The 57,671-nt window shown below is 44.9% G+C and carries 59 protein-coding genes and 1 pseudogene (1 of these 60 running past the window's edge); 21 read left to right on the top strand and 39 right to left on the bottom strand.

What is annotated here, in order from left to right:
* The 4 genes and pseudogenes from R8269_RS17855 to R8269_RS17870 form a co-directional block, all read right to left on the bottom strand.
* A pseudogene (locus tag R8269_RS17855) lies at nt 1–273 on the bottom strand (hypothetical protein); the annotation flags it as partial.
* Nucleotides 266–1,405 carry a flagellin gene (locus R8269_RS17860; protein WP_005380443.1) on the bottom strand — a complete coding sequence of 380 codons (1,140 nt, stop codon included), beginning with the start codon at nt 1,403–1,405 and terminating at the stop codon, nt 266–268. The gene R8269_RS17860 and the pseudogene R8269_RS17855, both read right to left, overlap by 8 nt.
* 143 nt (nt 1,406–1,548) lie before the next feature.
* Entirely contained in the window at nt 1,549–2,451 is a 903-nt protein-coding gene (locus tag R8269_RS17865) for a Dyp-type peroxidase (protein ID WP_258481783.1), read from the bottom strand.
* Between the two features lie 46 nt (nt 2,452–2,497).
* The gene (locus R8269_RS17870; RefSeq protein WP_031779045.1) at nt 2,498–2,983 is read right to left on the bottom strand and encodes a DUF2919 domain-containing protein; all 486 of its coding nucleotides are present in this window, start codon (nt 2,981–2,983) and stop codon (nt 2,498–2,500) included.
* Between the two features lie 144 nt (nt 2,984–3,127).
* Here R8269_RS17870 and R8269_RS17875 point away from each other — a divergent pair, with 144 nt between their 5' ends.
* Nucleotides 3,128–3,481 (top strand): DUF2956 domain-containing protein, encoded by a 354-nt coding sequence (locus R8269_RS17875; RefSeq protein WP_318222604.1) that lies wholly within the window; start codon nt 3,128–3,130, stop codon nt 3,479–3,481.
* Nucleotides 3,482–3,484: 3 nt separating this feature from the next.
* Nucleotides 3,485–3,817: a DUF4156 domain-containing protein gene (locus R8269_RS17880; RefSeq protein WP_005380435.1), complete on the top strand. Its 333-nt coding sequence runs from the start codon at nt 3,485–3,487 to the stop codon at nt 3,815–3,817.
* A gap of 34 nt (nt 3,818–3,851) precedes the next feature.
* On the opposite strand, the gene R8269_RS17885 is transcribed toward R8269_RS17880, so the two are convergent.
* Nucleotides 3,852–4,139, bottom strand: coding sequence for a winged helix-turn-helix domain-containing protein (locus R8269_RS17885; protein WP_005380433.1), 288 nt, complete (start codon nt 4,137–4,139; stop codon nt 3,852–3,854).
* Nucleotides 4,140–4,430: 291 nt separating this feature from the next.
* On the opposite strand from R8269_RS17885, the gene R8269_RS17890 reads away from it, so the two are divergent.
* Genes R8269_RS17890 through R8269_RS17905 form a run of 4 tightly spaced genes read left to right on the top strand, consistent with a single transcriptional unit; the run spans nt 4,431 to nt 6,849 of the window.
* Nucleotides 4,431–4,781, top strand: coding sequence for an ArsC family reductase (locus R8269_RS17890; RefSeq protein ID WP_005380431.1), 351 nt, complete (start codon nt 4,431–4,433; stop codon nt 4,779–4,781).
* 18 nt (nt 4,782–4,799) lie between these two features.
* The gene (dapE, locus tag R8269_RS17895) at nt 4,800–5,936 is read left to right on the top strand and encodes a succinyl-diaminopimelate desuccinylase (RefSeq protein ID WP_005380429.1); all 1,137 of its coding nucleotides are present in this window, start codon (nt 4,800–4,802) and stop codon (nt 5,934–5,936) included.
* Nucleotides 5,937–5,950: 14 nt separating this feature from the next.
* Nucleotides 5,951–6,649, top strand: coding sequence for a M15 family metallopeptidase (locus R8269_RS17900; protein ID WP_025768261.1), 699 nt, complete (start codon nt 5,951–5,953; stop codon nt 6,647–6,649).
* Nucleotides 6,646–6,849 carry a DUF2897 family protein gene (locus R8269_RS17905; RefSeq protein WP_005380425.1) on the top strand — a complete coding sequence of 68 codons (204 nt, stop codon included), beginning with the start codon at nt 6,646–6,648 and terminating at the stop codon, nt 6,847–6,849. Before R8269_RS17900 ends, R8269_RS17905 begins: the two co-directional genes overlap by 4 nt.
* 106 nt (nt 6,850–6,955) lie before the next feature.
* Here the strand turns inward: R8269_RS17905 and bamC are convergent, their stop codons facing one another.
* Together bamC and dapA are read right to left on the bottom strand one after the other, a co-directional pair.
* Nucleotides 6,956–7,975, bottom strand: a complete 1,020-nt coding sequence (bamC, locus tag R8269_RS17910) for an outer membrane protein assembly factor BamC (protein WP_005380424.1) — start codon at nt 7,973–7,975, stop codon at nt 6,956–6,958.
* Nucleotides 7,976–8,055: 80 nt separating this feature from the next.
* A complete protein-coding gene (gene dapA, locus R8269_RS17915) occupies nt 8,056–8,934 on the bottom strand; it encodes a 4-hydroxy-tetrahydrodipicolinate synthase (RefSeq protein ID WP_005380422.1) in 879 nt (292 codons plus the stop codon).
* A gap of 476 nt (nt 8,935–9,410) precedes the next feature.
* Between dapA and R8269_RS17920 the strand changes: the two genes are divergently transcribed.
* Together R8269_RS17920 and bcp are read left to right on the top strand one after the other, a co-directional pair.
* The gene (locus R8269_RS17920) at nt 9,411–9,953 is read left to right on the top strand and encodes a glycine cleavage system protein R (protein WP_005380420.1); all 543 of its coding nucleotides are present in this window, start codon (nt 9,411–9,413) and stop codon (nt 9,951–9,953) included.
* 16 nt (nt 9,954–9,969) lie between these two features.
* On the top strand, nt 9,970–10,440 hold the full coding sequence (bcp, locus tag R8269_RS17925; RefSeq protein ID WP_005380418.1) for a thioredoxin-dependent thiol peroxidase: 471 nt from the start codon (nt 9,970–9,972) through the stop codon (nt 10,438–10,440).
* A gap of 77 nt (nt 10,441–10,517) precedes the next feature.
* Here bcp and R8269_RS17930 read toward each other — a convergent pair whose 3' ends face one another.
* Both R8269_RS17930 and R8269_RS17935 read right to left on the bottom strand, forming a co-directional pair.
* On the bottom strand, nt 10,518–11,591 hold the full coding sequence (locus R8269_RS17930) for an AI-2E family transporter (protein WP_005380416.1): 1,074 nt from the start codon (nt 11,589–11,591) through the stop codon (nt 10,518–10,520).
* 1 nt (nt 11,592) lies between these two features.
* Nucleotides 11,593–11,829, bottom strand: coding sequence for a sulfurtransferase TusA family protein (locus R8269_RS17935; RefSeq protein ID WP_005380414.1), 237 nt, complete (start codon nt 11,827–11,829; stop codon nt 11,593–11,595).
* Nucleotides 11,830–12,086: 257 nt separating this feature from the next.
* Between R8269_RS17935 and R8269_RS17940 the strand changes: the two genes are divergently transcribed.
* From R8269_RS17940 to R8269_RS17955, 4 genes are read left to right on the top strand one after another with little or no spacing between them, the layout of a single operon-like run.
* Nucleotides 12,087–13,538, top strand: coding sequence for a tetratricopeptide repeat protein (locus tag R8269_RS17940; RefSeq protein ID WP_005394337.1), 1,452 nt, complete (start codon nt 12,087–12,089; stop codon nt 13,536–13,538).
* 16 nt (nt 13,539–13,554) lie between these two features.
* Nucleotides 13,555–13,905, top strand: a complete 351-nt coding sequence (arsC, locus tag R8269_RS17945) for an arsenate reductase (glutaredoxin) (protein ID WP_005380410.1) — start codon at nt 13,555–13,557, stop codon at nt 13,903–13,905.
* The gene (gene wrbA, locus R8269_RS17950) at nt 13,906–14,475 is read left to right on the top strand and encodes an NAD(P)H:quinone oxidoreductase (protein ID WP_005380409.1); all 570 of its coding nucleotides are present in this window, start codon (nt 13,906–13,908) and stop codon (nt 14,473–14,475) included.
* A 22-nt stretch (nt 14,476–14,497) separates the two neighbouring features.
* On the top strand, nt 14,498–14,938 hold the full coding sequence (locus R8269_RS17955; protein ID WP_318222605.1) for a DUF2069 domain-containing protein: 441 nt from the start codon (nt 14,498–14,500) through the stop codon (nt 14,936–14,938).
* A 140-nt stretch (nt 14,939–15,078) separates the two neighbouring features.
* Here the strand turns inward: R8269_RS17955 and R8269_RS17960 are convergent, their stop codons facing one another.
* Entirely contained in the window at nt 15,079–16,287 is a 1,209-nt protein-coding gene (locus R8269_RS17960; RefSeq protein WP_042521428.1) for a DUF2066 domain-containing protein, read from the bottom strand.
* Between the two features lie 365 nt (nt 16,288–16,652).
* On the opposite strand from R8269_RS17960, the gene R8269_RS17965 reads away from it, so the two are divergent.
* Nucleotides 16,653–17,906, top strand: coding sequence for a uracil-xanthine permease family protein (locus tag R8269_RS17965; RefSeq protein WP_005389855.1), 1,254 nt, complete (start codon nt 16,653–16,655; stop codon nt 17,904–17,906).
* A 116-nt stretch (nt 17,907–18,022) separates the two neighbouring features.
* Here R8269_RS17965 and upp read toward each other — a convergent pair whose 3' ends face one another.
* Nucleotides 18,023–18,649, bottom strand: coding sequence for a uracil phosphoribosyltransferase (gene upp, locus R8269_RS17970; RefSeq protein WP_005380401.1), 627 nt, complete (start codon nt 18,647–18,649; stop codon nt 18,023–18,025).
* Nucleotides 18,650–18,828: 179 nt separating this feature from the next.
* Between upp and purM the strand changes: the two genes are divergently transcribed.
* Both purM and purN read left to right on the top strand, forming a co-directional pair.
* Nucleotides 18,829–19,869 (top strand): phosphoribosylformylglycinamidine cyclo-ligase, encoded by a 1,041-nt coding sequence (gene purM, locus R8269_RS17975; RefSeq protein ID WP_005389861.1) that lies wholly within the window; start codon nt 18,829–18,831, stop codon nt 19,867–19,869.
* A gap of 151 nt (nt 19,870–20,020) precedes the next feature.
* The gene (purN, locus tag R8269_RS17980) at nt 20,021–20,677 is read left to right on the top strand and encodes a phosphoribosylglycinamide formyltransferase (protein WP_025768256.1); all 657 of its coding nucleotides are present in this window, start codon (nt 20,021–20,023) and stop codon (nt 20,675–20,677) included.
* Between the two features lie 389 nt (nt 20,678–21,066).
* Here purN and R8269_RS17985 read toward each other — a convergent pair whose 3' ends face one another.
* On the bottom strand, nt 21,067–21,912 hold the full coding sequence (locus R8269_RS17985) for a class II glutamine amidotransferase (RefSeq protein ID WP_005380394.1): 846 nt from the start codon (nt 21,910–21,912) through the stop codon (nt 21,067–21,069).
* Nucleotides 21,913–21,962: 50 nt separating this feature from the next.
* Entirely contained in the window at nt 21,963–22,538 is a 576-nt protein-coding gene (lpcA, locus tag R8269_RS17990) for a D-sedoheptulose 7-phosphate isomerase (protein ID WP_005380392.1), read from the bottom strand.
* A gap of 376 nt (nt 22,539–22,914) precedes the next feature.
* Here lpcA and fadE point away from each other — a divergent pair, with 376 nt between their 5' ends.
* Nucleotides 22,915–25,359 carry an acyl-CoA dehydrogenase FadE gene (gene fadE / locus R8269_RS17995; protein WP_005380391.1) on the top strand — a complete coding sequence of 815 codons (2,445 nt, stop codon included), beginning with the start codon at nt 22,915–22,917 and terminating at the stop codon, nt 25,357–25,359.
* Between the two features lie 202 nt (nt 25,360–25,561).
* Nucleotides 25,562–27,337, top strand: a complete 1,776-nt coding sequence (locus R8269_RS18000) for a SulP family inorganic anion transporter (protein ID WP_005380390.1) — start codon at nt 25,562–25,564, stop codon at nt 27,335–27,337.
* 73 nt (nt 27,338–27,410) lie between these two features.
* Here the strand turns inward: R8269_RS18000 and R8269_RS18005 are convergent, their stop codons facing one another.
* The 5 genes from R8269_RS18005 to dnaQ form a co-directional block, all read right to left on the bottom strand.
* The gene (locus R8269_RS18005; RefSeq protein WP_005391824.1) at nt 27,411–27,821 is read right to left on the bottom strand and encodes a GNAT family N-acetyltransferase; all 411 of its coding nucleotides are present in this window, start codon (nt 27,819–27,821) and stop codon (nt 27,411–27,413) included.
* Nucleotides 27,822–27,905: 84 nt separating this feature from the next.
* Nucleotides 27,906–28,298: a DUF1353 domain-containing protein gene (locus R8269_RS18010; protein ID WP_215810019.1), complete on the bottom strand. Its 393-nt coding sequence runs from the start codon at nt 28,296–28,298 to the stop codon at nt 27,906–27,908.
* Nucleotides 28,299–28,489: 191 nt separating this feature from the next.
* Nucleotides 28,490–28,990: a hypothetical protein gene (locus R8269_RS18015; RefSeq protein WP_318222606.1), complete on the bottom strand. Its 501-nt coding sequence runs from the start codon at nt 28,988–28,990 to the stop codon at nt 28,490–28,492.
* Nucleotides 28,991–29,240: 250 nt separating this feature from the next.
* On the bottom strand, nt 29,241–30,491 hold the full coding sequence (locus R8269_RS18020; protein ID WP_262606232.1) for a TIGR03503 family protein: 1,251 nt from the start codon (nt 30,489–30,491) through the stop codon (nt 29,241–29,243).
* Nucleotides 30,492–30,499: 8 nt separating this feature from the next.
* Complete coding sequence (gene dnaQ, locus R8269_RS18025) at nt 30,500–31,222, bottom strand: DNA polymerase III subunit epsilon (RefSeq protein WP_017636047.1); 723 nt, start codon at nt 31,220–31,222, stop codon at nt 30,500–30,502.
* A 59-nt stretch (nt 31,223–31,281) separates the two neighbouring features.
* On the opposite strand from dnaQ, the gene rnhA reads away from it, so the two are divergent.
* Entirely contained in the window at nt 31,282–31,746 is a 465-nt protein-coding gene (rnhA, locus tag R8269_RS18030) for a ribonuclease HI (RefSeq protein WP_005380384.1), read from the top strand.
* On the opposite strand, the gene R8269_RS18035 is transcribed toward rnhA, so the two are convergent.
* Nucleotides 31,743–32,489 (bottom strand): class I SAM-dependent methyltransferase, encoded by a 747-nt coding sequence (locus R8269_RS18035; RefSeq protein ID WP_017636046.1) that lies wholly within the window; start codon nt 32,487–32,489, stop codon nt 31,743–31,745. The two genes, rnhA and R8269_RS18035, sit on opposite strands and share 4 nt — an antisense overlap.
* 37 nt (nt 32,490–32,526) lie before the next feature.
* On the opposite strand from R8269_RS18035, the gene gloB reads away from it, so the two are divergent.
* From gloB to R8269_RS18050, 3 genes are all read left to right on the top strand, one after another.
* Nucleotides 32,527–33,285 (top strand): hydroxyacylglutathione hydrolase, encoded by a 759-nt coding sequence (gene gloB / locus R8269_RS18040; RefSeq protein ID WP_017636045.1) that lies wholly within the window; start codon nt 32,527–32,529, stop codon nt 33,283–33,285.
* Between the two features lie 258 nt (nt 33,286–33,543).
* Nucleotides 33,544–35,127, top strand: coding sequence for a LysM peptidoglycan-binding domain-containing protein (locus R8269_RS18045; protein ID WP_017820746.1), 1,584 nt, complete (start codon nt 33,544–33,546; stop codon nt 35,125–35,127).
* Nucleotides 35,124–35,810 (top strand): YIP1 family protein, encoded by a 687-nt coding sequence (locus R8269_RS18050; RefSeq protein ID WP_005380375.1) that lies wholly within the window; start codon nt 35,124–35,126, stop codon nt 35,808–35,810. The genes R8269_RS18045 and R8269_RS18050 overlap by 4 nt, the downstream gene beginning before the upstream one ends.
* A gap of 1 nt (nt 35,811) precedes the next feature.
* Here the strand turns inward: R8269_RS18050 and R8269_RS18055 are convergent, their stop codons facing one another.
* The 20 genes from R8269_RS18055 to tsf form a co-directional block, all read right to left on the bottom strand.
* Nucleotides 35,812–36,657, bottom strand: coding sequence for an endonuclease/exonuclease/phosphatase family protein (locus R8269_RS18055; RefSeq protein ID WP_025768251.1), 846 nt, complete (start codon nt 36,655–36,657; stop codon nt 35,812–35,814).
* A gap of 140 nt (nt 36,658–36,797) precedes the next feature.
* A complete protein-coding gene (gene glnB, locus R8269_RS18060; protein ID WP_005380372.1) occupies nt 36,798–37,136 on the bottom strand; it encodes a nitrogen regulatory protein P-II in 339 nt (112 codons plus the stop codon).
* 186 nt (nt 37,137–37,322) lie between these two features.
* On the bottom strand, nt 37,323–37,637 hold the full coding sequence (locus R8269_RS18065) for a c-type cytochrome (RefSeq protein ID WP_017636043.1): 315 nt from the start codon (nt 37,635–37,637) through the stop codon (nt 37,323–37,325).
* Nucleotides 37,638–37,707: 70 nt separating this feature from the next.
* Nucleotides 37,708–39,018: a tRNA lysidine(34) synthetase TilS gene (gene tilS / locus R8269_RS18070; RefSeq protein ID WP_005380367.1), complete on the bottom strand. Its 1,311-nt coding sequence runs from the start codon at nt 39,016–39,018 to the stop codon at nt 37,708–37,710.
* Between the two features lie 106 nt (nt 39,019–39,124).
* The gene (gene accA, locus R8269_RS18075) at nt 39,125–40,084 is read right to left on the bottom strand and encodes an acetyl-CoA carboxylase carboxyl transferase subunit alpha (RefSeq protein WP_005380365.1); all 960 of its coding nucleotides are present in this window, start codon (nt 40,082–40,084) and stop codon (nt 39,125–39,127) included.
* 46 nt (nt 40,085–40,130) lie between these two features.
* On the bottom strand, nt 40,131–43,610 hold the full coding sequence (dnaE, locus tag R8269_RS18080; protein WP_005385364.1) for a DNA polymerase III subunit alpha: 3,480 nt from the start codon (nt 43,608–43,610) through the stop codon (nt 40,131–40,133).
* Between the two features lie 81 nt (nt 43,611–43,691).
* Nucleotides 43,692–44,327 carry a ribonuclease HII gene (gene rnhB, locus R8269_RS18085; protein WP_033905509.1) on the bottom strand — a complete coding sequence of 212 codons (636 nt, stop codon included), beginning with the start codon at nt 44,325–44,327 and terminating at the stop codon, nt 43,692–43,694.
* A gap of 9 nt (nt 44,328–44,336) precedes the next feature.
* Nucleotides 44,337–45,476 (bottom strand): lipid-A-disaccharide synthase, encoded by a 1,140-nt coding sequence (lpxB, locus tag R8269_RS18090; RefSeq protein WP_053306717.1) that lies wholly within the window; start codon nt 45,474–45,476, stop codon nt 44,337–44,339.
* A gap of 119 nt (nt 45,477–45,595) precedes the next feature.
* The gene (gene lpxA / locus R8269_RS18095) at nt 45,596–46,384 is read right to left on the bottom strand and encodes an acyl-ACP--UDP-N-acetylglucosamine O-acyltransferase (RefSeq protein ID WP_005380357.1); all 789 of its coding nucleotides are present in this window, start codon (nt 46,382–46,384) and stop codon (nt 45,596–45,598) included.
* A gap of 1 nt (nt 46,385) precedes the next feature.
* A complete protein-coding gene (fabZ, locus tag R8269_RS18100) occupies nt 46,386–46,838 on the bottom strand; it encodes a 3-hydroxyacyl-ACP dehydratase FabZ (protein WP_005380349.1) in 453 nt (150 codons plus the stop codon).
* A 232-nt stretch (nt 46,839–47,070) separates the two neighbouring features.
* Nucleotides 47,071–48,102, bottom strand: coding sequence for a UDP-3-O-(3-hydroxymyristoyl)glucosamine N-acyltransferase (lpxD, locus tag R8269_RS18105; protein WP_042521415.1), 1,032 nt, complete (start codon nt 48,100–48,102; stop codon nt 47,071–47,073).
* A gap of 6 nt (nt 48,103–48,108) precedes the next feature.
* Entirely contained in the window at nt 48,109–48,618 is a 510-nt protein-coding gene (locus R8269_RS18110; protein WP_005391804.1) for an OmpH family outer membrane protein, read from the bottom strand.
* 13 nt (nt 48,619–48,631) lie between these two features.
* Nucleotides 48,632–51,046, bottom strand: coding sequence for an outer membrane protein assembly factor BamA (bamA, locus tag R8269_RS18115; RefSeq protein WP_005380335.1), 2,415 nt, complete (start codon nt 51,044–51,046; stop codon nt 48,632–48,634).
* Between the two features lie 44 nt (nt 51,047–51,090).
* Nucleotides 51,091–52,449 (bottom strand): sigma E protease regulator RseP, encoded by a 1,359-nt coding sequence (gene rseP, locus R8269_RS18120; RefSeq protein WP_005380334.1) that lies wholly within the window; start codon nt 52,447–52,449, stop codon nt 51,091–51,093.
* Nucleotides 52,449–53,654, bottom strand: coding sequence for a 1-deoxy-D-xylulose-5-phosphate reductoisomerase (ispC, locus tag R8269_RS18125; RefSeq protein ID WP_005385353.1), 1,206 nt, complete (start codon nt 53,652–53,654; stop codon nt 52,449–52,451). The genes rseP and ispC overlap by 1 nt, the downstream gene beginning before the upstream one ends.
* A 50-nt stretch (nt 53,655–53,704) precedes the next feature.
* Nucleotides 53,705–54,547 carry a phosphatidate cytidylyltransferase gene (locus tag R8269_RS18130; protein ID WP_005385351.1) on the bottom strand — a complete coding sequence of 281 codons (843 nt, stop codon included), beginning with the start codon at nt 54,545–54,547 and terminating at the stop codon, nt 53,705–53,707.
* Between the two features lie 12 nt (nt 54,548–54,559).
* The gene (locus R8269_RS18135; RefSeq protein ID WP_005380331.1) at nt 54,560–55,315 is read right to left on the bottom strand and encodes an isoprenyl transferase; all 756 of its coding nucleotides are present in this window, start codon (nt 55,313–55,315) and stop codon (nt 54,560–54,562) included.
* A gap of 96 nt (nt 55,316–55,411) precedes the next feature.
* Nucleotides 55,412–55,969, bottom strand: coding sequence for a ribosome recycling factor (gene frr / locus R8269_RS18140; protein WP_005380330.1), 558 nt, complete (start codon nt 55,967–55,969; stop codon nt 55,412–55,414).
* A gap of 100 nt (nt 55,970–56,069) precedes the next feature.
* Nucleotides 56,070–56,795: a UMP kinase gene (gene pyrH, locus R8269_RS18145; RefSeq protein WP_005380329.1), complete on the bottom strand. Its 726-nt coding sequence runs from the start codon at nt 56,793–56,795 to the stop codon at nt 56,070–56,072.
* A gap of 147 nt (nt 56,796–56,942) precedes the next feature.
* A protein-coding gene (gene tsf, locus R8269_RS18150) for a translation elongation factor Ts (protein WP_258476887.1) crosses the window boundary here: on the bottom strand, nt 56,943–57,671 show its 3' portion. The gene runs 117 nt beyond the window's last position; only the last 729 of its 846 coding nucleotides appear in the window; the start codon falls outside the window, past its right edge; the stop codon is at nt 56,943–56,945.

Here is a 57,671-nt window from a genome sequence, read left to right on the forward strand (position 1 = left end):
TGGTGATTTCTCCAATTGATTTTCCGGTGTAGCGGTTTCCGACGTCTCGGAAAACCAAGTAGTTCTCTCAAAGTTACTTTTATTAACGGCGCATGCCCTGTTTTCTTTAGAGAAAATTTTAGATTTTTTTGAAAATAATTCGTTTGGAGGGGTAGTCGTGACAAAGCGGATAAAAAAGCAAAAAAAACTTTCATTTTTCGCTAAAGCTTCTTTTCGAATTGTCGATACAGGCAGGTTTTGCGTTAAATTCGGGCAAGGCCGTTCATCAGCCAAGCAAGGTCAATGCTAGGTTTGGCGCTTGTTTTGCTTGCGCCAGAATAGAAGTACTGACCTGTTGTAAAATCTGTTGCTTCACCATTTGCGTAGTTTCTTTGGCATAGTCAGTGTCTTGGATACGACTGTTGGAAGCGGCTAAGTTTTCGTGGATGTTATCGAGATTATTGATCGCGTGATTAAAGCGGTTTTGATACGCGCCTAACTCCGCACGACTGCCATCTACCGTTTTCAAAGCATCATCTAAAATGCCGACCGCCATCTGAGCGCCACCGACCGTGCTAATATCAATACTATCTACCGTTCTATTTACGGTGACATACTTGCCAAGTTCTAACTCATCAGCCAGGCCACCACTGAAGGTTGGTCCAGGGTATTTTATGGCGTCCTTGTGGGACATGAGTAACTGCAGTTGCCCCTCTTCATTAACAGACGCTTTCACTTTATCGGTCTGCCCGTTAATGTAAGTCGCGAGTTCTTCTATATCGTCGCCAGCTTTAGCTTCAATACGGATCTCCTGCTCTTCAAAATTGTTATCACGGTAGCTGATAACAATTTCATTATTTCCGTTTTGAACCGTCCAATCTGAACTGACTCTTTGATATGAGCTCATTGAAAAGCTACCTAAAGATTCCGGCTGCATGGTCCGCAGGCCAATTTGTACCGCTTCACCAGCCGTTGCTCCGATTTGAAAAGACGATGTACCGAATGTGCCATTCAGCAATTTACGTCCGCCAAAGGAGGTCGTTTCTGCAATACGACTTAACTCATCATTTAAAGCAGAAACTTCTTCTTGCAGTGCAGTGCGCTCCGCTTTGCTGTTTGAACCGTTAGCTGATTGAAGCGACAAATCACGCATACGTTGCATAATGTTAGTCACTTCATTCATCGCCCCTTCGGCGGTTTGCATTATAGAAATGCCGTCATTCGCGTTACGTACCGCGACATCCAAACCACGCATTTGCGATTGCAGACGGTTGGAGATTTGCAGACCCGCCGCGTCATCTTTTGCGCTGTTAATACGCTTCCCTGAAGACAAACGCTCCATGGATTGGTTCAGCATGTCAGTTGCACTGGTCAAATGACGCTGTGCGACAAGTGCTGCTACATTGGTATTAACGGTGATCGCCACGAATAAAGAGTCCTAAAATTAAGGCTTTGAGTACTTATCGACCAAGTAACAGAAAAGTTTAGTGTTTTTTGAAAAGAGATTGGAATAGAAATAGAAAACAAAAGCCCTCCAATTGGAGGGCTTAAGAAATAAAGTCTGAGAACTTACTTGATGGCTAGCTCTGCGAGCATTTCTTGTGAAGGAGCGAAGAAGTACGCACCAGTTACCGCTTTTGTGAAACGAAGCATTTGGTCTGTTTTACCATCTGTCACGCCGTACATACTTTCTAGCATCACTTTAATGTTATGAAGTGTATTGCAGTAAGAAATAAACAGCAGGCCATGAGGCCCTGTTACCTTCCCGTATGGCAAGCTATGACGGACAATCTTGAGACCTTTTCCTTCTTCTTTAATATCAACGCGACCAACGTGTGATGCAGCAGGAACGTCTTCTAGCTCGACAGAGTCTAGCTTGGTACGACCAATCACTTTTTCTTGCGCTTTGACATTCAATCGATTCCAAGCGGCAAGGTTATGTTCAAAGCGCTGAGCCATAACATAACTGCCTCCAGCAAATGGGCCCTCTTTTACTAGAGCCACATCAGCGCGAGCCTCCCCTTTCGGGTTTTCTGTGCCATCAATGAAGTCTGTCATATCACGAGCATCAAGGTAACGGTACCCATATGTTTCGTCCACAATGGTGACATCTTGTGCCGTCTCTTCTAGGAACTTACGCAACACGTAAAAATGCAAGTCGTGACGAGTCGAGTGACAGTGAATCAGTACATCTACGTCTGTTGCTGGAGCAACGATGTCACCTTCGCCAAGTTGAGTAAAATCAATAAGCTCTTCTGGCGCGTCTACATTAAGGTGTTCCCAAAACGATTTTGTGAATGCGATAGAAAGCGTCAGCGCTGCACCCGGCTGGGTAATGTTTAACTCTTCCACCAACTTTGGTAGTGCTTTCAGTTTTTCTAATACGTTTTCACGGTTTTGGTTCACTTTGAGTTGAGTGTACAGTGCAAATGGCCCGGCTTCTGGCACGATCGCCGTTTGAGCTTGTGACATTGAGGTTTCCTCTATTACTTTGCCCCAGAGTGGGAAGTTATTGTTTTTAATTCTTTGAATGCTGCTGTTCATCGTGCGCCAATTGTGGCACTTGAAAACAGTCTTTTACCCATCTTCCATTTAGAAGATAGATCATAAACCAAGCTAATAAGGTAATGGTAAGAGCGTTTGCCCAATTAAACACTCCATGTTCTAGGTACACATGATACATGGTCTGAGCAAGTTGAATACCGCACAAGATCAAAGTGATCTCGCGACCATAGCGAGTAATTCTGTTTACCCATCCTCTGTCGGGATGACGAAGCCCCATTAACCACATAAGAAGCAAACTTGGAATGCCCATCGCCAAACCTAAATACAACGTACTTGAATCTGGGTAAACAATAGCGAGTAGCTTACTGCCACTATCACGACTTACACCAGCCATGGCAAACACCACCCATGAACGCACAAGAAACATCCATCCCACCCATAAAATGATCGGCGCCTTTAAAAATCCATGGGCGTCATATTGGTCAAACGAATAGCGCACAACATCTTCTTCTTTATGTGATAAAAACGTCACTTTAACCTATCGTTTCAGAGTTGCAAGCCAACAAAGATGAGAACTGAAGTTCATTTCAGCACCTTACACAGGTAAACTAAACAAAGATTTACAGCGACGTTGATGAGAAACATGAAAAAAAGAACTCCTGCCACCCCTGTGCCTTCTCAAGAAACTCAAGCCGAAGCGATGAGAATTGCCAAATCCACGCAGAAACCGGGGCAAACCAAAGAGCAAACCAAGCTTATCGCTCAAGGTATCGAAAAAGGCATCGCGCAATATAAGAAACAACAAAAAGAGCGTAACCGCCAAGCCGATAAAGCGAAGAAAAAACAGCAACGTGAAAAACAACTTCAGCATGAAGAGATTATCGAACAAGACAATATCACCGACGATGCGCCAAACCATTCATCAAGCAAACTGCCTTGGACACTACTTGTTCTGAGCTGGATTGGCTTTGCTGCTTACATAGTATTGGGGAAATAGCTAATGAAACGCCTGTTACTTGGACTTTTTGTCGTGCTTCTAACGGGTTGCACGATGCCTTCTCACCTTACTCATGCTCAAAGTCAAGATGTTCATATTCGCATTGACGCGCAATTCGACCCTGAGCGATGCGAATACAAAGGCGAAGTCACCGGAAGTGAAGGCCATTGGTATAACTACATTTTCATGACTAATGACGCGATGATGCAAGGCGCGATGAACGATTTAAAAAACAATGCAGCGGCTATCGATGCGGACACCGTTTTTATGGTCTCCCCACAAGATTTTATCACTTCATTTAGCGTGCTGGGTTCCGCCTACCGCTGCAATGGATGAGGCCTGAATATGAAAAAAGCCAGCAATTGCTGGCTTATGCACGAAATCCAAGACTGCTAGCGATATCTCTCTCCCGCTCTAGAACCCATTGGCTATCAAAAGGCCCCCAATCTGAAAGTTGATAATAGCCGTCATTATGACGTCGGCCATCTTGAACGAATATGAGTTCAATGCCGATCCCAGGTAACGCCTTGAGTACATCTTGAATAGTACGACGAGGCCACCCCGTTTTTTCGATCAACTTTGGCACATTCGGCCTTTCTAGGTTTTCCACCAACAAGGCCAAATATAGCCGCCTTGCAAAAACAGGACTCAATTCCATTGACACCTCCTAAAATTGTGCTGATTCATTATTTCGTTTTTGCTCAACGAGGTGTTGCGTTTGATCAATAACTCGACTTTTCCATTTGATTTAGACGAATTTTTATTCGATTTATAGCGCATTCATCGTAAATAAGTTATGTGACATTAGTTATCTCAATCTATCTGAAAATATTTTCCACCGCATTTTGTCAGTTTGATTGCTTCTTGATAGGATGCTTTAACAGCCCAAATCACTTAAGTGCGTCTTAACCGCGCCAGTGAAAAATAGAACAAAGAAAAAGGAAAGACTATGTCGATTACCATGTTTGGTATTCCCAACTGCGATACGATCAAAAAAGCCAAGAAATGGTTAGAAGCCGAGGATATTGCTTACGACTTCCATGACTACCGTAAGCAAGGCATTGATGCAGAAATGGTAAGTGAATTTTGTCGCGCTTTAGGTTGGGAACAGGTGCTCAATAAACGTGGCACAACCTACCGCCAATTAGCGCAAGAGCAGAAAGACACACTTAACGAGGAAAACGCCATCGCTCTTTTGGTAGAAAACCCTGCGATGATTAAACGCCCAATTTTAAAAGTGAATGATCAACTTCATATCGGTTTTAAAGCTGATCAATACGCTAGCATTTTCAACTCTTAAATAAAGGAATACTCAAGGATGACAGACAGTCCAGTATTGGCACTTGCTAAAGATCTGATCAGTAGACAGTCCGTAACGCCGGAAGACGCAGGTTGTCAGGATTTGATGATCGAGCGCTTAAAAGCACTCGGGTTTGAAATTGAAGTGATGGTATTTGAAGACACCACGAACTTCTGGGCTCGACGTGGTTCAGAAGCGCCGCTATTTGCGTTTGCTGGCCACACCGATGTGGTACCAGCTGGCAAATTGGAACACTGGAATACACATCCGTTTGAACCGACCATTATTGATGGTTACTTGCATGGCCGCGGCGCAGCTGACATGAAAGGGTCGCTAGCTGCTATGGTCGTTGCTGTCGAACGCTTCATTGAAGAAAACCCAGACCACAAAGGCTCAATTGGCTTTTTGATTACGTCAGATGAAGAAGGACCATTTATCAATGGTACCGTTCGCGTTGTAGAAACGTTGATGGAACGTGGTGAGAACATCGATATGTGTATTGTTGGTGAACCATCCAGCACCGACGTGGTTGGCGATGTAGTGAAAAATGGACGCCGTGGATCCATCACTGGTGATTTAACGGTAAAAGGAACACAAGGTCACGTGGCCTACCCTCACCTAGCCAGCAATCCAGTGCACGAGTCTCTACTCGCGATTCATGAACTCGCGACGACAGAATGGGACAAAGGGAATGATTACTTCCCACCGACTAGTTTCCAGATCCCGAATGTATCGGCTGGCACTGGTGCGTCTAATGTTATTCCTGGCGAGTTCCATGTTCAGTTCAACCTACGTTTTAGTACTGAGCTTAACAATGACGCAATTGTTCAGCGTGTTACCGAAACATTGGACAAGCATGAGCTGGACTACGACCTAAAATGGACATTCAACGGTGACCCATTCCTGACCGATACGGGCGCACTGCTAGACGCAGTTGTAGCTGCTGTGGCCGAAGTCAATGATACGAAGCCAGCGCTACTTACAACTGGCGGTACTTCTGATGGTCGTTTTATTGCTCGAATGGGAGGTCAAGTCGTAGAGTTAGGCCCTGTTAACGCTACGATTCATAAAGTGAACGAGTGTGTGAAAGTCGACGATCTTGAAAAGTTGACGGACATGTACGAAAACACGTTGAAACACCTATTGGCGAAGTAATCAGCGAGAACACAATGACACCAGAGCAACTCACCGGAATCACTGATTCCCATCTTCAATCCACACTAGTGGGGCAAAAGGCATTTATGCTTCACCCTAAAGTAGTCAATGACTTATTGAAGATGATTAATGCCGCAACCGAAGCAGGTTTCAAAATGGAAATCGCCAGTGGTTTTCGTGACTTTAATCGCCAAAAAGCCATCTGGAACGGGAAGTTTTCTGGTGAGTTGCCAATTCTCGACATAAACTCCCGCCCTTTGAATAAAGCAGAGTTAAATGACGAAGAGAAATTGATGGCCATTTTGCGCTGGTCGGCATTGCCCGGAGGAAGTCGTCATCATTGGGGTTGTGATTTTGATGTCTATGCGCGCAATTTATTGCCTGCTGACACCAAACTCAAGTTGGAACCTTGGGAGTATCTTGAAGGCCACCAACAAGCGTTCTACCAATGGTTAAAAGCCAACCTTGGTCGGTTCGGTTTCTTCTTCCCTTATCAGCATGATTTAGGTGGCGTTTCGATTGAGCCTTGGCACATTAGTCACCGCGCTGTCGGGCAGCAATGCCTCGAGCAGTTGACGCTTGATGTACTCAGAAGCCAGTTGATTAAACAAAATCAGACCGACAACATTGCAGGGATTGACGTCATACTGAATAATTTGGATAACGTCGTTGCCAAATTTATTCACAATATCACGCCGCCGGAGGCTCTATGATAGAAATACTAACCAATCCTTGGGTCATTATTATTGTAGTGTTGAGCGTGGTCATTGGTAATATTGCCGCACTCAAATATACCGCAAAAATGAAGTTTGGTCAGATGGATAAAAGCCGTAAGAACGATTTAGATAAGCTGAACACATTGGATAAACAGCGCTACGCTGAAGAAGATAAAAACAAAAACGAGCCTCGTTAGTTACTCACCAGCTTCATCTCGACACATTTAATCTAAACATCAAAAAAGGGACCACTAGGTCCCTTTTCTATCATTAAGTAAACACGCCGCGTTAAGCTCGCTTTGTTTACTGCTTCACTGTTGCAGCCAATACAGGCGCTAGTGATTTCAAAAACTCTTCTTCTACTGGCTTGCCAGAGGAGTCGGTGATATTGATAGACGTACGGTTGCCTAAATCACCAAGTAAGAATGTGTACTTACCAGCGGCTAACTCCACTGGTTTAACGCCGATATCGTTCCAGAATTCATCATCCGGAGATGCATATTTCGCAGTGATTGTGCCCTGAGACTGGCTACGCTCTTCAATCTTAAAGCCCATCTTAGGTAGAATATTAGGCAGACGTTGCCAAAGCATGTTGTATTGCGCACGCGCGATAATCACAGGAAGTCCGCTGCGGTCTTTACCCATTGTGATTGGGATCTGTTTAACCAACTCTTGCGCTTTACGCTGTGCTTCTTCACGCACTTCTTGATCGTAGCGAGCGGTGACCAAGTTCGTCATGAACACATTGTAGCGCTCACGGTTGGTCGCCGTTACTTCTTTCACTTGATTGCCTTCACGCCAGTCAATAAGGCTCACCTTAAAGCCGTGTCGACCATTTGCTTCAGCGCGTACGATTTCATATCGGCTGCCAATTTCTAGCTCTTCATCTGGCGAATCCCAAGTCACCCATCCTGTCTCGATGCGAGAGTCTGTTTGGCTTTCAACTGGAATCTCGTTGGCCGCGACCATGTTTTGCACCGTTTGCCAAACTTTATCTAGTTCATCTTTACGAAGTAGCCAAAGTGTCACTTCACCATCACTACTGCGGTCTAGACGTGCACCGGGAATAAGCTCTAGGACTTGTTGAGGTGGACGAATGTCGACATCTTTACCTACACCACCAGCGTAGTTACCCTGAGGGATCTCGTAGTTAGGGTAAAACTGAGGCTGTGCACCCTGTGGGACATTCCACTCACCCAAATTTGGGGAGTTCAAATACTCGAAGTCATCTTTTGCTTGACGACGTTGATTGGCACCACCTGAACAGGCAGTCAATACGAATACAGCTAATGAACTTAACACTAACTGGCTTGAAAGCTTCATCTATACTCCTAAAACACCGAGGGCGCTTTGGCCCCCAGTATGAACTTCAATCCTAGTAACTCAATCTTAATAGCTCAATCTTAATAAATATGGGCGTCTGTTAGCGCCTGCTCGACGATCGGCTGCGATTTTTCAGAAAGCGTAGTTAAAGGAAGACGCAAACCACCTTCTTCAATCAAACCAAGCTTTTGCGCTGCCCATTTTACTGGGATAGGGCTTGCTTCGATGAAAAGGTTTTTGTGTAGAGTCATCAAGCGTTGGTTAATCGCTTCTGCTTCTTCGTACTTACCTTCACTTGCCAAATGGAACATGTCTGCCATGTCTTTAGCTGCAATATTGTTCGTTACCGAGATAACACCATTGCCGCCAAGTTTCACAAAATCCAGCCCTGTCGCATCATCGCCACTTAGTAAGATAAAATCTTCGCCACAAAGTTCACGATGAATTGCAATTCGTTCCAAATCGCCCGTTGCATCTTTTAGAGCCACGATATTATCAAGCTTTGACAAGCGTGCCACTGTTTCTGGCTGCATATCAACAGCAGTACGGCCTGGTACGTTGTACAAAATTAGAGGCACGTCACTCGCTTCGGCAATTGCCTTGTAATGTAAAAACAAACCCTCTTGAGTTGGTTTGTTGTAATACGGTGTCACACTCAGGAAGCCAGCAATACCAGAATCAGCCAGTAATTTGCTAAATGTTACTGCCTCATGGGTTGCATTTGCACCCGTGCCAGCAATCACAGGGATGCGACCGTCGGCAAACTCAACAGTTTTATTAACGACCTTCACATGCTCTTCAATGGTCAGTGTCGCTGACTCACCTGTTGTGCCTACTGCCACAATACCGTCTGTACCCGCTTCAACGTGGTACTCTACTAGCTTTTGCAGACCGTCAAAGTCTACTTCGCCATCTGCTTTGAATGGCGTAATCAGCGCTACGATACTTCCTGAAAACATGTTTATCTCCCTCATTTAACTCTTTCTGCATGGTACTGTAATGCGATTGAAAAACACAAGAGCGTAAACTCGCTTACAAAGTACAAATGAATGAATAATTATCAGTTGTTAGAGGTCTAGCAACTTAATTGCTCTATTTGGTTTGATTAACGGCAATATTGATAATCGTGTTGGGCTTTCGAGTGACTTTAGAATCTATCAGTGATTTGGAAAATACTGAAGAGCACAAGCAAGGAAAATATACTCTTTGGTCTTGTTAGCCAAGTCAGATCTAAGTGAATAAAACGGCCAGACAATAGGCAAGCACATCATGCAAACGTTTTGTTTATCCTATAGCCTGCATTTACTGTTTATTTCCCACCACTCCCCTCAAGCTCCGACTGCTTTTTTATGGACTAAAAAAGAACTGGCTCGATATTTCTTCGCAATATCTGTGCTAACATCTCTCTATTGAAGAAAGGACAAGAAGCTCATTTATGAAGCAACATCTGGTACTTACAGCAGTTGGAACGGACCGTCCAGGCATTTGTAACCAAGTCGTACAGCTCGTTACTCAAGCTGGTTGTAACATAGTCGATAGCCGTATCGCTATCTTTGGCAGCGAATTTACGCTGATCATGCTCCTGACTGGGAACGCCAGCAGCGTGACTCGAGTTGAAACACAATTGCCCCTGCTTGGCCAAGAACATGACCTTATTACGATCATGAAACGCACAGCGGCGCACGAACTGCTCGATAACAGCTACACCATGGAAGTGTTTATTGAGTCTGAAGACCGCCCTGGGTTAACTGAAAAATTTACTAAGTTCTTCGCTGATCAGCAGATTGGTTTAGACTCTCTTAGCGCGCAAACCATCAGCAAGTCGAAAATTCAACTCGATTCTGACCAGTTTCACATTGCGATTACTGCATCTGTAAGCGCGGATTTTAATTTGATGCAGTTACAAGAAGACTTCGATGAACTTTGTAAGTCGCTCAACGTACAAGGTTCTCTGAATTTCATTAAAAACACACTATAAAGTAAAGGAAATCAAAATGAATACGCTGACAGCAGGCTCGCCAGCGCCAGCCTTCTCTTTGCTCGACCAAGACGGAAATACCGTTTCTCTTGAAGACTTTAAAGGCAAGAAAGTACTTTTCTACTTTTACCCTAAGGCGATGACGCCGGGTTGTACTACACAAGCAAAAGGCCTTCGTGACATCAAAGCTGAACTCGATGCACATAACGTGGTGGTACTCGGCGTAAGCATCGACCCTGTAAAGCGTCTAGGCAAGTTCATCGAGCGCGATGATTTAAACTTCACTCTGCTTTCTGATGAAGACCATGCCGTTGCTGACCAGTTCGGCGTTTGGGGCGAAAAGAAATTCATGGGCAAAGTATACGACGGTCTTCACCGCATTAGCTTTCTGATCAATGAAGAAGGCGTGATCGAACATGTGTTCAACAAGTTCAAAACCAAAGATCACCACGAAGTCGTATTAAACTACTTAAACGAAAACGCTTAAACGCTATTGTTTTTCTACAAACAAAAAGCCCAGCAAACTGCTGGGCTTTCTTTTAACCATCGTACCTTTGGTAACAACTACTCTTGTTCGACAGGTTCGTTTTCTTCCGTGCTTGGTAATGCATGCCATACGGCTTTGACTAATGTCGCTAAAGGAATGGCGAAGAACACCCCCCAAAAACCCCACAGCCCACCAAAGACTAATACAGCCACAATGATAGCAACTGGGTGTAAGTTTACTGCCTCGGAAAACAGAACAGGAACCAACACATTACCATCCAGCGCCTGGATAATACCGTAAGCAAGCAACAACCAATAAAACGGAGGCGTTAAACCCCATTGGAACAAACCAACGATAGCAACAGGTACAGTAACAGCCGCCGCACCGATATAAGGAATCAAAACCGACAGACCAACGGCTACGGCAAGCAACGCCGAGTAACGAAGATCTAAAAGGGCAAAAGTCACGTAGCTCACACCGCCCACGATTAAAATCTCTAACACTTTACCGCGAATGTAATTTGATATCTGCTCGTTCATTTCATGCCAAACTTTATTCGCCAATTTACGGTTTTTCGGCAGAATACCGCTTGCGATTCGCAGCATTTCTTCTTTGTCTTTAAGCAAAAAGAAGATAAGGAGTGGCACTAAGATCAAATATACCGCTAGCGTTGCAATGCTAACTAATGAAGCAAGCGACCCTTTGACGACACTTTCACCCAGCCCCAGTGCTTGGTTTTTGGCGTTCGTCACCACGGTTTCTACTATTTCTAAATTGGCTAGTTCAGGATGGCGCTCTGGCAATGTGACAATAAACTTTTGTAGCCCGTTGTACATGTTCGGAATATCGTTAATTAGATTACCGACCTGAGTCCAAATCGTCGGAACCAAGCCAAACAACGCAATTAACATCAACCCGACAAAGACCAAGATAACGATAATAACCGACAAGGTGCGCGGCACGCCTATACGACACATTTTGACAACTGGCCATTCAAGTAGATAAGCCAAAACGATCGCGACAAGTAATGGCGCAATCAAGTGTCCAAAGAAGTAAATGGTGATAAAGCCAAACAGCAAGATCGCGACGAGACTTACTGCGTGAGGGTCAGAGAAACGTCGTTTATACCAACGACTAACCATTTCAAACATCTTATGCGGATTCCTTATTGAAGACAGTCAATGTGTAGTGCTCTGATGTAGATTGGCAATCAACCGAGTACCCTTGGGCACTAAGATAGTTCACAATGTCTCGTTTAGAGCTGTTGTCCACCACTTGAATGACAAGTTGATGATACTGCTTTGCTTCTCCTTGAAAGACCTCAGCAGCATGACGCTTTGCAAGTAACAGTGCCATAGGACAACGTTGCTCACGCAAATCAAGTAACATGGATTCCATTGTATTGCTCTGCACTTATGATAGGGTTGTATTGTAACGGCTTTTTGAGCTGGTGCTAGCACTTCTGACATGATTTAACCACATGCTGAAATAGCTCGGATATAAAATAATTTACGAAACCAATTCATTTATTTCCGGTCTTACTGTTAGCTTATATCCTCACGGATAACCAAAACGTATGTGGCGCTGTTAATAGGCTCTCGACCTGTAACCACATGCTTATGTATTTTGGAGAACCTTGTAAACGTATGTTAAAACGCACTCGCTCGCTAGTTTGCTTATGTCTTGCTGCTGCCATCAGTTCGCCGACAACTTATGCCAATAGCATTGATTTGCCAGACATTGGCACAGCTGCTGGTGGCACGCTTTCAATAGACCAAGAGTTGATTTATGGCGACGCCTATATGCGTATGCTCAGAGCCAGTAAACCTATCGTTAATGACCCTGTCATCAATGAATATATTGACTCTCTTGGGCACAAATTAGTGGCCAATGCGAATGATGTAAAAACGCCGTTCCACTTCTTTATGATTCGCGACCGTAATATCAACGCATTCGCGTTTTTTGGTGGCTATGTAGCGCTGCATTCTGGGTTGTTTCTTCATGCTCGTTCAGAAAGTGAGCTGGCCTCTGTTGTCGCTCACGAGATAGCGCACGTCACACAACGTCACCTTGCTCGGAGTATGGAAGAACAAGCGCGTCGCTCTCCGGCCACATTAGCCGCACTTGCGGGGGCACTACTACTTTCAATTGCCTCACCCGAAGCGGGGATGGCTGCAATTACAGCAGCAACCGCGGGCAACATGCAAAGTCAAATCAACTACACTCGTGCAAACGAAAAAGAAGCGGATCGCTTTGGTATTTCGACACTAGCAAAAGCCGGCTTTGATGTTCAAGCAATGCCAAGGTTTTTTGGCCGTCTTGCTGATGAGTATCGTTATGCGAGTAAACCGCCACCAATGCTCCTGACTCACCCTTTGCCTGAAGATCGAATTACCGATAGCCGTGCGCGAGCAAGAACCTATCCTCCAATGCGTGTTGTGCCTTCAATAGACTATCATCTAGCTCGCGCGCGCATTGTGGCTCGTTACGCTGGCATTGATGGACAAGCCGCCCTGAGCTGGTTTGAGAGAACCCAAAAGAAAGCCTCTGCGGACATTACACCTGCTTTTGATTATGGTCGAGCTCTCGTGCATTTAGACAATAAACGCTTATCTCAAGCGGAACCAATTTTGAAAAAGTTACTGGAACAAGACCCAAGTAACCCGTTTTACTTGGACGCTATGACGGATTTATACATCGAGAAGAAGCAGCCAGAAAAAGCAACCGAGATGCTCCGCAAAGCGTTATCTCGTAACCCTCAAAATAAAGTATTGACCATTAACTACGCCAATGCGCTACTTGAGGACAATAAAAACGATCAAGCCACGCGAGTTCTTCAAAGATACACTCATGACTATCCTGAAGATACAAATGGCTGGCACCTAATATCGAAGAGCTACCACGCGCTGGGGCGTAGCGATGAAGAGTTGGCTGCTCGAGCAGAAATTTTGGCATTGCGAGCAAATTGGAATAAAGCGATTCAATATTATAGTGAAGCAAGTAAAATGGCCAAGTTGGGCAGCTTAGAGCAAGCACGATACGATGCCCGTATCGACCAACTCATGATCCAAAGAGATCGATTCATGGCATTACAATAACGAAATGGAGAAAACCATGTCAGTCGTGATTTATCACAACCCTCGTTGCTCAAAGAGCCGTCAAACACTTGAACTGCTTGAGCAAAATGGTGTTACACCGGAAGTCGTCAAATACCTAGACACACCACTTAACGTGGATGAACTAAAAGCGCTGTACGCCCAGCTTGGCTTTTCATCTGTACGTGAAATGATGCGCACTAAAGAAAGTGAATATAAAGAGCTTGGCTTAGGCGAAGACTCCGTCAGCGATGAGCAATTATTCGAAGCTATGGCGAAAAATCCAAAGTTGTTTGAGCGTCCGGTTGTCGTTGCTAACGGCAAAGCAAAAATTGGTCGCCCACCAGAGCAAGTATTGGATATTTTATAAATGGATTGCCAGATCCTTATTTTGTATTTCAGCCGTCATGGCTCGACAAAACAACTGGCAAGACAAATAGCAAGAGGAGTCGAATCGACTCCTCAATGCCAAGCAATTTTGCGTACAGTTGAAGAATTGTCACCTCACTCACACTCCCCTTCTGATCCAATTGTTACTCTAGAGGAACTAAAAACGTGCGACGGTCTAGCGTTTGGCAGTCCCGTCTGGTTTGGCAACATGGCTGCGCCTTTAAAGCACTTCTGGGATCAGACTACATCTTTATGGGTCAGTGGTGACTTAATCGATAAGCCTGCTTGTGTCTTTACCTCTTCGTCCTCGATGCATGGTGGTCAAGAAACAACGTTACAAAGCATGATGACCCCTTTATTGCATCACGGGATGATGGTTTTGGGCATTCCTTATTCCGAGCCAGAGTTACACACTACGCAGTCCGGAGGCACTCCGTATGGCGCCAGCAGTGTAGGCCATGAGGCAACCCTAAGCAGTGAAGAGATTCGCCTGGCACAACAATTAGGCAAAAGGCTGGCAACTGCAGCGTTAAAACTAAAAGTCTGTTAGTAAAATCAAGGATAGTTAATCGATGTCTGACTCTTTAGACCAAACACCACTCGGTACACAGGCTAAAACCTATCGTTACCTGGCTTTATTTGGCAACTTAGCCTTATTAGTCTGGGTCGCTATTTGGCAGCTTGCGTTATTCCCTCATCCCCACCTCAGCAGCACAACACTTGCTATTGCTTGGTGTATTCCGCTACTACTTCCGTTGCCTGGTATTTTAGCTGGTAAGCCTTACACTCATGCTTGGGCTAACTTTGTTCTTATGCTGTATTTCTTGCATGCGCTGACCATCCTTTATGTGGATGGGGGTGAACGCTGGCTTGCGGCAGTGGAACTGATACTGACTTCACTCGGTTTCGCTGGCAATATTTTGTTTGCTAGAGCGAGAGGCAAAGAGCTAGGTCTTAAGTTGAAACGCCTCTCTCAAGTAGAAAAAGAAGAAAAAGCGAAATTCAATAAATAACGCCAATTGCAGTCAATCACTGATCATTGGTTCGAATACGAATTTAGAAAACAAAAAGAGTCGCTATTGCGACTCTTTTTTATGCTTACCACATTGGTCTTTGATCCTTGCGTTTCACGCCTGGAACGCTACCAAGGAGATTACGATGCCGAGCGCCACTCGTAGATCAAGTCATACTGTTCTCGGACAGGCTCCACAATCATCGGCTGAGTTGGCTGTGTTTCGTCACTTGCTTCTGCCACAATATCTACTGGTACTTCAGGCTGCGCTTCTTTTGGCGTCGCGGCGTCTTTTGCTTCATTACTCTGAACCAATGGCTCTTCTTCTTGAGTTGAAGCTGGGGCATCAACTTCACCTAAAGGATCTTCAAAAACCATTAATTGAGAAATAGAAGAAGCTTCTTTCTCAAAAGCTTGTTGTGATGCCAAAAGGTGGATGTTGAGCGTTAACTCGTCCCCTTGAACACGCTTAATCTCTGTACCCGCAACCGAATTAAGTTGTTTTAACGCATTCTCTAAACGGAAGAAGTCCGTTGCAGAGGTTACATTAAGGACTTTCACTGCTAGCGCTTTTGAAGACTTTCCTGAAACCACAACTGCACTCTTACTTGCATAGTAGTCTGCGATGCCATCCACCATTTCTGCAATAGCATTAGCACCTGATGCAGACCCGCTACGCGGAGAACGTTGCGCTTCTACAATTCTCGTTGGCGACTGGTCGTAGAGTGTCCAACGAATTTGTTCACCTTGAGCTCGTACAACCAAAACGGCGTCAGCTGGGTAGCGCTGGCTGGCTTGACCAATTGGCTCAATAAAGCCGCCCCAAAGATCAGAGACATTAACACCGGTCACATCATCAAAATCCCCAACCGGGATAGTGATTGGTAGGCCTCTTAATTTCGCTGCGCTACGAAGTGCTGCAACATTTGAAGATTCAGAATGTTCCCACGCAATGTTACGATCGTAACCCCGTTCTTCAACCATCCAAACTAAAATATTGGCACGATTTGGCGACCAAGATGGCAATTGTGCTTGTGTTAAAAGAGAGCTGATTTGGTCGTTGTTAAACAACATTTTTAGGCTCGCTTTTCCATCAACCTGCCCATAGCTCAGTTGAGAAATGTAACGCGCACTTGAGCTGAGTGCCTTTTTAATCACTGGATTGCTTAAAGAGGATTGAGAACCGGTCGCTCGAACAATCACATCCTGCATACCTTGTTGACGAGCCAAAGACTCACCGTCGTTCTGCTCACTGTCGATAACCACTTCGGCACGATAGATATCCACCTGAGTTAATGCATATACTGGTAGGGACAACCAACCTATCAGTAAGAGAGCTAAATAGCGCATAGTTTTTATAATCCTCTGAACAAGAACCCGAATAATAAGCAACTATCAAATCTTGAGCAAGGCAAGTACTGAGTAAATTGTCTGTATTATGACCAGCTTTGTTAACTCGGGCCTCAACCAGCGCTTCAGTGCTATTTTTTATAATAAACTCATTGCTTATTAAGCTATCTCAACAAGTTAGGCTGTCCATTTTTCATCTTCACGCAAGACACGTAAAAGAGGACAATTTGCAAGCAAGCAACTCTCAAAAGTGCTATTTATGAGAAAAATTCAATCGAAAGTTTGATCTATGCAACATTGCAAACGATTGCAGGATGATAGTATTCGCCGGATTTGTCTGCGTATCTTGAAAATAGGGAATTATTATGAAAAACGCGTTACAAGGCGCTCAAATGCTCTTTGTCGCTTTTGGTGCTTTGGTGCTTGTGCCGCTCCTAACTGGCCTTGATCCAAACGTAGCCCTCTTTGGTGCCGGTGTCGGTACTCTCCTCTTCCAATTAATGACTAAACGTTCTGTTCCCATCTTCCTTGCCTCTTCTTTTGCGTTTATTGCTCCTATTATGTTCGGTATCCAAACTTGGGGTATCGGTGCAACGATGGGCGGCTTGATGGCAGCGGGCTTAGTTTATGTGGCTCTAGGGGCGATGATCAAAGTGCGTGGTGTTGGATTTATCCATAAAATTCTCCCGCCCGTTGTCGTTGGCCCTGTGATCATGGTTATCGGCCTTGGCCTTGCCCCAACGGCAGTGAACATGGCGGTAGGTAAAACTGGTGATGGAGCTGCACAGCTAGTTAATGGTGATGCTGCGATCATTATCTCGGCGGTCTCACTGCTCACAACCATTGTACTCAGCGTTTTTGCAAAAGGCTTTTTGAAGCTCGTTCCTATTGTTGGTGGTATTCTTGCTGGTTACTCTGTTTCTCTATTCTACGGTGTGGTTGATTTCACTCCCGTAGAACAAGCGGCTTGGCTAGCCATGCCAAACTTCACCGCGCCAGAGTTCAATATCAACGCAATTTTGTTCATGATTCCTGTCGCTATCGCACCTGCGGTTGAGCACGTAGGTGACATGCTTGCTATCTCAAACGTTACAGGTAAAAACTACCTGAAAAAACCAGGCCTTCACCGCACAATCGCAGGTGACGGGGTGGCAACTATCGCAGCTTCGATGGTGGGTGCTCCACCAAACACCACTTACAGTGAAGTAACAGGAGCGGTAATGCTAACCAAAGCATTTAACCCTGTGATCATGACTTGGGCAGCAATCACCGCAATCGTACTTGCATTGGTAGGTAAGCTAGGTGCGGTTCTTCAAACGATTCCAGTTCCTGTTATGGGCGGCATCATGATTCTGCTGTTCGGCTCCATCGCAACGGTAGGCCTCAACACACTGATCAAGAATAACGTTGATTTACATAAGTCTCGTAACCTAGTGATTGTTGCCGTAACCCTTGTGTTTGGCATTGGTGGTATGGCTTTCGGTATTGGTGAGTTCAGTCTACAAGGTGTGAGCCTATGCGGTATCGTGGCAATTATTCTTAACCTTGTGCTACCAAACGATTTAGGTGAAAACCACGTTGTGGATAACGCACAAATGGAAGAAGAAAGCGCGAAATAGTTCGTTTGCGCCGCTTTATTAGGTGGCGTGTCTTACTCTTCTCCTCTTGTAGATACAAAAAAGGCTTGGTTTTCACCAAGCCTTTTTCTGTTCAGTCATAGTAATACATCAAAGAATTACTTAGTACCGAAGATCTTATCACCTGCATCGCCTAGACCCGGAACGATGTAGCCTTTGTCATTAAGCTTCTCATCGATTGCCGCAGTGTATAGCTCAACATCTGGGTGTGCTTTTTCTAGCGCTTCAATACCTTCTGGTGCAGCAACAAGTACCAGCACTTTGATTTGGTTACAACCTTTCTCTTTTAGGAGATCGATAGTAGCAATCATAGAACCACCTGTTGCAAGCATTGGGTCAACAACAAGCGCAATACGCTCCTCGATGTTTGAAGCAAGCTTGTTGAAGTAAGGAACTGGCTCAAGCGTTTCTTCATCACGGTAAATACCCACAACACTGATACGTGCGCTTGGCATGTGCTCAAGAACTCCATCCATCATGCCTAGACCTGCACGTAGGATTGGCACTACGGTTACTTTTTTACCTTTAATCTGGTCTACTTCTACCGGACCGTTCCAACCATCAATGGTCACTTTTTCTGTTTCAAAGTCTGACGTTGCTTCGTAAGTAAGTAGGCTACCGACCTCAGTCGCTAACTCACGAAAACGTTTTGTGCTGATGTCACCTTCTCTCATTAGACCAATTTTATGTTTTACTAGAGGGTGCTTTACTTCAACAACTTTCATGTCCATCTCCGGCTATAGTTGGCAATATTTAAACAAACCTTCAGATTATACATGATTTTCACAGGGATATCAGGATAAATCACTAAAGAAAAAAACAGACGCAAACGTTTGCTATCTATGTTTAAGCACTGTTAGAATAGCGCCGTTTTCATATCCAACTTAATACCGAGGACTTCCCTGTGAGTGGTAACAACTCTTCTCTTAGCTATAAAGACGCTGGTGTAGATATTGATGCAGGCAACGCGCTTGTGGATCGTATTAAGGGTGCGGTAAAACGTACTCGTCGCCCTGAAGTTATGGGTGGTATCGGTGGTTTTGGCGCGCTATGCGAATTGCCAACTAAATACAAACAACCTGTACTGGTTTCTGGTACTGATGGCGTTGGCACAAAACTTCGCCTAGCACTGGATATGAACAAGCACGACACGATCGGCATCGACCTAGTGGCAATGTGTGTAAATGATCTTATCGTGCAAGGCGCAGAGCCACTGTTTTTCCTAGATTACTATGCAACAGGCAAACTAGACGTTGATACCGCAGCGGATGTTGTTTCAGGTATCGCTGAAGGGTGTGTTCAAGCAGGTTGTGCCCTAATTGGTGGCGAAACTGCGGAGATGCCGGGCATGTATGAAGGCGAAGACTACGACGTAGCTGGTTTCTGTGTTGGCGTAGTAGAAAAAGAAGACGTGATTGACGGCACGAAAGTCGCTGCTGGTGATGCACTTATCGCTGTTGGCTCAAGCGGCCCACACTCAAACGGTTACTCCCTTATCCGTAAGATCCTAGAAGTATCTGGTGCAGATAAGAGCGAAGAGCTAGCAGGCCGCACTATTGGTGAGCACCTACTAGAACCAACAAAAATTTACATCAAGTCAGCACTTAAGATGATTGAGAAACACGACATCCATGCGATTTCTCATATCACTGGTGGTGGTTTCTGGGAAAACATCCCACGCGTACTGCCTGAAGGCACGAAAGCAGTTATCGATGGTAACAGTTGGGAATGGCCAGTTATCTTCAAGTGGCTACAAGAGAAAGGCAACGTCGACACACACGAAATGTACCGCACATTCAACTGTGGTGTAGGTCTAATCGTCGCACTACCGAAAGACCAGGCAGACGCAGCAGTTGCTCTTCTTAAAGAAGAAGGCGAAAACGCGTGGGTGATTGGTCAAATCGCACAAGCAGACGCGAACGAAGAGCAAGTTGAAATCCAATAATTTGCAAATCGAGCTCAAAAGATAAGAAGAATGAGGACACTAGATGACTAGGTCCTCATTTTGCTATCTAGAACACTAAAAACCATTCTATTAGTAGGTAGTTTAGAAGCTACATAACTCCAACCTACAATACCAAGGCGCTCTCGACATCATGAAAAACCATACCCTAAAAAACTTTGTGGTCCTCATCTCGGGTAACGGAAGTAACCTGCAAGCTATCTTGGAAGCTTGCGAAGACAGCATGCCAAACGCACGAGTGGCAGCCGTGTTCTCTAACAAAGCAGATGCTTTTGGTTTAGAACGTGCAAAAAAGTTTGATGTAGACGGTCACTTTGTCGACCCTAAAGCATTCAGCTCGCGTGAAAGCTTTGATGCAGAGCTAATGAGTCAAATAGATGAATACCAACCAGACGTGATTATTCTTGCTGGTTACATGCGCATTCTGAGCAGCGCATTTGTTTCTCATTACATGGGTAAGATGATCAATATCCACCCTTCTCTTCTACCAAAATATCCTGGGCTACACACACACCAGAGAGCAATTGATGCTGGCGATAAAGAACATGGTACGAGTGTGCACTTTGTAACGGAAGAGCTTGATGGTGGCCCTGTCATACTGCAAGCAAAAGTTCCTGTGTTCGAAGACGATGATGCTAGTGTACTTGCGGCACGTGTTCAGGCGCAGGAGCACCGAATCTACCCTATGGTGGCTAAGTGGCTGGTAGACGAGCGGTTGATCATGAAGGATGGTAAAGCCTATTTAGATGGCGCAGAGCTTGGCGTACATGGGTACGCCTCAGATGAGTAGCCCTGAATAATAAACTCCAGGCACAAAAGAGCAGCCTGAGGGCTGCTCTTGGTTGTTTTAATACTTATAAACTTGATTCAAGAAAACCATGGTGAGACTAGAAACCTAAAACCCAACATTCTAAAAAATCCCATAACCACTTGAGTAACATAACACTCGGAAAGTAGATTCTGAATCTGGTTCGTTCTTCACCGTTCAGACTGACGAGGTGTTTTATGAGAAATTTCTATCAGTTACGTCTTTACAGCAAGCCTTAGCGAGACTAGGACTCTACTACCAGCACTCTAGAAAGTAAGAATGCTCATCCGTATCCGCCCTCGGTTTAAAACGCATAAAAATAAAGCTCGCGATTAAGCGAGCTTTATTTTTATATTCAGAGTAAGAGACCATCACTCTAACGGTTCGGTTGGCGCTTGATTGCCCGGCTTAGCCGCCGCAAACGGCACATTTACCAGTTCAGAGGCATTATTTTTGACTAGTTCACCTAGGTGAAACAAGCCGTATTCGCCAGGTTTCATACGCTGCCAAGCTTCGTTGCCCGTCAAAGGTTGAGTTGCGATCACAGAAACGATGTCATGTGGCGTGGTTTCTTCTTGGAAGTTAATTTCCACATCTTCATCAAGCAAAGCAGCTTTTCCAAACGGTGCGCGTCTTGTGATCCAATACAAATGATTGGTGCAATACGTCATTACATACTCACCATCACTCAGAAGCATGTTAAATACACCCTTCTCTCTTAGCTCATCACAACATTTAGCAACATATAAGAATACCGACTCCATATCCTTTGGTGGCTCAGGATATCGATCTTCCATTTGCTTCAATAACCAGCAAAATGCCAGTTCACTATCTGTTTCACCGACAGGTCGATGTCGACCTGTATGCAAGTCTTGATAGCCAGAGAGCTGACCGTTATGCGCAAACGTCCAATACCTACCCCACAGCTCACGTGTAAAGGGATGAGTATTTTCTAAATTAACACCACCACGATTCGCCTGTCGGATATGACTAACGACCGCACGACTTTTGATGGGATAATTTTGTACCAACTCTGCTATTTTAGACTCACAACTTGGCTTGGGATCTTTGAAGGTTCTAAAGCCCTTCCCTTCGTAGAAGGTGATCCCCCATCCGTCACGGTGTGGGCCGGTTCGACCTCCACGCTGCATGAGCCCAGTAAAACTGAAACAAATATCCGTTGGAACATTAGCGCTCATACCGAGCAATTCACACATGGTTTAAAAAACTCCCTAACAACACAGCTCGAAACGGTGGCCGTAAACGATTATTCCATCTCTTTTTCGATCAACTGAATGATGATATGAATAATCTTAATATGAATTTCCTGAATGCGGTCTGCATAACCAAAGTGTGGCACGCGGATTTCAATATCTGCAAGGCCTGCCATTTTGCCGCCATCTTTACCTGTTAGCGCAATCGTCTTCATGCCTTTCGCTTGTGCTGCTTCAATCGCTTTCAGGATGTTACCTGAGTTACCTGAAGTCGACAGACCAAACAGTACGTCACCTTTTCGACCAACCGCTTCTACATAACGTGAAAACACGAAGTCATAACCAAAGTCATTACTCACACAAGAAAGGTGGCTTGGATCTGAAATAGCAATACCAGCATAGCCAGGACGATTTTCTCGGTAACGGCCTGTTAGCTCTTCGGCAAAGTGCATTGAATCACAGTGAGAACCACCGTTACCACATGACAATACTTTACCATCTTGCTTGAATGAGTCAGCAATCATTTTCGCCGCTGCTTCGATTTGCGCAATGTTATGGTCATCGCTTAAAAATTTGTTGAGCACTTCAGCAGCTTCGTTTAATTCACTTCTAATCAGATCATGGTACATAAGACGTTCTCTTTATTATTTCGGCTTCAGTCAGCTCTTGACTCACTGAGCAAATTGTTCTGATACCAATTTGGTATCGGACATTTCATAAACCTGAACTCGGGTTTGATTACTCTGAGTTTACCCACAAACGAGAATTAGTGTCGATAGTGAACCAACAGATTTAGATTAGTGATGGTAATAAACTTGTCAACTTGCTCATGAAACCATCACTCAAATCTCAACTTTAGAATTTTAACTCTACTTAGATCACTTTTTATCCAATCTTATGTTTTACATTTCCTTAATATTTTGATTACACTTAAACCAACTGGTTAGACCTCTTACCTAACATACAGACGTACAAAACTTATAAAGTCTGAAAAGGAAAATACATATGGACATCTTGCTCTCAATCATCACGATGGCGATCGTGCTAGGCATTACGCTCTACCACCGCATGTCTCTCGTGAAATCTATTAGCTTACTCACCGCAGCCATGCTGGCTCTTACAGTAGCTGGTACTGTCGGCGTTATTGGTTGGGCTATTTACGTTCTCGCCGCAGCTGTGCTCGCGGTTCCTGGCGTACGTCAGTCTTTAATTAGCCGCAAAGCGTTAGTGCTTTTCAAGAAAGTGCTGCCAGCTATGTCTCAAACCGAAAAAGAAGCGTTAGACGCAGGTACCGTCTGGTGGGAAGCCGAACTATTTAAAGGCAAACCAGAGTGGCAAAAGCTACACGCAATTCAAGCACCTAAGTTAAGTGCGGAAGAACAAGCCTTTTTAGACGGCCCTGTGAATGAAGTGTGCGCCATGGTGAGTGATTTCCAAGTGACCCATGAACTCGCGGACTTACCGCCAGAAGTTTGGCAATACCTGAAAGATCATAAGTTCTTCGCCATGATCATTAAGAAAAAGTACGGTGGTCTGGAATTCTCAGCATACGCGCAATCTTTGGTGCTACAAAAATTAACGGGTGTTTCTGGCGTTCTATCGTCTACCGTTGGTGTTCCTAACTCTTTGGGCCCAGGTGAGCTACTGCAACACTACGGTACTGAAGATCAAAAAAATCATTACTTACCGCGTCTAGCTGAAGGTAAGGAAATCCCTTGTTTCGCCCTAACAAGTCCAGAAGCGGGTTCTGACGCTGGATCTATTCCAGATTACGGTGTGGTCTGTAAAGGCGAATGGGAAGGAAAAGAAGTACTGGGTATGCGCCTGACTTGGAACAAGCGCTACATCACCCTAGCGCCAGTCGCAACGGTACTAGGCTTAGCATTTAAACTTCGCGATCCTGAAGGTTTGCTAGGCGACAAAGAAGATCTTGGCATCACTTGTGCGCTTATCCCAACTGATGTCAAAGGTGTTGAGATTGGTAACCGACACTTCCCACTCAATGTACCATTCCAAAATGGCCCAACGCGCGGTAAAGACATCTTTGTTCCTATCGATTTCATTATCGGTGGCGAAAAAATGGCGGGCCAAGGTTGGCGTATGCTGGTTGAGTGTCTGTCGGTTGGACGTGGTATCACGCTACCTTCAAACTCAACAGGTGGCATCAAAACTGCGGCAATGGCAACCGGTGCTTACTCACGTATTCGTCGTCAGTTCAAACAGCCTATCGGCCATATGGAAGGGGTTGAAGAACCATTAGCACGCTTGGGTGGTAATGCTTACGTGATGGATGCAGCAAGCAACTTAACCGTTGCGGGTATCGACTTAGGTGAAAAGCCTTCAGTAATCTCAGCTATCGTGAAGTATCACTGTACGCACCGCGGCCAGCAAAGCATCATCGATGCAATGGACATCGTAGGCGGTAAAGGTATCTGTATGGGACCTTCTAACTTCCTAGCTCGTGGTTACCAAGGTGCGCCAATCGCAGTAACGGTTGAGGGTGCTAACATTCTAACACGCTCAATGATCATCTTTGGCCAAGGCGCAATCCGTTGCCATCCGTACGTTCTTGAAGAAATGAACGCGGCGTATTCTGAAGCAAGTAATGCTGTCGAGAAGTTTGATAAAGCGCTTGCTGGTCACGTGAGCTTTACAATGAGTAACCTAGTGCGCAGTATCTGGTTTGGTTTGAGCGACGGTCTGGGCTCTTCATCACCAACCAAAGATGCAACCAAGCGTTACTACCAACAATTGAACCGTTACAGTGCAAACCTTGCTCTGCTATCGGATATCTCAATGGCAGTGCTAGGTGGCTCTTTGAAGCGTAAAGAGCGTCTATCAGCGCGTCTTGGTGACATTCTAAGCCAGCTATATTTAAGCTCTGCGACGTTGAAACGTTTTGAGCAAGATGGCCGCCCAGTCGAAGATTTACCATTAGTACACTGGGGTTTACAAGACAGTTTGAAACAAGCGGAAGTGGCGGTAGACGAATTCTTAGCAAACTTCCCGAACAAAGTGATTGGTAGTGCACTGCGCGTGTTAATCATGCCATTCGGTCGTGTACGCAAAGCGCCAAGCGATAAACTAGACAGTAAAGTGGCGCGCATTCTACAAACGCCAAGTGCAACGCGCTCACGCATTGGTCGCGGTCAATACCTTGAACCAACCGAGCACAACGCAGCAGGTAAGATTGAGCTTGCGCTGTCAGTCATTCTTCAAGCTGAACCTGTGTTTGACAAAGTATGTAAAGCGCAAGGTAAGCGTCGCCCATTCTTACGTTTGGATATGATTGCTCAGGAAGGGCTAGAGCAAGGCTTTATCACGCAAGAAGAAGCCGATCTACTCAGAGAAGCGGAACAGCATCGTCTAGATACAATCAATGTTGACGACTTCGAGCCGGAACTGCTTGCCGCAAAGCCGCTATACCCTCAGATGGATAGTGTCGCGTAACTCTAGAATCTGAGACCACAAACGGGAGTATCAGCTCCCGTTTTTTATTGCTTCCAGAATCGGATTCATAACACCTCACACTACAAAGCCCCCCTGCGCAATAAAATCCTCGCACTCCAATCTTTCCCCCGATTTCCAGTGATAACTAACTCACAGACGTTCCAACTAAGCGGTGTATACTTTAAGTAACTCACTCACATATATGGTAAATCCGTTGGCTAAAATATTACTCGCACAGTGGTTCCCAGGGCTTGTTCAGCTTAAGCATTATCAAAAAGAATGGTTTGTTAACGACTTTAGAGCCGCCTTTTCTGTTGTCGCGGTTGCACTGCCAGTTGCCATAGCTTACGCACAATTAACTGGTGTATCCGCAATTGTCGGTCTGTATTCGTGTGTACTGCCAATGTTGGTTTACGCCATGATGGGCACATCTCGACAACTCATTGTCGGACCCGATGCAGCAACCTGTGCAGTGATTGCTGCTGTTGTGACACCACTTGCCGCAGGTGACCCCACAAAACATTGGCAGTTGGTTATGACCATGACAGCGATGACGGGGATTTGGTGTGTACTGGCAAGTCGTTTCAAGCTAGGGGTATTTGCAGATTTCCTTTCTCGTCCGATTCTTTTGGGTCTACTCAACGGTGTTGCTCTCACAATTATCGTTGGTCAGTTTGCGAAAGTAGTCGGTTTGAAATACGAGCAACGTTATTTACTGGAACGTTTATGGGAAGCTCCACAACGATTAACCGATCTTCATTGGCCTACTGTAACTCTGAGTATCGTGACAGTTGTCGTTTATTTGCTCACCAAACGCTACCGACCAACTTGGCCTGCTGCCATGCTGGCGATCCTCGTAACTACTGCGTCAGTTTGGTTTTTCCATTTACAAGAGATGGGCGTATCGGTTGTCGGACTCACTCAAGGTGGCTTCCCTCAGTTTCAAACACCGGAATTTGAGCTAGGTGAAGTTCGTGAACTAGTAGTCCCGGCGCTCAACCTTGCGATTGTCAGTTTTGTTAGCATGATGCTCACCGCCCGCAGTTTCGCGGCTAAAAACGGTTATGATATTGATGCAAATAAAGAGTTTCAGGCGTTGGGTTTTGCCAACATTGCCTCAGCGTTTTCACAAGGTTTCGCGATAAGCGGCGCTGACTCACGCACAGCCGTTAATGATGCAAATGGTGGTAAATCTCAATTAGTTTCGATTGTCGCTGCAATCACCATTGCCATTATTGCGGTATTTATTTATGAGCCTTTACAGTTCATCCCTATCGCTTCACTTGGTGTTGTATTGATCATTGCGTCCCTATCGCTGCTCGATCTTAAAGCAATTTGGAAATTAAAATCTCGTGACAAAGATGCATTTTATCTGGCCATCATTACTTTTATTTCTGTGTTGATCGTGGGTGTAATACCGGGGATCACTTTGGCGGTATTGCTAGGGCTGTTTCAATTTTTACGTATTGTCATGCGGCCGAGTGATCAGCTACTTGGCTTGGATGAAAAAGGCACCATTCGGACCATCGACGACTCAGGAAAAGCTTCGCCTATTCCTGGAATGGTGATTTACCGCTTTAACTCACCGCTAACTTACTTCAATGCTCCTTACTTTAAACGTAGAGTGTTAGAGCAGGCAGAGCATCACAAAGACGCAAGTTGCGTTGTCATCGACGCCGTGTCGAGCTTTACTCACTTGGATCTTAGTGTGATGGCAACACTGGCAGATATTCACAATACTTTGAAAAAGAGAGGCGTACGCTTAATCCTCGCAGGAAGGAAACGACGTCTTCGTCAATGGTGTGAGCTTACTGGTATCAGCACCAGTGAAGGAGGCATCTTACTGCGAGCTGATATGTACCTTGCCATTAAACTTAGTGGCTGTTACATCAGTGCTGTGGGTGAGGGACAAATTCCTACTGTTCAAAAAGAGCCTGATTTAGAGCAGCCACCCAAACCAATTCCAGAAGTGGCTTAAATACAAATTTAATATAGAAAACAGGAAATTAAACTCCTGTTTTCTAGTGCTTATCTTCACAGCTGAATACGTGTTACGCCTTTGGCTTAAACTTTTTTGTCATCCCTTGGCTTTTAGGAGCCACCAGCCTATAACCAAGCTTTTCGTAAAAGACCGGTTCATCAGCAATCATAGAAACGTAAGAGCCTTCAAGTGCAACAGATGAAAGATAACCGTCGATGTATTCCATGACTTTTCTACCTAAACCGTTGCCTTGATAATCAGAATCAACGGCAACGTCGACAATTTCGAAGTTACACGCCCCGTCACCAACAACCCGACCCATTGCAATGAGCTTTCCTTCATCCCGAACAGATACGCCATATAACGAATTGGGTAGGCCAATTTCAGCAGCTTTCAACGATTTAGGTGATAGCCCGGCTTTTATACGCATATCACAGTATTCTTTCGGGCTTGGCACATGCTCTTCATATCTTATTGTCATTATGTACTACTCCTTTGTATCACCTTGGAGCTTACATAACTAAACTGTATAAATAAACAGTTATACGTTGGAAAGATGTTCCCATTAAGCACACAAAGTATCGGGTCTAGAAAAGAACCCGCCGACAACTCTGACGCCATAATAGATATAAGTTGCTCTGAAGCTAGACGTTCCTTTTTCTAAACATGTTTCTCTCAACAACGTATCCGCATGCTTTCGAGCACTTTGAGGCAACACCTCTTCCCTCATGAGTTGGTAAAGAGCATCATGCACTAAAGAAGCTTTCATAATGTTTTTTGTGTCTAACGCTGGCCCACTCGCTCCATCCCATGCATAGCCCTTTTTAATCGTTAACACGCCTTGTTTGGACAAACTAAGAAAAGGGCTGTCATACGCCTGACTCACTGAAATGTGAGTCTCAATCTTTTCTTCAGAATGGAGAGTGTATTTGTACTTCTGACGCTTTTTGTATTTCATCAGAGACCTCGCGTTTACTTATTCTTATTTATCACGCACAGCTGAATATTTATCCAGAAACCCTAAAAGATCGGCTCTTGTTATTATGGCGTACTACCTATTACAAAGCCCAAATCAATATAAATAGAACTCCATGCAATCAATAAAGCCAGAACCCCTGACTTTATTGACCAAAATTCAACCAACAATCCTTATTCTGAAGGAAGTCTACTCAATTTTTTATGGATATCTTCTACAAAATTGACTTGTTCACTTGGAGAAACCTCTAGAACATAATGAAAAAACGGACTTGTATGCTCAGTAATTTTATACTCTTCACTTAACAGCTTAATTACTTGTTCATGATTAAATCGTGCGGAGACTAAGCCACTCTCGGTTTCTTGAGTTATAACTATATAGTGAGCGGTTGGAAAAACCGTAAACCTTCCTTCGACAGGAAACCAAGGAGCAAAAGAAATAATCTCGTCATCAATTATGTATGCTTGAGGTTTACTGACATAGGTGTAAGGGTACTTTTCATCTAAATAGGGTCTTGCTGTATCAAACAAGCCATCATAATAAGTTGGTATTTCTACTTTTTGGATTTTACTTAAGGGATCGAAAGTGAAGGTATCAAGTGATTTTAAATTATTACTTCCCGAATCTGGATTATTAACACCATTATCAATAGAAGAACAACCTACAATTATCACTGCACAAAAAAAGCTAAAATTTTATTCATTATTTCTTTATCTTTAATTGATTGTTTTGAAAGTTAGTCACATTAAAAATGCAACCAATTTAGAAAGTAAAAATGATATATTATTTATATAAAATCCCAAACATATATTTGAATACAGTAAACTTAAATATTCATAATTTATCCATTTTTCTTCTTCCAACTTGGTAACTTGATAAAAAAACGGAGCCGATTGGCTCCGTTTCTCGCTTTATGTGTTACTACTATTTCTTTGGTACTTCTAATTGCATCTCTGGCATGGCATCGCGCTTCGCTTTAATTTTGAGCCAGACTATCCATGCAATGATCACAATCAGCAGCATTATCAAATTACCCACCGCGATAATAATCATGCTGCGCTTACGCTCAGCCTCTCGCTCAGCGATAATTTGCTTTTCCATTTCAATACGGCGCTGTTCGGCTAATTCAGCTTCTTTTGCAATTCGAGCAGCTTCTAGATCAACTTCATCAACAACACTGAAGGTTTGCTCTGGGATAGGAAACACCAACGAGCGCTGAGTTGCAAAATCAGTGGCAAAGATCTCGCCGCGCCATGCGTACTTACCAAGCTCAGCATCGTTATTGAGGTTCAACGTAACTCTCATTCCATCTTTAGAGACCTGTCCTTGGCTGTAACTAATGAAACCATCGGGAGCGTCCTTTTTCACTGTGACTGCAATAGAGCCTGGTGCAATCATACCTTGCTCGCCACTCACCACTAATTGGTGTGGCTTATCGGGATTACGAGCCTGAATAAAAGTACGAGAGATTGGGTTCGGATAAACCAAGATGACTTGCTCTTGCGCTCGTAAGAATACGCCATTGCCAGACGTGATGCGCGCACGGTACTTACCAGGCTCAACGTCTATTGGGAGCTGAACCGTGAACACTCCATCCCCTGCTTTTTCATCCAAGCCTCGGCCGTCATCAGAAAACTCACCCACAACCATCGGCACTGGACGTGCTTCTTTGATCAGCTCATCTTCATTTTCGACAAACTTGGTAAATGTCACGCGCAGATTCACGCGATCAAGGAAGTCGCGCAGTACAAGAGGTTTGCCGTCGGAGGTCAGGCGAGCTGTAAACTTAAGCGCTTCCCCATTATATAATCGGTTTGGGAACAGATCCGTACTGAGCTTTAGGTGAGAAATTAAGCGGATGTTATTTTTAGGCGTAACTTTCCCCACAGCCTGCCATGGACCTGGCATAGGGTTATCAACGGAAATAATATCGAGTGAGGCTTCTTGATACCAACGTACATTGTCGTAAGAGCCCCAAGCATAGTATTTTTTACCGTCAGGACGGACTAAAACAACTGGCTGAGAACTTTGCTCACGATAAACCAAAAACGTGATCTGCTCGATGGTTGGATCAACTCGAAAGCGATTGTCTAACAAAGACATTGTAGATTCACTCGCAGCACTCGAGAGACTACTCCATATCGCTAAAAACGCGACCAACAAAGCCCTCAACATAGCTTCTCCTATTGATGCCAAATACAGTTGTTCACCAACTCTAATCTTTTTTGGTGAGCTTCTAGTTCATCGGCACTTGCGCGCAAAACCTTTAGCGCTTTTCTTCCTTCAATACGACGAATGGTTTCTACCCCACCCTCTTGTTTATTCGCGTTAAATTCTAGACTCGTTTGACCACCCGTCATAAAGAGGTAAACGTCGGCTAGAATCTCCGCATCGAGCAAAGCTCCGTGGAGTGTACGGTGCGAGTTATCAATACCGTAACGTTCACATAAGATATCAAGGTTGTTTCGCTTACCAGGGAAGATTTTCTTCGCCATAGCAAGGGTATCGGTCACCTTGCAGTAGTCGTCCGTTTTGCCGATGTTAGGATCGAGCATGCCAAACTCGTAATCCATAAAGCCGGTATCGAAGGGCGCGTTGTGGGCAACAAGTTCTGCGCCTTTAATAAACTCAAGAAACTCTTGGTGCACGCTCGCGTATTCCGGTTTATCAACCAAGAATTCATCCGTAATACCGTGAACTTCAACCGCTTCTGGTTGGATTTCACGATCGGGTTTTAAATAAACGTGGAAGTGACGACCAGTCAGCTTACGGTTGATGATCTCCACGGCACCGATTTCAATAATGCGGTGTCCCATGTAGTGAGGACCACCCTCGCGGTTCATACCTGTGGTTTCGGTATCGAGAACGACAATGCGGTTATATTCAGAATTGCTGCTGGTATTCATAAGGTTATGTATGTCAGACTATGCTTTATTAAATGTTTCGGCTAATAGTACCAAAAAATATGACCAAACACGTTGAGATTTTCACTGACGGTTCTTGTTTAGGTAACCCAGGACCAGGTGGTTACGGCATAGTATTGCGTTACAAAGACGTAGAAAAGACACTTTCCAAAGGCTATACGTTAACTACCAACAACCGCATGGAAATGTTGGCGGCTGTCGTCGCGCTACAGACGTTAAAACAACCTTGTAAAGTCACTTTAACGACTGACAGCCAATATGTGCGCCAAGGTATTACTCAGTGGATCCATAACTGGAAGAAGCGTGGTTGGAAAACAGCGGATAAAAAACCCGTGAAGAATGCCGATTTATGGCAAGCTCTAGACAAAGAAACCGCACGCCATCAAGTTGAATGGCATTGGGTAAAAGGCCACGCGGGCCATCGTGAGAACGAAATGTGTGATGAGCTAGCCCGGACTGCTGCAGAAAACCCAACTGAGGAAGATACAGGTTACCAACCCTCTTAGCGAGATTCTTTCCTCATAGTGTTACCCTCTCGATTCATCACCCCAAGTGGTGTGAGCTTTTTCTTCAAGCGCCAATGCGGTTTGATAGGCTTGAGAGGGTATGTCCGTTTCCGCGCGACTATGTAATACAAACTCCCAGCGGGTGATGCCCAATCACCAAGACTATTTTCCAACCATGTCCACATCGTACGGTAACGTTTCATCGGAAACAGCGCATAACGATCACAATGAATCACTTGATAATTAAGTAACCCTAACCAATCTTTGATGCGGTTCGACGTAAACATTCGTCCACTCCAAGGCAAATTATGTTTACGCCATGGAAGCAAACTCGCTAATCCAGTCAAGCTTAATGGGTTGAATCCAGTAATAATTACATAGCCATCATCCATCATCACTCTATCGACTTCACGCAACAAACGGTGTGGATCGCTTGCATAGTCGAGCTGATGAGCGAGTATCACAACATCAAAGCTTTTTTCCAAAAAGGGTAATTCGTAACCATCTGCAATCACATTATGCAACGGGTTCTGGATATCTACGTTGACTTGGTGTTGAATGTTACAATTACAGCTGGTTAGCTCACAGCTCAACCCGCCCAGTTTGAGCATATGGTAGCCGAAGAGTTTCGGGCACCATTCATCAAGTCGGGTCTGGATTGACTCAAGCACCCACGGACCGTTGTTCATTGCTGACCAAGTCGACGGGTGTGGTATAGTTTTGTTGCTGAGTGCTGGTTTCATTAACCACCTGACTAAAATGGGTGACGGAGAACGAATCGTGTTAGAGATCAAAAGCATACCCGCATTTAATGATAATTACATCTGGCTGATACAAAATAGCGATAAGCGCTGCGCAGTCGTTGATCCGGGCGATGCGAAGCCAGTATTAGAATTTCTGCAGGCTAACGAATTAACTTTAGAAGCGATTTTAATTACGCACCACCACAACGATCACATTGGTGGCGTTCCAGACTTAGTGCGTGCATTTCCTGACGTCGCCGTTGTGGGCCCAAAATCAGAGCCAATTCCAACCCTAACGACACCAATGGAAGAAGGCGACAAGCTGGAGTTGTTTGGTGAGATTTTCTTAGTACTTGGGTTACCCGGCCATACTTTGGGCCATATCGGTTACGTTGGGGACGGAAAACTGTTTTGCGGTGATGTGCTCTTTTCTGCTGGCTGCGGTCGTATTTTTGAAGGTACGCCTGAGCAAATGTTTGAATCACTGAGCAAACTAACGTCTCTACCAGAAGAAACTCAAGTCTTCTGCGCGCATGAATACACCGCGAGTAACGTGGCGTTTGCTCTAGCGGTTGAACCTGACAATGAGCAACTTCGCCAATATCGCGACGATGTAAACCGACTGCGAGCACTCAACATTCCGACACTTCCAACAACAATACGCAAAGAAAAGTGGATTAATCCGTTCTTGCGAACCTCTAACCCTGACGTGGTTCAATCTGTTGCTAGTCGCATTAAAAATAGCGATCCATGCTCGGTTTTTACTGCTTTACGCGAGTGGAAGAACGAATTTTAACCATTTTCTGCTTGTAAGTTTGCAAGACCCCAGTATTATCAGGGACTGATTTTTCGAGAAGCGCCACTGGCGCTTCTCTTACGTTTGGGGTTGATATAAATCTATTTGAATTTCTCCCCATTGCATAATTAGATAGAAGCTCTTTGCCTCTATAAATTAGTTAGTGTTTAAAAGATGTCTATTATCTTGCGACTGCCACGCACATTACGTTGCGCGACAGGCAGGTGAAGATAAACAGGCCCTAAATAGGCTGAATCCATGCGTTTGAAGTATACTTGGGCGTTGGCGTTGTTATTATCTGGCTGTCAATTGACTCAGTCAGATTCAACGTCTTCTACACCAGAAACCAATAAATCTGAGCAGACTGCAAAGCAAAATGCAGTAAAAGCTCAACCGGGCAATAAATCGTCACTAGCAAAAAAATCCGCTAACGACGCGCCTAAAGTTCTCTCCCCCCAAGAACAAGAAGATGTGTGGCAACGTATCGCCATGCAGCTGGACATGGATATCCCAAACCACAAGAAAGTGGACTACTACCGTACGTGGTATTTAAAGCACCCAAATCACCTTTACACGGTATCTAAGCGTGCGACTCCTTTTCTATACATGATCACAAAACGTATCGAAGAGCGCGGACTCCCAATGGAGCTTGCATTACTTCCTGTAGTGGAAAGTTCATTCGATGCCTTTGCCTACTCACATGGTAGCGCGGCTGGGTTGTGGCAATTTGTCCCAGGCACCGGAAAAATGATGGGATTAGAGCAAAACTACTGGTATGACGGTCGCAGAGATGTGGCAGCAGCAACGGATGCAGCGCTGGACTACCTAGTACAACTAAACGAGCGTTTTGATGGTAACTGGGAACATGCAATCGCCGCTTATAACAGCGGTGGAGGCCGAGTTTCTAGCGCAATTCGTAAGAATAAAAAGCTCGGTAAACCTATCGATTTCTTCTCATTAGACTTACCAAAAGAGACCAGCAGTTACGTTCCTAAGCTATTGGCCTTGGCTGACGTTATCGCAAACCAAGACAAGTACGGACTTAATATTCCTGCAATTCCAAACAAGCCTGTTCTAACGCTTGTTGATCCAGAAGAGCAGTTAGATCTGGCTATTGCCGCAGATTATGCCGGCATTAGCGTAAAAGAGTTGCAGAGTTACAACCCAGCATACAACCAGTGGTCGACAGCGCCTGAGGGGCCGCACCAACTTTTGATTCCCGTAGAGAAAAAAGAGACTTTTCTCACCAAGGTGGAGAAAAATCGCGGTAAAGGGATGAAGGTCGCTCGCTACAAGGTGAAATCTGGTGACTCTTTAAGCGTGCTAGCTAATAAATACGGCACAACCACGAAAGTCATTCGACGTGCCAACGGCCTATCGAATAACAACATTCGTATTGGTCAATACCTATTGATTCCGACATCAACAAAAGACGATGCAAAATATGCATTAACGGCACAAAACCGATTAAACAAGACTCAATCTCGTGCTCGTGGTCAACTCAAGCTCACCCATGTCGTTCAGTCTGGAGAAAGTTTGTGGTCAATCGCACGTAACAATAAAGTGTCGTATAAATCGTTAGCTAAATGGAATGGTATGGGCCCTAAAGATCCATTGCGTGTGGGTCAAAAGCTAGTGATTTGGAAAGACTCAGACAAAGGTTCTGTGATCCGTACCGTTTTCTACAACGTTCGCTCTGGCGACACCATTAGCGGCATTGCAAGCAAGTTCAAAGTAAAAACGAACGACATCGTGAAATGGAACTCGCTACACAAGAAAAAATACTTACAACCAGGTCAAAAGCTTAAGTTGTACGTTGACGTAACGAAGGTAAGTGTATGAACCCATCAAGCAATCCACTTGTGATGCTGTTGGACATTTTTCGTTCTCCAACATCTTGTTTTCTTGCGCTTTATCAACGCGGTGGATGGGGATGGCAACCGTTCATCTTCCTGATGCTTAGTCCGTTTTTATTCTGGGGTGCTTACTTTTCGAATGTCGATTTCACGTGGCTCAGTGACCAACTTGCTGCGCAATTTCAGCAAATCGACCCGAAGCAGATTGAGCTATTAGAACCAAACACGCTAATGGCAAGCGCGATCATCAATGATGTATTCAACCGCTTTGCCACCTTACTATTGCTCGCGCTTTGGTTCTTTCTTGCAACAAAGGCAAGCAAACAACAATACGGTTACTGGAAATGGTTTGCCGCATCGTGTGCTATCTTATTCCCAGCAGTATTGGGCGATGTAGCAAGCTACGCGAGCTTGCTACTCAAGCATGGTCAGGTAATGACTTACGCTGCCGATTTAAATAGCCTCAATGGTCTATTAAAGCTGCCTCTTACTAACGAATGGTCTCATTTCGCTAGCTCGTTACCTTTGCTTCTGCCTTGGTACATTGTGCTCGGCTACGGCGTTGTACTGACGTGGACGGAGTTTGAACGTGGCCAAGCTTTGGTGATAGCAAGCCTGCCATGGGTATTCTTCTACGTTATTTGGGCACTTTATATTGTGGTAACCTAAGCTAGTTATTTAACGTAAATGACAATAACAATGGGTTATGATCGGAAGCGTCGCTCTGCGGCGCTTTTGCGTACTTAAGCGTCAGACCTCGGTAAAACACATGGTCCAGTGGTAACCCTGTTATAAATTGGACTCGATGATCCGGCAAGAACGTCACCTCTTGTAAGTCCGCAGCCTTTAAGGCCTGCCTCATCGCATTAACGCGAGATTCACTCCAGCTATTGAAGTCTCCAGCAAATAGAATTGGCCCCACATGATGCTTTAAAAGCATTTCAAGCGCCGTTAACTGAGATACATACTCTTTTGTACCCACGGTGAAGTTAATCGCATGTACATTCACCACTGCGAGTTTCTCGCCATTACTCAAGTGATACTGGCTATATAATGCAGACTTAGGTAAGCGAAGCCACGGCTCTTTAGAGGTGTAAGCGCAGGCTTTTTCTGGTTGCCCTTGAGCAATACTAATTACACCGGCACCGCTACCCAGCGCCTTAAAAGCACTCACTTGATTACTAACCCAGCGACCATCCACCAACCACTGTTTAAATGATGGTGTCATGCTGGCTTCTTGCAATAACAGTAACTGCTTATCAGCAGAAAACTCATCGAGTGCACGTTGCCAATTAGCCCGGTTCTGTTTGTAGATATTCCAGACAAGCACATTGATTTTGCCGTCATGATCGAGAGCTTTTGAATCGCTAAATTCGATGCACCTGATATCTTGTGTCAGCTCGGTACCTGTTTGAGTAATAATTTGCGGCTGATCTGGTACGGTGAAAATAACCTGGAAGCCAACCAATACCGCCATTACGAGAAAAGCTAACGCCAGAAAAAAACGCTTAAACATACGACAAACCTGAATGTAGGCACCCGAAATCTAGAACAACCAATCTCGGGTTAAATGATTTCACTAATAAGCAAACAACAAAAAAGGAGCCACTTGGCTCCCTTTTAGCATAATAAATACGAAACAAGTGACAAGAAACCTTAGATCGCGTCTTCGTCTTCTTCACCAGTACGAATACGAACCACACGCTCAATATCAGTGACGAATATTTTACCATCACCAATCTTACCAGTTTGCGCGGTTTCAATGATTGTCTCTACGCATTTATCAGCCACATCTTCCGTTACAACGATTTCGAGCTTCACTTTAGGTAGAAAGTCCACCATGTACTCTGCACCACGGTAAAGCTCGGTGTGACCTTTTTGGCGACCAAAGCCTTTCACTTCAGAGACGGTCATCCCTGTAATGCCAACTTCAGCTAGCGCTTCTCGAACATCATCCAGTTTAAATGGCTTGATAATCGCTTCAATTTTTTTCATGTTCATCCCTTAAGCTTCAATCGATTGCGCTTATTATCGTTTAGCGTTTCGCAACATTCAATGTTTGTCTCTGATCCACCAGCGAAAATCCAGGCTGAGCAAATTAACATAGCGAATATCGTGAGTTGATAAAACCCAATGAGGACTGCTCAATGCCCAATCGTCCAAGCTTTTTCAGACTCGCGTTTACTTCAAACTTGCGTAGTAAGCCGCTAGGTTAGCGATATCTTCATCAGACAACAATGAAGCTTGAGCTTGCATCACAGCAGCAAGCCCACCTGTTCGCTCTTTATTTTTATAAGCTTTAATTGAACTGATAATATATTGCTCATTTTGCCCTTTCAGATTTGGGTAACCCGGAATGACAGCAATACCATCAGCGCCATGACACGCCGCGCATACTCCCGACTTTGCTTGACCTGCTGCAGCATCTCCCGCAGCTAGAGCTTGCCCACTGAACATGGTTAGCGCCACCATTGCGCCCATGATTGTTTTCTTCATTGCTTCACCTAATCAATTATTATTTAAGGATTTTTATATATTATAATCGACATTGTGGCATGAATTTTCATTACCTGCGCCAAATAAGTTCACAATCTTGACCATTAAACGCCTGATCAACGAACAGATCTGCCACAGCAACGACTCGGTCTTGGTACATTAAAATCGGAATTTGACGACGCAGCCAGCTTGGCACATTGTATTCTTGGAATAACTTCTTCAGTTTTCGACTGTGATTACGCGTGGTTGGATGCGCTGATAAACCTTCCGGATTGAAGGTCACGCGAAGCAATTCTGGCTGACTCGGTAGCGCAATCGTTGCGTTACTAGAACTCGTCGTTAAGGTCAGCTCCCCGAGTCCCTCAGGCAGCGACAAAGTCGCATCAACTTGAATCGTACTTTGCCACTTAGTGACATCAGCCGTTTCCGTTACCCAATAGAGACGATTTCGAAAACGGCGCACTTCACCTTGTTTAAGTTGTAGTTTGGGGTTGGCATCTTGCTGAGCTAATGCCACTTCATTCCAGATAAGATTGAGTTGTACCTGAGTCGGCATACTAGTATTAAGCTTAGCTAGCCACATACGAATCAAGCGCGCACGTGCTAATTCACTGTGCTTAGCCAGTTCTTCAATACTCAAACTTAGATCCGTTTGTAAAGCGCGTTCAAACACCGCGCTCAATAGTTCATCCAATAGCGCTTCTTGTTGAGCACATAAGCTTGCACTGCGCTGAACCGCTTGATGGATACTCGGCCAACGACCAGACAATTCAGGAACAACACAATGACGAAGAAAGTTACGATCATAACGGGTATCTTGATTGCTTTCGTCTTCCACCCACTCCAAGCCTAATTTAGTAGCGGCGTCTTCGATGGTCTTCCGCTTGATAGTAAGCAATGGTCGAACTAGAGATCCGCAAGAAAACGGCATACTCTCCGCCATCGAAGATAACCCTTTTGGCCCGCTACCGCGCTTAAGAGCAAGGAGAAAAGTCTCTATTTGATCGTCGGCATGTTGACCAGTCAACAGTATATCGCCTTCTTGAATGTACTTAGTTAAGGCTTGGTAGCGAGCTTCACGAGCAAGAAGTTCAATACTTTCACCATTGTTGATGTCTAAGCTCACTCGCTCGATCGAGCACGATATCCCCACTTGTTGTGCCCAAAGTAAGCATTTATCGGCCCAATTATCGGCATTCGAGCTTAAACCATGGTGCACATACACAGCGTGACACTCTACAGAGTGCGCTTGTTGGTAGCGACTGAGTAATTCGAGTAAAAGACGTGAATCCACCCCTCCGCTAAACGCCAAGACAACCTTAGTGCCTGATTGATAGTAGCGGCCGAGAACTTGAGCAAAATGCAGGTAAAGCGATTCCATAAACGATCCGATAGGTGCAAAAAAGGGCTGGACTCTCATCCAACCCTTTCTATTTTAACTGTTATCAATTGAGATATCAGCTAACGCTTAACAGCAATCACCGAAATTAACAGTAACCGTAGCTCATTAGGCGCTGGTAACGACGTTCGCGTAGCGTCTCTTCATCCAGTTGTTCTAGATCTTCGAGCTGACGAAGTAGTGTCGCTTTCATATTCGCTGCCATTTGAACATGATCGCGATGAGCGCCGCCTAGTGGCTCTTCGATGATTTCGTCGATCAGTTCAAGCTCTTTAAGACGCGGAGCAGTTAGGCCCATTGCCTCTGCCGCTTGTGGCGCTTTGTCTGAATCACGCCATAAGATTGAAGCACAACCCTCAGGAGAAATTACTGAGTACGTAGAGTACTGAAGCATGTTCACGTAGTCGCCTACACCGATTGCTAATGCACCACCAGAACCGCCTTCACCGACAACGTTACAGATTACTGGTACTTTAAGACCAGACATCACTTTTAGGTTTTTCGCGATAGCTTCAGATTGACCACGTTCTTCTGCGCCCACACCTGGGTATGCGCCAGCCGTGTCAATAAATGTGATGATCGGCATGTTGAAACGCTCTGCCATTTCCATCAAGCGTAGAGCCTTACGGTAGCCTTCTGGTTTCGGCATACCAAAGTTACGTTTCACCTTTTCTTTGGTCTCACGACCTTTTTGGTGACCAATGATCATCACAGGGCGGCCTTCAAGGCGAGCCATGCCACCCACAATCGCTTTGTCGTCTGCAAACGCGCGGTCACCCGCTAATTCATCAAACTCCTCAAAAGCGTGTTGGATGTAATCCAGCGTGTAAGGACGTAGTGGGTGACGAGCCAGTTGAGCTGTTTCCCATGCACCTAGGTCACTGAAGGTTTTTTTCTTCAGCTCTAAGCTTTTCTTCTCAAGCTGTTCGATTTCTTTATCCAGGTCAATCGCAGAATCACCACCGTGACGAGAGACATCACGTAATGCTTCAATTTTCGCTTCTAGTTCTGCAATTGGCTTTTCAAATTCAAGAAAGTTTAGGCTCATCTATGAATCCTTGTTTACTCAGCGTCTAACATATTGCGCTGAATTTTTAGTTAAATTCGAGTTCTACCTGGCTTTTGCCAAGCAACTGTTTTAAATCGTCGAGTAATGTATCACTTGGCGTAACTCGCCACTCGGTGCCCAATGTTAACCGCGCTCTGGCGTCGGCACGCTGGTAGTATACATTGACGGGTACGGTTCCGGCTTTGTGCGGTTCTAAAATACGGCTGAACTGCTCAAAAAACTGATCGTTGATCTGATTTGCATCTATCGATACCGACAAACCACGAGCGTATTTCTCGCGCGCACTGCCGAGATCCATAACTTCACGCGCCGACATTTTAAGGCCACCGTTGAAGTCATCAAAGCTGACCTGTCCAGAAACGACCAAAATTCTGTCTTTTTCGAGAAGTTCAGCGTATCGATCCAGTGCATCTGAGAACAACATCACTTCCATGCGACCACTTCGGTCATCCAGTGTCATAATGCCAATTCGTGTACCACGCTTAGTCGTCATTACACGAGCGGCAATAACCAGACCTGCCACCGTGACAGATTGGTCGCGGCGAGTGGGCGTTGCGTCTTTTAGTCGACAACTGGTGTATTTGTTTAGTTCCTTTACGTAGGCGTTAATTGGGTGCCCTGTCAAATATAGACCTAGGGTATCACGCTCGCCCTCTAACCACACTTTTTCTGGCCAAGGCGGAACCTGCGTATACTTATGCTCTACTTCTTCAGGTGCATCCGTTAGCACACCAAACATATCCGTTTGACCAAACGCTTCAGCTTGGTGATGTTGACTTGCTGCTTTTACCGCATCATTGAGTGACGCCATCATCGCCGCGCGGTGTGGGCCTAGTCGATCCAACGCGCCCGCGTAAATCAGCTTCTCTATCACTCGTTTATTGACGCGTTTTAGATCAACTCGAGCACAGAAATCAAATAGGTCTTTAAAGTGACCACCTTTATTTCTCGCCTCAAGAATCGCATCGATAGGACCCTCACCTACCCCTTTTATCGCACCAATACCGTAAACAATTGCGCCATTTTCATCAACATTAAAGCGATATAAGCCAGAGTTGATGTCTGGTGGCAGCACGGTGAGCTTCATACGGAAACACTCATCGACCAAGCCAACGACTTTTTCCGTGTTATCCATATCGGCTGTCATTACCGCAGCCATAAATTCGGCAGGGTAATGTGTTTTCAGCCAAAGAGTCTGATAAGAAACCAATGCATAAGCAGCAGAGTGCGATTTGTTAAAACCATAACCGGCGAACTTCTCTACCAAGTCGAAGATTTTCATCGCCAACTCGCCATCGATACCGTTCTTTATCGCACCTTCTTCAAAGATAGCACGTTGTTTTGCCATCTCTTCTGGCTTTTTCTTACCCATTGCACGACGAAGCATGTCCGCACCACCTAGCGTGTAACCTGCTAAGATCTGCGCAATCTGCATTACCTGCTCTTGGTACAGGATGATGCCGTAGGTTGGATCAAGCGTCTCTTTTAGCGACTCGTGTTGCCACTTTTCATCTGGATAAGAGATCGCTTCTCGACCATGTTTACGGTCGATAAAGTTATCTACCATGCCCGATTGCAAAGGACCCGGACGGAAGAGTGCTACCAATGCGATAATGTCTTCGAAACAGTCTGGCTGAAGTCGTTTGATCAGCTCTTTCATGCCTCGAGATTCAAGCTGGAATACTGCTGTCGTTTCAGAGTTTTGCAACAAACGGAAAGAGGCAGGGTCTTCTAACGGTATGGATTCAATTTGAACCGGTTCTTTCCCTTCTCGCTCTAGGCGTGGGTTAATCAGTCCTAACGCCCAGTCAATAATGGTTAAGGTACGTAAACCCAAGAAGTCAAACTTAACTAGGCCAGCGGTCTCAACATCGTTTTTATCAAATTGAGTAACCGGAAAGTGACCTTCAGCGTCTGCATAAATTGGCGCAAAATCGGTAATTGTTGTAGGTGAAATTACAACACCACCAGCGTGTTTACCGGCGTTTCGCGTACAGCCTTCCAAAATATGACACATGTCGATGAGTTCTTTAACTTCCTCATCGGCCTCATACAATTCAGGTAGTGCAGGTTCAGCTTTAAACGCTTTATCTAGCGTCATGCCTGGATCGGGCGGGATCAGCTTTGAAATACGATCAACAAAACCAAATGGGTGGCCCAATACGCGGCCAACGTCACGGATTACCGCTTTTGCCGCCATGGTACCAAACGTGATGATCTGAGATACCGCGTCGCGACCGTACATTTCCGCAACGTGGTCAATAACCTGGTCACGTTTATCCATACAGAAATCGACGTCGAAATCGGGCATCGAAACACGTTCTGGGTTCAAGAAACGTTCGAACAGCAAGTCGTATTCTAGTGGATCCAGATCGGTGATTTTTAGTGCGTAAGCCACCAAAGAACCAGCACCGGAACCACGTCCAGGACCGACAGGAATTCCATTATCTTTTGACCACTGGATGAACTCCATTACGATCAAGAAGTAACCAGGAAATCCCATTTGGTTGATAACATCTAGCTCTATCTGAAGACGTTCATCATATTCAGGGCGGCGACGTTTTCTCTCTTCCTCATCTGGAAATAGGAACTCTAAACGCTCTTCCAACCCCTCTCGGGATTTCATGACTAGGAACTCAGTCTCTTTCATCCCTTCGGTTGGGAAGGCTGGTAGGAAGTACTCCCCTAAGCGCACAGTCACGTTACAACGCTTCGCTATCTCGACACTGTTTTCTAACGCTTCAGGAATATCAGCAAACAGCTCGCACATTTCTTCTTCTGTACGAAGATATTGCTGCGGACTGTAGTTTTTTGGCCTGCGCGGATCTTCTAATGTGTAACCATCGTGAATCGCTACGCGTATTTCATGAGCATCAAATAGGTCTGGACTCAGGAATACAACTTCATTGGTCGCCACTACTGGCAAGTCTTGCTGCTCTGCCAATTCAACCGCAAAGTGAAGATAAGTTTCTTCATCTGGACGACCGGTACGAAGTAGCTCAAGATAAAAGCGATCTGGAAAATGCTGTTTATAGAAATCAACACACCCTTGCACTATTTGACGGTTGCCTTTCAAAAGGCCGCGACCAATTTCCCCGCTTTTACCGCCGGATAATACAATCAGGCCTTCAGACATTTCAGCCAACCAGGCTTTGTCAATCACTGGGTGGTGTTGGACATGTCCACGTAAGTACGCTTTTGATATCAATAACGTCAGGTTCTTATAACCTACATTATCCGCCGCAAGCAAAGTCACTTGTGTCAGCTCTTCACCAAACTCGTCCGACTGCATTTTAAAGTCAGCACCAATGATCGGTTTAACACCACTGCCATGCGCCGTACCGTAAAACTTCACCAAACCACATAGGTTGGTAAAGTCGGTCAACGCCATTGCGGGCATACCGAGCTCAGCAACTTTCTTTACGATTGGCGGAACTTTGTTGAGGCCATCCACCATCGAGAAGTCACTATGAACACGCAGGTGGATGAATTTGGGATCTGACATTAACAGGTACCGTGTAACTCTATTTTGTTGGGGATTCTAACCTAAAGAGGTTGGGTTTATAACACCAATTAGATCGTTTGATTATTCTATGCCTAACGCTTTTTTTACTGGCTTGAAACTCTTGCGGTGTTCACTGATCACTCCGTGTTGCTCAATCGCTTCAAAGTGCACTTTAGTTGGGTAACCTTTGTGCTTCGCGAAGCCAAATTGTGGATGAAGTTTATCCAACTCTTCCATCTCTTGGTCACGCACGACTTTGGCAATAATTGAAGCCGCACTGATTTCAGCAACACGTAGATCGCCTTTTACTACAGCTTGAGCATCCATTGGCAGCTCCGGACACCGGTTACCATCAATCAACACCAAATCAGGTTGAACCTGTAACCCCGCCACTGCACGCTGCATCGCAACCATAGTCGCCTGTAAAATATTCAGTTGATCGATTTCTTCAGGAGAACAACGCCCGACCGCCCACGCCAATGCTTTTTCTTTGATTTCAGGAAGCAGCGCCATGCGTTTCTTTTCGGTCAATTTTTTCGAATCGTTCAACCCTTCAATAGGATTGTTAGGATCAAGGATAACCGCAGCGGTGACGACGTCTCCTACCAAAGGGCCACGTCCGACCTCGTCGACTCCGGCCACAAGCTGATAACCTTGCGGATATTCAAACGGAGGGAGTTCAACTTTGGTTTTGGTCGCTTTTGGTTTAACAGCCATGATAAATCTCTATTTCTCAATCAGTTTTAGAACCGCGTTTGCGGCTTGTTGGTCCGCATCTTTACGAATCCAATGATGCATTTCCGTAAACTTATCTAACATCGGTTTATTGTCGCTTTCCAATAAGCGAGAAACCTCAGTAAACAAATTGTCTGGTGTGCACTCATCTTGTAGATATTCTTTGACGAGCTCATCATCCGCCAAGATATTCGGCAATGACACATACTTCGTTTTCAATAGACGTTTAGCTAAAAAAGCAGTAAATGCATTCACACGATAACCCACCACCATTGGACGCTTGAGAAGCATACACTCCAACGCTACGGTACCGGAGGCCAACATCACGGCATCGGATGCGGTGATGACGTTGCGTGCGGTGTCATCAACTAACTTGAAGTCCAACTCTGGCGCTAGCTCTTTCCATGCTTGTTCAAACTGCTCACGGCGTTTTTGATTAACAAGCGCGACAACAAACCCCAGTTCTGGAAATTTGTTATGGAGTAACTTGCAGGTTTCAATAAATGGCTCTGAGAGCATTTTTAACTCGCTACCACGACTGCCTGGCAGGACAGCAAGCCACTTTTTATCTTGTTCTAAACCAAGCAACTCACGTGCAGGCGCTTGTTCTGATTCTAGTGGGATGGCATCAGCCAAGGTATGACCAATGAACTCGCAAGGTACATTAAATTTGTCGTAGAACGCTTTCTCAAACGGAAGAAATGCTAGCACCAAGTTCGTTGCCGCTTCTATTTTAAAGATGCGCTTCTGACGCCAAGCCCAAACAGACGGACTCACGTAATGAACGGTTTTAATGCCCGCTTGCTTGAGGTCAAGCTCCAGGCGTAAGTTGAAGTCAGGAGCATCGATCCCGATGAAAACATCAGGCGGATTCTGAGTAAAATACTGAACGAGCTCAGCTTTCACTTTAAGAAGTCTCGGTAAGCGGCCTAAAACCTCGACTAATCCCATCACCGCAAGCTCTTCCATATCAAACAGAGACTCGCAACCTTGGGCTATCATTTTCGGACCACCAATGCCTACGAACTCTGCGTCTGGATATTGTTGCTTTACTGCTTTGATAAAGCCTTCACCTAGCGTATCGCCAGACAATTCTCCGGCAATGATGCCAATACGTAATGGTCTTTCCATATCTACTTCGCTATTTTTCCTGTGCGCTATGGATAACGGTTTGCCTTATCCATAAAACACAAAAAGATCGTAACCTCAAATTTGGTCACGATCTTTTTATTTATTGGTTCATTCGCCAATTAACGAATAATGCCACGTTCCGTCGTTTCCAGAATATCTGAGAAACGCTTCACAGCCGGCCACTCTTGAGCCATTTCAGCCAGAATAGGCTTCACTTCTTCTAGCGTCTTACCTGAACGGTAGATTTCTTTATACGCTTTTTGTAGCGCACGAATCTCTGGTTTCTCAAAGCCATTACGCTTCAAGCCAACAAGGTTCAAGCCGAATGGAGTAGCGTGGTTACCTTGCGCGAGTACATAAGCTGGGACATCTTGCACCACAGCTGAACAGCCGCCAATGTATGCGTAAGCGCCCACTGTACAAAACGGATGAATCGCAGACAGTGCCATCACACCGGCATAATCATCAACAGTAACGTGACCACCAAGAATCGAGTTATTACCGATATGAGTGTGGTTACCAATAACAACATCATGCGCAACGTGTGCATTCACACACAATAAGTTGTCATCACCAATGATCGTGGTTGCTTTGTCTTGCACTGTGCCGCGGTGAACTTGGACCGCTTCACGAATGACGTTACGGTCACCGATAACCACAGTTGTGTCTTCACCACCGTATTTTTTGTCTTGGTTTTCTTCACCAATGACAGCATGTGGGAAAATACGGTTATCTTTGCCAATAGTTGTGTGACCTTTGATCACAACGTGAGACATCACTTCTGTGCCTTCACCAATTTCAACCGTAGAGGTGATGTACGTAAAAGGACCTACTGTTACGTTAGCACCAATTTTGGCGCCCTCTTCTACCACCGCTGCCGGGTGGATTTTAGCGGTTTCATGAATCATATTAAAACTCTCGACGAGCACACTTCAGTTCTGCAGAACATACCACTTCACCGTCAACTTTTGCTACACCGCTAAATGCAGCAATGCCGCGACGTTCTTTCAGAAATTCTACCTCAATAACCAATTGGTCGCCCGGAACCACTGGTTTACGGAATTTCGCGCCGTCTACGCTTGCAAAGTAGTACAGTTCATTTTCTGTTGGTGCACCAAATGATTTAAATGCAAGTAAGCCTGTTGCCTGAGCCATTGCTTCTAAAATCAAAACACCTGGGAATACTGGTAGTTGAGGAAAGTGACCTGTGAACTGAGGTTCGTTAACCGACACGTTTTTAATCGCGTGAAGGTACTTCTCTTCTTGGAAGTCTATCACTCGGTCGATCAATAAGAATGGGTAGCGATGAGGTAGTAGCTCTTGAATTTCAGAGATGTTCATCGTTTTCTTTTCAGTAGTCAAAGTCGTCTTCCTATATCAATTTTTTGCCGCCAAGATGGCAAACGTGGCAACAGGTCGTAAAGCCGAATCGCTTTGCAATATACTAGCAAAATACGCACCATCTTGGAGTTAAATCTACTTAGAGCGCGTCATTATAGAAGAAAAAGACCCGCATTTCGCGAGTCTTCTTACAGAATATGGAACTAGAGCTTGTTAGCCTTCGTATTAAATACAGAGCGAAAGATAACTTGTTCTAAATTTCTTCTTTCTGTTCCAGCTGTTTTTCAACCGCTTTTAGGCGCTTATTCATCTCATCAATACGGTGAACTCGAGTCGCGGTCTTACGCCACTCTCTGTTCGTTTGTAGTGGGATACCTGATGAGTAAAGGCCTTTTTCTTCGATACTGCGCATTACCATGCCCATACCTGTAATAGCCACACCATCTGCGATAGTGATATGGCCATTCAGAACAGACGCGCCGCCAATCTGGCAGTACTTACCAATTTTTGTACTGCCCGCGACAATAGTACCACCAGGCATCACGGTACCATATCCGATCTGCACGTTGTGCGCGATTTGAAGTTGGTTATCCAGAATGACATTGTCTTCAATGATAGTATCTTCGAGTGCACCGCGGTCAATCGTAGTACAAGCACCAATCTCAACGCGGTTACCGATACGCACTGAACCAAGCTGAGGAATTTTGATCCACTCGCCTTTGTCATTCGCATAACCGAAGCCATCAGAGCCAATGACGGTACCCGATTGAACGAGACAGTCATCACCCAATGACACTTCATGATAGATAGTGACATTAGCCCAAAGCTTGGTGTTATTCCCTAGCTTGGCGTTCTTACCGATAAAACAACCAGCGCCAACGCTTACGTTATCGCCGAGTTCTACGCCCGTTTCAATCACAGCGTTAGCGCCGATTGTAACGTTCTCACCCATCTTAACGTCAGCGGCAATCACAGCACTTGGTGCAATATCGTTTGCCGGCTTTGGTGTGGTATCCATCGCTTGAACCACACGAGCAAATGCGACATAAGGGTCTGAAACCACTAACGCATTTCCAACGCATTGATCTTTATGCTCAGCCTTTACCATAACAACGGTAGCTTGGCACTCAGAAAGGTGTTTTGCGTATTTTGGGTTAGACAAGAAGGTTACGTCACCTTCTTGTGCTTTATCCATTGGGGCAACACGGCTTACAACGAGAGACTCGTCACCAAACAGCTCACCCCCGGTAATTGTCGCCAATTCGGCTAATGTTAATGTCTTCATAACTTCTTATTTTAGAGCTTTAATTACGTCTTCAGAGATATTGTATTCTGGCTTGCCGTACTGCAAAGCAGAGATGTCAATCACAAGATCGTAACCATTTTTGTCTGCGACTTTCTTAACTGCATCTTGAATCGTTTTGAAAAGCTTCGCTTTTTCTTCAGCTTCACGACGCGCACTTGCTTTTTCAAGTGCTTGTGCTTTCACTTTGTACTCGCTGTCTAGCTTCGCGATATCGATACGTAGCTTTTCAACTTCGTCTTGACCCAAAAGCTCGCCGTCACGTTGTAGCTTCTCAATCTTTGTTTTAGCTTGTGCTTGGATTGACTTCAGTTCATCAGCTTTGCTTTTGAAGTCTTTCTGCATTTTTTGTAGTACAACTTCACGTTGAGGAAGAGCTTGAAAAACTTGAGCTGTATTTACGTAAGCAATTTTCTGTGCAGCTTCTGCCGCATTTGCAAACATTGAAGAGCTCAGTACAAGAAGGCCAATCCCAGCCGCTTTGATCATTTTATTCAAAATATTTTCCTCTTTAGAAAGTTCTACCGATAGTGAATGTGAAGAACTCTTCATCATCGCCATCAAATTTCTTAATTGGTTTCGCTAGTGAGAATACTAGTGGCCCCATTGGAGACATCCACTGCAACGCCGCACCGTAAGAAGAGCGGTAGTTGGTTGGATCTGAGTAATCGTAGTAGTAGTTAGCACCCGAAATGTTGCTATTTTCTCGATAATCAAACTCGGTATCCCAAACACTTGCCATATCAAAGAAGATACTGGTACGAATTTGGTTTTGTACTTCCTCTGATGCGAACGGCGTTGGAACGATCAACTCAATACTTGCTAATGCGACTGCGTTACCACCCACTGAATCATCTGTCGCAATATCTGTACCATTGTTAGAGCCGGATGTATCGCGGTAAACCGCTTTAGGGCCAACAGAGTTTGAGCCAAAGCCACGAAGCGATGTAAAGCCACCGGCGTAGTAGTTTTCGTAGAATGGGAACAAGTTATCGTTACCATCCGTTTGACCGTAACCATTACCGTAACCTAAGCGGCCACGGAACAAGAGGGTAAACTCGTGCTTTTTAGTCAATGGCACATACTGGCGAACATCGTACTGCATTTTGAAGTATTGAACGTCAGAGCCAGGTACGGTCATTTTATAGAATGCACGCTGATGGTTACCTGCCGTAGGGAAATAGCCACGGTTTAAGTTATTACGTGTCCAAGAGATATTGAAGTCGAAGTCGTTCGTATTCAATGCCCCACTTGAATCTATATTATCTTTTTGCGCTTCTAAGAACTGCTCTACCTGCAAGTAAGGCGATAAGTTACCGATCTTGTTGTGCGTATAACCGACACCGAATTCAAAACGGTTCAACTCATCGAATGGGAAGCCCCACGTTAAGCTCGCGCCATAGCTTTCGTTGGTATAGTCAACGATATTGGCTTCTTTAGCTTCAAATTCGTTATAGAAAACCTTACCACCTAAGCTTACACCGTCTAAGTTCCAGTACGGATCACGGTAATCTAGACTGATGTTTTTCTGGTAGTCATTCATCATCGCGTTGATACCAACACGGTTACCGCTACCAATAAAGTTATCTTGTTGCAGGCCAACCTGGAAGCTCACACCCGATTCTGTACCGTAGCCAACACCGAAGTTAACGCTACCAGAGTTCGCTTCTTTGACAGAGTAAACTAGGTCAACTTGATCATCACTACCAGGAACTCGAACCGTCTGTACTTCAACATTTTCAAAGTAGCCCAAACGATTTAGACGAGTTTTACCCGTTTCAATCGATTTCGAGTTCAACCAACTGCCTTCCATCTGACGCATTTCACGACGAAGGACTTCATCTTTGGTTGAGTTATTACCCGTGAAGCGAATATCACGAACATAAATTCGGTTACCCGGGTCTACGTTAACGACCAAAGAAACTTCTTGATTCTCGTCGTCAAACTCTGGAATGGTATTCACTTGAGGATAAGCATAACCGGACTCACCAAGCACACGCTTAATCCCTTCTTCCATTGAAGTAACCAACGAGCCGTTGTATGTCTCATTGTCTTCAAATGGCACAAGTCTTTCGAACGTCGCTTCCTCGCCAATCAAATCACCACGGAACTTCACGTCCTTAACGGTGTAAACCTCGCCCTCTTCTAGACCAAGAGTAATGTATACCCCTTTCTTGTCAGGAGAGATTGCAACTTGTGTCGAATCAACGTTAAATTTTAAGTAACCACGATCCAGGTAGAATGATTTGAGTGCTTCAATATCGCCTGCAAGAACTTGCTTTTGATACTTTTCATCAGAAAGGAAATTCCACCACGGCACATCAACATTTAAGTTAAAGCGCGAAAGCAGTTCTTCATCACTGAACACTTCATTACCGATAAAGTTGATTTGCTGAATTTTTGCCGACACACCTTCAGTAAAGACAAACTTAAGATCAGAACGATTACGTGGTAGTGGAGTCACCACCGCTTTTACTGTTGCGTTGTATTTACCTACGCTGTAGTAAAAGTCTTCTAAGCCTTTTTCAATGTTGCTTAGCGTGGTGCGGTCAAGCGCTTCACCTTCACGAACGCCAGACGCGTTCAGGTTTTCTTGTAGCTGCTCGTCCTTGATTGCTTTGTTACCTGAAAAAGAGATGCTTGCAATGGTAGGACGTTCTTTGACTTGAACCATCAGAACACCACCGTCACGCAACACTTTCACATCTTCAAAGTTACCAGATGCATACAGGGCGCGGATAATTTCTGCAACATCGCCTTGGCCAATGGTATCACCGACACGTACAGGCATTTTCAACAATGCAGCACCCAGTGCTACACGTTGCAATCCATCGATTTCAATATCTTGAACTACGAAGTTCTCTGCTCCATTTGCAGATACACTGGTCGCCAGTAAACTTGCAAATAGAATTCGCTTAATCGCCATACTTGTTCTAATTATTCCTTGCTACTGCTTTTGTCTCTGAACTATCACAGACGAGTAAAATCATTAAATAGCGCTAACGCCATGAGCGAGAAGATAATCGCACCACCAATTCTAAAGCCCATTTCCTGCACTTTCTCAGGAACAGGACGTCGAATGACTGCTTCAATTGCAAAAAACAACAAATGACCGCCATCCAACATTGGTAAAGGAACGAGGTTAATAATACCTAGGTTAACACTAATTAGAGCGAGAAAACCTAAAAAGTAGACCAAACCATAATCTGCTGTCGCGCCTGCGCCTTTGGCTATTGATATTGGTCCACTCAGATTATTCAGACCAACGTCTCCAACAATCAGCTTCTTAAGCATGCTGATTGTCAAACCAATGACTTGGCCAGTTTTGTCTACTGCTTTACCTATTGACTCGAATACACCAAACTGAAGATCGAAGCGATAACTTTCTGGCCATTCTGCGACTTTAGGTGCAATACCTGCAAAACCAACGACTTCTTTGTTAGCTAGCTCACGGCTACCGGGCGTCAGCGTCAATGTTTGCTCATAACCCTGACGTAACACCGTCAATTCAAGCGGTGTATCAGGATTAGAACGAACCGCTTCAACCACTTGCTTCCATTCGGTTACGCGTTGTTGACCAATTGCGACAACCTCATCACCTGGAAGCACACCGGCTTTTTCCGCCGCTCCACCTTGCGAGACCTGCTCGATAACTCGATACACCTCCGGTGTATACGGAGCAAAACCTAACGACTGCATCGCTGACTGAGTTTCTGGGTCGAACTTCCACTCACGTAAATCGAGCGTTTTCGTTACTTCTGAACCAACTTCATTCGCTGACGTTAGTGTTACCGTCATCAAATCATCGCCAATATGAGAAATCAATCCCATATTTACTGATTCCCAATCCGGAGTTTTGATACCAGATATCGATTTAAGTTCCATTCCAGATTCAATTCCAGCTTCCGCAACAATCGAATTGGGCGTAACTTCACCAATTACAGGCTTAACAGCCGGGATACCAATTAGAAATACCAGCCAATAGGCAAAAATTGCGAAAAGAAAATTAAAGATGGGGCCAGCCGCAACAATAGAGGTTCGCTTCCATAACGGCTTCTTATCAAACGCTAGGTGCTTCTCATGTTCCGGCACCTCATCGACACGGCTATCAACCATTTTCACATAGCCGCCGAGAGGGATCATTGAGATGCTGTACTCCGTTCCGTCTTTGCCTACTTTACTCCAAATAGACTTGCCGAAACCGATTGAAAACTTTTCAACTTTAACGCCGCAACGGCGAGCAACCCAAAAATGCCCAAATTCGTGCACGGCAACAAGAATGCCCAGTGCGACGATAAAAGAAATGAGATTCCACAATATACCAGTCATCAGCTACGCTCGCGTATGGTTTCTAGGGCAATAGTTCGTGCCATTCTATCTAGCTCGAGCAAGCTTTCCAAGCTATTCGCATTCTCAGCTTTGCAGCTTGCGTTGATTTTATTCAACACAGACTCATTGATGCGAGCAATATCGGTAAAACCTAGTCTGTTATTTAAAAATGCATCAACAGCGACTTCATTAGCTGCGTTCAATGCTGTTGTTGCGTGTTGACCTTCATAACAGGCATCAATTGCGAGTTTTAAACATGGGTAACGAGCAAAATCAGGCTGCAAAAACGTCAGCTCACCAACTTTCGTGAAGTCTAGCGGCTTAACCCCAGCTTCCACTCTTGACGGGTATGACATGGTGAGCGCAATTGGCGTCGCCATATCCGCTTCTCCCATTTGTGCCAAGACCGAACCATCACGATACTGAACCATAGAATGAATTACCGATTGAGGATGAATAACCACCTTCAGTTGTTCGCGAGCAGCATTAAATAGCCACTTAGCTTCGATATACTCAAGGCCTTTATTCATCATCGTGGCAGAGTCAACAGAAATTTTTGGCCCCATCGACCAGTTTGGATGAGCAATCGCCTGAGCGGGTGTCACCTGTTCCAGTTCTGCGATGTCAGTGTAACGGAAAGGACCACCAGATCCAGTCAACAAAATATGAGAAATGCCATGTTCTTGTAAATTGCAACGACCTAGATTGGTTTGTACTTGCTGTGGTAAACATTGGAAAATGGCGTTGTGTTCACTGTCGACGGGAAGTAGCTCTGCGCCAAATTCTTCTACAGCATCAATAAATAGCTGGCCTGACATTACAAGTGCTTCTTTATTTGCCAACAAGACTCGCTTACCTGCTTTCACGGCAGCCATGGTAGGCAATAAGCCAGCTGCTCCTACAATAGCAGCCATTACACTGTCGACCTCGTCCAGCGAAGCAATATGGCATAGCGCATCAACACCACCTAGCACTTCGGTACCTGGCGAAACCGAGTGTAGCTCAGCTTGAAGTTGAGACGCCGCAGCTTTATCTGCCATGACCGCATACTTAGGTTGCCACTGACGACATAGACCGATCATCTTTTCAACGTTAGTGCTTGCCGCTAAGGCAACGACAGAAAACAGATCTGGGTTTTGTTCGACCACTTTAAGCGTGCTTGCACCAATTGATCCAGTAGCACCAAGAATCGTTAACTTTTGCATGTTGTAAGACCGTTAGAAAGCTCAGGAGCGACGACGCCGCTCCTGATAAATTAGAATACGTAGTAAAGAAGAGCAAAAACTGGGAATGCTGCGGTTAGGCTGTCGATACGATCTAGCACACCACCGTGCCCTGGGATAATGTTACTGCTGTCTTTAATGCCTGAGACACGTTTGAACATACTTTCAACCAGATCACCAAGCACTGAAATAACGACAGTAACCAGCGTAATCAGCACCATATGGACAGGGCTAGTGAACTGGATATCGAACCAATCAGCAAATGCCCACGCTACGATTAATGCCGTGATAATGCCACCAATTAGCCCTTCAATGGTTTTATTGGGGCTTACATGAGGAGCCATCTTACGTTTGCCTAAGCTTTTGCCTGCAAAGTAGGCGCCGCTATCTGCAGCCCATACCAAGAAACAAACGTACAACACAAGCTTTGCGCCGTGGTATGGATCTACAGTGATGTCATACGCTCTGAGAATAATCACACTCCAAAGGAATGGGATTAATGTCAGAAAACCAAATACATGACGTAAAACAAAATTACTTTGCCAAGATTTCGTCGTTTTGGGGTAAGTAATCGCCATTAAGCTAGCAATAATCCACCAAACAAAACCAATACCCAAGACGACATAATGAGGTGTCGTTAAGTGATTGAGGCTATATGCATCAGGCGAGATGTATAGAAAACTAAGTCCGGTAATAATGATTGCCGGCACAAGGGCAGCAATGCGAGAGTTGCTTCCTGTAAACTGAGTCCACTCCCAAAAACCTAATAGCGTTATTGCAGTTAAAGCGGCAATAAAGCCCATTAGCGGTAATTTAAAAATGCCTAAAATAACCAGGGGAGCTAAAATTAGTGCTGTTATTATTCTCTGTTTCAAACTAACTAGTCCTTATTGAGCTGCCATCAATGCCTTTATTTGTTCACCTGTACAGCCAAAACGACGTTCTCGGTTGATAAACCAAGTTACAGCTTCTACCAAACTGTCTTCATCGAATTCTGGCCAGTACTCTGGTGTAAAGTACATTTCTGCATAAGCCATTTGCCACAACATAAAGTTGCTGATGCGGCACTCTCCACTGGTGCGAATTAAAAGATCCACTTCCGGTAGGTCTGCCATGGTCAAATGCTCAGTGATTAGCTGCTCATTGATATCCTCTACACGAATTTCACCGTTACGTGCTTTTAGCGCTAACGTTTTAGCAGCTTCTGTGATGTCCCATTTACCGCCATAGTTGGCTGCAATGTTGATCACCATACCCGTGTTATCTGCCGTTAGGTTTTCTGCTTCTACAATTTTCTTTTGTAGACGCTCACTAAATCGACTGGTATCGCCGATCACGCGCAACCGTAAGTTATTTTTGTGTAGTTTTTTTACTTCACTAGACAGGACCGTGATAAACAGTTCCATCAAAAGACCCACTTCTTCCTCCGGACGACGCCAGTTTTCACTACTAAAAGCAAACAGCGTCATGGCTCTAATGCCTAGTTTTGAAGCAGCAGCCACGGTCTTACGAACGGCACTAACGCCTTTTTTATGACCAAATACGCGAGGTTTTCCTTTGGACTTAGCCCAACGGCCATTACCGTCCATAATGATGGCAATATGCTTAGGAAGGGAATCAGAGAAGGCTTGAGAATTTTGCATAGGGAGTTAATTGAGTTCCATCAGTTGGATAGACTAACATAAAAAAACGCTGAGCTGTGAGCACAGCGTTTTCCAACAGTGATGTGTGTGGGAGTATTAAACTTCCATCAACTCTTTTTCTTTTGCAGCAAGAACTTCATCGATCTTCTTAACTGCAACGTCAGTTAGCTTTTGAATTTCGTCTTGTGCTTTACGGTCTTCATCTTCAGAGATTTCTTTATCTTTTAGAAGCGCTTTAAGATCGTTGTTTGCGTCACGACGGATGTTACGAACAGCAACACGACCACCTTCAGCTTCACCACGGACGATCTTAACTAGGTCTTTACGACGTTCTTCCGTTAGCGGTGGAAGTGGAACGCGGATGATAGTGCCAGCTGACATAGGGTTTAGACCAAGGTCAGACGTCATGATCGCTTTTTCTACTTTCGGCGTCAGCTCTTTATCAAAAACCGTGATTGCAAGTGTACGTGCATCTTCAGCAATAACGTTTGCTACTTGGTTTAGAGGTGTTGCTGCACCGTAGTATTCTACAGAAATACCAGATAGTAGGCTTGGGTGTGCACGACCTGTACGAATTTTAGAAAGGTTGTTCTTAAGCGCTTCAACGCTTTTATCCATGCGCTCTTGCGCGTCTTTTTTGATTTCGTTAATCACAGTTTCACCTTAAAAATGTCATCTTTCCTGAAGAAAGCCTAAAACGGTTGAGCAAAGCAAGCACCACCCTAACGCTTTGGAGTGGCACCTTAAGCCAAGCTTATTCGTTGATGAGCGTGCCTTCTGCTTCGCCCATAACCACGCGACGTAGTGCGCCTGGCTTGTTCATATTAAATACGCGGATTGGCATTTTGTGGTCACGAGCTAGCGTAAACGCCGCCAAGTCCATAACTTTCAGCTCTTTATCCAGAACTTCCGCATAAGATAGCTTATCATACAGCTCTGCGTCTGGGTTTGCTACAGGGTCAGCAGTAAATACACCATCAACTTTCGTCGCTTTTAGTACGACATCCGCTTCAATTTCGATACCACGTAAACAAGCAGCAGAATCCGTTGTAAAGAACGGGTTACCAGTACCAGCAGAGAAGATGACAACTCGGCCTTGGCGAAGCTCACGGATCGCATCAGCCCAATTATAGTCGTCACATACGCCTTTTAGAGGGATTGCAGACATAACGCGCGCATTTACGTATGCACGGTGAAGAGCATCACGCATCGCTAGGCCATTCATTACTGTAGCAAGCATACCCATGTGGTCACCAACTACGCGGTTCATACCAGCTTCAGCTAGGCCTGCACCACGGAACAAGTTACCGCCACCGATAACTACACCAACCTGAACACCCAGTTCAACCAGTTCTTTAACTTCTTGTGCCATACGATCAAGGACCGCAGGATCAATACCAAAACCGTCTTCACCTTGAAGAGCTTCACCACTCAGTTTTAATAGAATACGTTGATACGCTGGTTTAGGGTTCGTAGTCATGGAGTTTACCTTCCAAAGAGAGTTGTTGATTAACAGTCATGAATAGACACAACTTCAGTTATGGCTATTCATCACGGCTAATCGTTCACTGCTCATAAAAAGACCGCAGCCTTGGCTACGGTCTAATCTTTATACAGTCTCTAAGGATTAACCTTTTTGAGCTGCTGCAACTTCTTCAGCGAAGCTCATTTCTTCTTTCTTCTCGATACCTTCACCTACTTCTAGGCGAACGAACGTAGAAACTGAAGCGCCTTTTTCTTTCAGCATTTCGCCTACAGTTTTCTTAGGCTCCATGATGAAAGCTTGACCTGTTAGAGAGATCTCGCCAGTGAATTTCTTCATGCGGCCAACAACCATCTTCTCAGCGATTTCAGCAGGCTTGCCTTCGTTCATTGCGATTTCAACTTGAACCGCTTTCTCTTTTTCTACTACGTCAGCTGGTACGTCTTCTGGGTTAACGAACTCTGGCTTAGAAGCAGCAACGTGCATTGCAACGTGCTTAAGAGTTTCTGCGTCGCCTTCACCAGCAACAACAACACCGATTTTCTCACCGTGACGGTAAGAAGCGATTGCATTGCCTTGAACGTATTCTACGCGACGGATAGTGATGTTTTCACCGATTTTAGCTACTAGAGCTACACGTGCGTCTTCGAATTGTGCTTGTAGTTCTTCAACAGAAGCTTTTGAAGCTAGAGCTGCAGCTGCAACTTCTTCTGCGAATGCAGTGAAGTTACCGTCTTTGGCAACGAAGTCAGTTTGGCAGTTAACTTCAAGAAGAACAGCAACGCCGTTTTCTTCTTTGATGATGATTGCGCCTTCAGCTGCAACGTTACCAGCTTTCTTAGCTGCTTTCGCTGCGCCAGATTTACGCATGTT

The organism is Vibrio sp. Vb0667 (assembly GCF_033391095.1).

Excerpts from the sequence above, each read along its gene's own strand:
- R8269_RS17865 (WP_258481783.1), bottom strand. The coding sequence starts at position 2,451 with ATGTCACAAGCTCAAACGGCGATCGTGCCAGAAGCCGGGCCATTTGCA.
- R8269_RS17875 (WP_318222604.1), top strand. The coding sequence starts at position 3,128 with ATGAAAAAAAGAACTCCTGCCACCCCTGTGCCTTCTCAAGAAACTCAA.
- R8269_RS17880 (WP_005380435.1), top strand. The coding sequence starts at position 3,485 with ATGAAACGCCTGTTACTTGGACTTTTTGTCGTGCTTCTAACGGGTTGC.
- R8269_RS17885 (WP_005380433.1), bottom strand. The coding sequence starts at position 4,139 with ATGGAATTGAGTCCTGTTTTTGCAAGGCGGCTATATTTGGCCTTGTTG.
- R8269_RS17890 (WP_005380431.1), top strand. The coding sequence starts at position 4,431 with ATGTCGATTACCATGTTTGGTATTCCCAACTGCGATACGATCAAAAAA.
- dapE (WP_005380429.1), top strand. The coding sequence starts at position 4,800 with ATGACAGACAGTCCAGTATTGGCACTTGCTAAAGATCTGATCAGTAGA.
- R8269_RS17900 (WP_025768261.1), top strand. The coding sequence starts at position 5,951 with ATGACACCAGAGCAACTCACCGGAATCACTGATTCCCATCTTCAATCC.
- R8269_RS17905 (WP_005380425.1), top strand. The coding sequence starts at position 6,646 with ATGATAGAAATACTAACCAATCCTTGGGTCATTATTATTGTAGTGTTG.
- bamC (WP_005380424.1), bottom strand. The coding sequence starts at position 7,975 with ATGAAGCTTTCAAGCCAGTTAGTGTTAAGTTCATTAGCTGTATTCGTA.
- dapA (WP_005380422.1), bottom strand. The coding sequence starts at position 8,934 with ATGTTTTCAGGAAGTATCGTAGCGCTGATTACGCCATTCAAAGCAGAT.
- R8269_RS17920 (WP_005380420.1), top strand. The coding sequence starts at position 9,411 with ATGAAGCAACATCTGGTACTTACAGCAGTTGGAACGGACCGTCCAGGC.
- bcp (WP_005380418.1), top strand. The coding sequence starts at position 9,970 with ATGAATACGCTGACAGCAGGCTCGCCAGCGCCAGCCTTCTCTTTGCTC.
- R8269_RS17930 (WP_005380416.1), bottom strand. The coding sequence starts at position 11,591 with ATGTTTGAAATGGTTAGTCGTTGGTATAAACGACGTTTCTCTGACCCT.
- R8269_RS17935 (WP_005380414.1), bottom strand. The coding sequence starts at position 11,829 with ATGTTACTTGATTTGCGTGAGCAACGTTGTCCTATGGCACTGTTACTT.
- R8269_RS17940 (WP_005394337.1), top strand. The coding sequence starts at position 12,087 with ATGTTAAAACGCACTCGCTCGCTAGTTTGCTTATGTCTTGCTGCTGCC.
- arsC (WP_005380410.1), top strand. The coding sequence starts at position 13,555 with ATGTCAGTCGTGATTTATCACAACCCTCGTTGCTCAAAGAGCCGTCAA.
- wrbA (WP_005380409.1), top strand. The coding sequence starts at position 13,906 with ATGGATTGCCAGATCCTTATTTTGTATTTCAGCCGTCATGGCTCGACA.
- R8269_RS17955 (WP_318222605.1), top strand. The coding sequence starts at position 14,498 with ATGTCTGACTCTTTAGACCAAACACCACTCGGTACACAGGCTAAAACC.
- R8269_RS17960 (WP_042521428.1), bottom strand. The coding sequence starts at position 16,287 with ATGCGCTATTTAGCTCTCTTACTGATAGGTTGGTTGTCCCTACCAGTA.
- R8269_RS17965 (WP_005389855.1), top strand. The coding sequence starts at position 16,653 with ATGAAAAACGCGTTACAAGGCGCTCAAATGCTCTTTGTCGCTTTTGGT.
- upp (WP_005380401.1), bottom strand. The coding sequence starts at position 18,649 with ATGAAAGTTGTTGAAGTAAAGCACCCTCTAGTAAAACATAAAATTGGT.
- purN (WP_025768256.1), top strand. The coding sequence starts at position 20,021 with ATGAAAAACCATACCCTAAAAAACTTTGTGGTCCTCATCTCGGGTAAC.
- R8269_RS17985 (WP_005380394.1), bottom strand. The coding sequence starts at position 21,912 with ATGTGTGAATTGCTCGGTATGAGCGCTAATGTTCCAACGGATATTTGT.
- lpcA (WP_005380392.1), bottom strand. The coding sequence starts at position 22,538 with ATGTACCATGATCTGATTAGAAGTGAATTAAACGAAGCTGCTGAAGTG.
- fadE (WP_005380391.1), top strand. The coding sequence starts at position 22,915 with ATGGACATCTTGCTCTCAATCATCACGATGGCGATCGTGCTAGGCATT.
- R8269_RS18000 (WP_005380390.1), top strand. The coding sequence starts at position 25,562 with ATGGTAAATCCGTTGGCTAAAATATTACTCGCACAGTGGTTCCCAGGG.
- R8269_RS18005 (WP_005391824.1), bottom strand. The coding sequence starts at position 27,821 with ATGACAATAAGATATGAAGAGCATGTGCCAAGCCCGAAAGAATACTGT.
- R8269_RS18010 (WP_215810019.1), bottom strand. The coding sequence starts at position 28,298 with ATGAAATACAAAAAGCGTCAGAAGTACAAATACACTCTCCATTCTGAA.
- R8269_RS18020 (WP_262606232.1), bottom strand. The coding sequence starts at position 30,491 with ATGTTGAGGGCTTTGTTGGTCGCGTTTTTAGCGATATGGAGTAGTCTC.
- dnaQ (WP_017636047.1), bottom strand. The coding sequence starts at position 31,222 with ATGAATACCAGCAGCAATTCTGAATATAACCGCATTGTCGTTCTCGAT.
- rnhA (WP_005380384.1), top strand. The coding sequence starts at position 31,282 with ATGACCAAACACGTTGAGATTTTCACTGACGGTTCTTGTTTAGGTAAC.
- R8269_RS18035 (WP_017636046.1), bottom strand. The coding sequence starts at position 32,489 with ATGAAACCAGCACTCAGCAACAAAACTATACCACACCCGTCGACTTGG.
- R8269_RS18045 (WP_017820746.1), top strand. The coding sequence starts at position 33,544 with ATGCGTTTGAAGTATACTTGGGCGTTGGCGTTGTTATTATCTGGCTGT.
- R8269_RS18050 (WP_005380375.1), top strand. The coding sequence starts at position 35,124 with ATGAACCCATCAAGCAATCCACTTGTGATGCTGTTGGACATTTTTCGT.
- R8269_RS18055 (WP_025768251.1), bottom strand. The coding sequence starts at position 36,657 with ATGTTTAAGCGTTTTTTTCTGGCGTTAGCTTTTCTCGTAATGGCGGTA.
- glnB (WP_005380372.1), bottom strand. The coding sequence starts at position 37,136 with ATGAAAAAAATTGAAGCGATTATCAAGCCATTTAAACTGGATGATGTT.
- R8269_RS18065 (WP_017636043.1), bottom strand. The coding sequence starts at position 37,637 with ATGAAGAAAACAATCATGGGCGCAATGGTGGCGCTAACCATGTTCAGT.
- tilS (WP_005380367.1), bottom strand. The coding sequence starts at position 39,018 with ATGGAATCGCTTTACCTGCATTTTGCTCAAGTTCTCGGCCGCTACTAT.
- accA (WP_005380365.1), bottom strand. The coding sequence starts at position 40,084 with ATGAGCCTAAACTTTCTTGAATTTGAAAAGCCAATTGCAGAACTAGAA.
- dnaE (WP_005385364.1), bottom strand. The coding sequence starts at position 43,610 with ATGTCAGATCCCAAATTCATCCACCTGCGTGTTCATAGTGACTTCTCG.
- rnhB (WP_033905509.1), bottom strand. The coding sequence starts at position 44,327 with ATGGCTGTTAAACCAAAAGCGACCAAAACCAAAGTTGAACTCCCTCCG.
- lpxB (WP_053306717.1), bottom strand. The coding sequence starts at position 45,476 with ATGGAAAGACCATTACGTATTGGCATCATTGCCGGAGAATTGTCTGGC.
- lpxA (WP_005380357.1), bottom strand. The coding sequence starts at position 46,384 with ATGATTCATGAAACCGCTAAAATCCACCCGGCAGCGGTGGTAGAAGAG.
- lpxD (WP_042521415.1), bottom strand. The coding sequence starts at position 48,102 with ATGAAGACATTAACATTAGCCGAATTGGCGACAATTACCGGGGGTGAG.
- bamA (WP_005380335.1), bottom strand. The coding sequence starts at position 51,046 with ATGGCGATTAAGCGAATTCTATTTGCAAGTTTACTGGCGACCAGTGTA.
- rseP (WP_005380334.1), bottom strand. The coding sequence starts at position 52,449 with ATGACTGGTATATTGTGGAATCTCATTTCTTTTATCGTCGCACTGGGC.
- ispC (WP_005385353.1), bottom strand. The coding sequence starts at position 53,654 with ATGCAAAAGTTAACGATTCTTGGTGCTACTGGATCAATTGGTGCAAGC.
- R8269_RS18135 (WP_005380331.1), bottom strand. The coding sequence starts at position 55,315 with ATGCAAAATTCTCAAGCCTTCTCTGATTCCCTTCCTAAGCATATTGCC.
- pyrH (WP_005380329.1), bottom strand. The coding sequence starts at position 56,795 with ATGACTACGAACCCTAAACCAGCGTATCAACGTATTCTATTAAAACTG.